Source organism: Streptomyces changchenzhani (assembly GCF_039766235.1).
In the GTDB taxonomy this organism is placed as follows: Bacteria; Actinomycetota; Actinomycetes; order Streptomycetales; family Streptomycetaceae; genus Streptomyces.
This window is the reverse complement of the sequence record NZ_JBDHNH010000010.1, coordinates 113,854-171,524: the sequence shown is the minus strand read 5'-3', so window position 1 is coordinate 171,524 and position 57,671 is coordinate 113,854. Positions and strand designations below refer to the sequence as shown.

The window sequence follows — 57,671 nt, the reverse complement described above, 5'->3', positions numbered from 1 at the left end:
CTCGCGGTGGCATTCGCCCCGCTGGTAGCTGTAGCTGTAGTTGCAATGACGTCGACACAGGCGAGCGCTATCGCTACGCCGGTGCCTATGGGTACGGCGGACAGTTTCGCCGTGCTGGCAGGTGAGTCGATCACTAATACCGGTCCTTCGGTGATTACCGGAGACATCGGGGTGAGTCCGGGAACGGCCATCTCCGGTTTCCCGCCCGGCCTGGTGAACGGGGCTCAGCACTCCGCTGACGCCGTGGCTCTGCAGGCCAAGTCGGACCTGGTCGCCGCGTACAACGACGCAGCGGGACAGGCGACGGCCGGAGCGCTTCCGCCGGACGCCGGTGGTCTGAAGCTCGTCCCCGGTGTCTACACCGCCTCGTCCACGCTGGGGCTCACCGGCACCCTGACCCTGGACGCCGAGGGTGATCCCAACGCGGTGTGGGTATTCCAGGTCGGATCGGGGCTGACAACGGCATCCGCCAGCCGGGTGCTGCTCGTCAACGGCGCTCAGCCGTGCAATGTGTTCTGGCAGATCGGCAGTTCGGCCACGATCGGCACCGATTCCACGTTCGTGGGTAACATCCTGGCCCTGACCTCGATCTCAGCCACCACGGGGGCGAGCATCGACGGCCGGGCGCTGGCGCGCAACGGATCGGTGACGCTGGACAACAACAGGATCACCCGGGCGACGTGCGCCGCCGGCACCACGGGCGGTACGACGGGCGGCCTGATCACAGGTGGGGTGATCGCGGGCACCACGAACGGTGGCACCACGAACGGTGGCACCACGAACGGTGGCACCACGAACGGTGGCACCACGAACGGTGGCACCACGAACGGTGGCACCACGAACGGGACCACCGGCGGTGTGCTCGGTGGAGTGCTCGGTGGAGTGACGACAGGTGGCTCCACCGGCGGCGCCCTGGGCGGCCTGATCGCCGGAACCACGGGCGGCTCCACAGGGGCCACCACGGGCGGAACGACCGGCGATCCCGGAAAGCCTCCCCACAAGCCCCCGCACAAGCCGCCGCACAAGCCCGGTGGCTACGGCGACGACGGGCATCACGGCGAGCACCCGGGCCAGCACAAGGGCTACGGCGGATAGGGAACACCCGCGGGAGCCGCTCGGCGCTCAGCGGTGAGGAGCGGCGCGCGGCGGAATCGACCATGATTCCGCCGCGCGCTGTCCGTGGCGGACCGAGAGAGAACAGATGCGAGCAGCCAAGAAGCGGGAAAGGGCCGGGTGGGGCTGTGCCGGACAGCAGCGAAGCAACGGATGTCAGGGAGCGGGAGCCGGCCGATGCCGAGCCGGCCACTTCGGAGCGGTACGGAAAATCACCTGAGCCCGGCAGTCCGCCCGGACTGGCCGGCCCGCTGAAAGCAGGTGTGGGGGTCGCCGTGGCCCTGTGTCTGACGGTGACTCTGGTCCACACACTTCTGGTGTTTCTGCATGTAGCTCCACCTAATACGATCTCGCAGCAGTACAGTCGGCAGATCAATGCATGGGTTTACCCGCTGTTCGAGCAGAATTGGCGGCTTTTCGCCCCAGATCCGGAATCGGTCAACCAGCAGATTTCGGCAAGGACCATGCATACGGGTCCGGACGGCGCTGCAAGAGTGAGCGGATGGGTCGATCTGACCGCCGTGGACCATTCAGCTGTCGAACACAACGTCTTCCCGAGTCATACGTCGCAGAATATGCTGCGACGGGCCTGGACCTCATATTCTGAATCACACGGCGGCGACGACCGATCGCGTTCGGAACGCGCCGTGATGATGCAGCAGCATCTTCGCAACATCGCGGCCGATCGGGTCGCCGCCCACCAGGGCACCTTCGAGTCCATCCAGCTCCGCGTGATCACCCTGCCCATCGGTGCGCCCGGCACGGCGGAGCGTTCCCGCGTGGCGCCGACCGCGCCGGCACCTGCCGATGCGCGCTATCTGCCCTGGTGGAAGGTGACCTCCCATGGCAACTGAACAGGCGCCTGCCCCGGCCCTCGACCGGATCAACGGGCTACTCGCCCTTCTGACCCGACGGCCGGTGTCCCTCTACGCCACAGCCGTCCTGCGTATCGGCTACGGCCTGCTCTATCTCGTCTTCCTGCTGCGCGAGTTCCCCCACCGCGACGAGATCTGGGGCCCGGGATCGCCCTGGACACCCGACATGGCCCGACAGCTCTTCGACCAGACCGGCTGGTCCAGCATCCTCACCCTGTCCGACAGCAGGCTCTACTTCGAGATCTGCTACGCGGCAGCTCTTGTCACGGCCGCGCTGTTCACACTGGGCTGGCACACCAGGGCGGTGTCGGTCCTCTTCGCCGTCGTCGTGGCGTCGTTCCACGCCAGGGCGATCTTCATGACGGACGGAGGGGACAACCTGATCCTCCTCATGGCCGTCTACCTCGTCTTCACCGCATGCGGGCGCCGCTGGTCCCTCGACGCACGCCGGGCCCGGCGCCGCGCGACCCCCGCGATCAGCACGGTGAAACCGGAAGACGAATGGCTCAGGCACCAACTCCAATGCTTCCGGGAGACCTTGACCGCGGTGATCCACAACTGCGGTGTGCTCGTCATCGCGGCACAGGTCTGTTTCCTCTACGGATCCGCGGGCCTCTACAAGGTCCAGGGCGCGTCCTGGGGCAACGGCACCGCCCTGCACTATGTCCTCAACCTGCAGCTTTTCCAGCCCTGGCCCGGCCTGTCCCACATCGCGGCCGACCATGCGGTACTGCTCGCCGTCGTCGGCTATCTAACCGTGCTACTCCAGGTCGCCTTCCCGTTCGTCCTGTTCAGCAGGCTCAAATACCCGGTCCTGGCGATGCTGCTCGGCATGCACCTCGGGATCGCGGTGTTCATGGGACTGCCACTCTTCTCCGGCGCGATGATCATCGCGGACGCCGTCTTTCTCCCGGACCGCTTCCTACGTCCCCTGGGCCATGGGGCGCGGCGAGCTGTCCGGCAGATGGGCGGACGGAGGCCGGAGCCCTATCAGGTCACCGAGCCCACCCCCGTCCCCCAGCAGGCCGCTCCACCGCAGGCCGTCCGACCCGCGCGCCGGGCCCAACACCCTCAGTGAACGCACCTGCGAGGCCTTCGTCATGCGTCCGGCCGGAGGAGCCATGCCATTCCCCCGAAGCGGGGGTGCCCCCGTGTGGCAGCAGCGTCCAGCCTGCAGACCGGCCGGCGAGCGTCAACCGCCCCCGAGTGCCAACCCGCATGTCGTCATCCTCATCGCCCCGCGAGCGCCAGTTCGGCACACGGCACATATCCGGCACTCACTCCCAGGCCGGTCGGCGCAGCACGGCCGTCATGATGTCCGAGTCAGTAGTTGGAGTGATCCGTGGGTCTCCTCGGGTTCACCTTTACCACTCAGGAAAGCGTCTGCGTTGATGTAGGTCTTGATGGCGTCAGCGATGAAGTGGCGGGTGCTGTCCGGGCTGAGGGCCTGGGCCTGGAGGTGAGCGTACATCGCGCTGTAATGCTGCAGGTCGGATCGTTTCTCCAGGTAGAGGTCGCTGGTGAACCTCTCCAGATACACCACGCCCGTGTCGGAGGTGTCGGCGAACTTCAGGATGGAGAACTGGCCCGAGATGCCCGGGTGGGCCCCGGCGTCGTGGGGCAGGACCTGGACGCTAATGTGCGGCTCGGTACTGAGTGCGTTCAGGTGCTCGAGTTGTTCGCGCATGATGTCGGGGCTGCCGACGACGCGACGCAGCGCTGATTCGTCCAGGACGACCCACAGACGCAACGGGCAGCCTGGGTCGTAAATCCGGTGCTGACGGCGCAGCCGCACTCTAAGGCGCGTGGCGGCCTGCTCGGCCGTGACCAGGGGGATCGTCTTGCCGATGACCGCATGGGCGTACGCGGGAGTCTGCAGCAGTCCGGGGATCACCATGGGCCCGTGGGCGTGGATGGAGACGGCGTCCGTCTCCAGGCCGATATAGACGCTGTACGGGATGTCCTCGTAGACGTTCCACCAACCCTGCTGGCCGGATTCCCTGGCCATCCTCATCAGGGAATCGACGACCTTCTCGTCCGTGACTCCATAGAGCTCGCACAGATCGCACACATCGCGGGGGCTGACGGCTCGGCGGCCCGTCTCCATGTGACTGATCTTCGGCTGGGAGACCGACAAACGCTGCGCCACCTGCCCACCGGTCAGGCCACTGGCCAGGCGGAGCCGGCGCAGCTCCGCGCCCAGACGGCGTCTTCTGACGGTGGGGTTTGCATTCACAGCCACGGGCGGTGCACCTCCGGCTCCCAGGCCCCTCTGACAGTCGGCAGCCTGCCGCGATCAGACTCAGTGAGCGCATTCTGTACAGCCCTGTCGGGGCCGTGTGTGACTGTCTGTCGGAGTCCACCTATCTGGCTCAATACTCTGTTCCAGAACTGGGGCGTTGGTGAGACAGGGCCTTGACCCCGGATTTTGGGGTCTGGCACAGACACGGCAGCTGTAGTTCGTGACGTGTGAGGTTCCTGGTCATGTGGTGGCTGCTGCGCTGATCTCGTTCCAGCGGCGGTGGCAGGCCGTCGCGCGGTGTTGGTGATGGCGACGCCATCGTGACCAGCGCAAGGCATGTGCCGGGTTGGTGTCCTGGCGGGGTCGGGGCAGGGCGAAGACCCGGAGCAGGGCGAGGAGTTCACGTGGGCTGACGGGCACCATGACCATGTCGTCGGCGTTCACGTCGATCATCGCCCAGTCGTAGAGCCGCTCGCCCTTGGTGCCGTTGCCGGTCTTCAGCCGCATCCAGGCCCGCTTCGGAACCCGCTCCAGCAGCGCGGTGACCTTCGACTTCCCGCCGCCCGGTGTGGTGACGCGGTGGCTGGTGGGCACGGCGATCGCGTACCCGTAGCCCAGGGTGCGGATGCGGGCACGCAACTCGCGTCCGCCGTAGACCTCGTCGGCCGCGACCCATGTGGTACGGATGCCCGAGGCGTGCGCGGCCTCCAGCATGTCGCCGGCCAGCTGCGGCTTGGTGGCGAACGCCGTCTCGTCGGGCACGCCGGCCAGTTCACGGCGTTCGTCATCGGCGGCCCATGCCTCGCCGAGGTAGAGACGGCGGTCGATCAGCGCGTGCGCGTCGGCGCTCACGGTGCCGCGTTGCTGCCTGCGTTGCCCGGCCTCAGCAGGCCGGCCACCGGCTCCCCGCTCCCACCGCTTCCGTGATCGACGAACCCCATCAGAGGATGGTGTCCGAAGGTCTTCTTCCAGGTCGCGGCGGCGTCCTGCTTCTCCGAGTGGGCCACAACGAGCACCCCGTCCAGGTTCACGATCACTTGCCCCCCGGCATCCGGGGCTGCGGTCTTGGCCATGCTCCAGACGTGCTCGCGCGCTTCGGCCCGCGCGGCCCGTATCGCGTGAAGGGCTTTGGGCCCAGCCGCGGCGAGGGTATCGATGAGGCGGGAGACCGTCGGGTCGGAGGCCACCGGCCCGAACGCAGCCGACTCGGCCCGCAGCATCCCGACATCCGCGAGGCAGTCCCCGCTAGCGCGACCGCGAGAGCCACATCCAGCAGGATCTTCCCCGGATCGTGCACCGCCCGCGACTTACGCCAGGGTGTCAGTGCCGCCGATATCGCCTGATCCAGTCCGGCCTTGCGGACTGTCTCGACCAGCAGCACAGCCCCAGCCTGGGACACCACCGCCCGACCGCCGCCCTCAACGCGGACGCGGGGATAGGACCCGATACGCTTCTTCACCTGGGAAGTGCCTCCGACAGTGGGCCTGTGCGCTCAGTGGTGTCGCGCGCTGAGCCTTGCGTTCACGCGCTGACGAGCGCGGAGTAGTCGGCTTTGGGCGGCCCTCTCGGTAGCGCCGAGCGTGTCGGCGATCTCCTTCAGTGAGTAACTCTCAGCTGTCATTCTGAGGATCTTCAGCACGTTGGACGGCAGCGTGCCGAGGAGACGTTCTGCCTCGTCATGGTCCGCGACAGTCGCCGCTGGTCCGCGTTCCCCGGTCAGAGGATCGACCGGCATGTCGTCCACGAGCGTCTCCTGCGTCGCGCGATGCTGCCTGACCGAGACCGGACTGGTCAAGCGAACGGAATGATCACCGGATCCGCCACTGCGAGTTGCACCGCAGTGAGCCAACTCCACGAGGCGGGATGTCTCGCGTGGCTATTCGCTGGTGCGGCATGATGCTGAGTCATGAAGCGTTGATCTGTCTCGTCGGCTGGTTCCGGATGAACTGTGGAAGCTGACTGCTCCGTTGTTGGCAAGGTTCATTTCCCGTCCGCAGGGCGGGGGTACGGCTCTAACGCGGGGCACCCCCAAAAAAGCATGGCAGCTCACGTGACACGAAGGTCCGGCCCGTGCGACTTCTGGTGGCGATCATGGAAGCTGGAATTCGCCCCGCACCACCGGCGTGTGCGTATGGTGCGTGTCGGTCCTCGGACACACTTTTCGTACGCGCTGCGCAATTTTGGGGCAGCGGTCTTCGGCGCCCGTTCCTGGCTTTGGTCAGGGGCGGGCGTTTGTCGTGTACGGCCTCCATCCGTGGGTGGGCCGGGGTGGTGCGGGGACCGTCTGCGCGGACCGTCGGTCCTGATCATGCCCCCTCCTTTGAGGAGAAGGCACTCACCGCTCCGGCCTCTGATCCGCTCTGATGGCGTTCTCCCCAGTCCGGTGCTTCACGCCGGCACCCCGGCGGAGAGGTCCCTCAGCAGGTCCTCCAGCACCGCTTCCTCCTCCAACCGGAGTCCGAGTTCCGTGAGGGCCTGGGGCAAGGAGCTGTCCCAGGGAGCGTCCGCTGGGGTTCCCGCCAAGGGCGGGGCCTGGGTGATGCGCGCGGCCGCTGTGCGGTAGTCGGTGGCGGTGAACCTCCATGGCTGCCAAGGGACTTGGCGCAGGAGGCCGGCGGCGATGCGCAGGCCGCCCCAGTCGAAGTCGCCGTGGTAGCGCAGAGTCGCACCGTGGTGATGGAGATGGTGCAGGAGAGCGAGGGCGGCTGCCGAGGGCTGGCCCTGGAGGCAGACCAGGGTGGGACAACCGGGGCCGTAGGCATCGGCTGCGGCTGTGAGTACGGCCGGGTTCTCGCAAATGTGGACGAGGGGTGGGACAGCGGTTGCGGCAGGGGGGTGGGAAGTGAGCTGGCGAAGAGTGAGGACGGCGGGCTCGCCGGTGTCCGCGTGCCAGTCCAGGGCCGGAGTGCCGCGCAGGTTCAGGACAAGGACAGTGGAGGAGAGGTCGTCCCTGAGCAGACCTGCCGATGCCCATGCCTCGCGCCGCCACTGGGCTCCCGTACCGTCCGGGAAGCCGGTCAGGGCGCGGATGCCGGACAGGACGAGGGTGGCGAGCTGGCTGCCGTTGTCCAGGGCGTGGGCGTCGTTGGCCGTGCGGGCGGCGAAGGTGGCGAGGGACACGGGCTGTGCGAGGGGGAGTGCGCGGAGGGCGGCTGCCGTACGGACAAGGAGGGCGCCCGTGGCTTCGGGGGTTCGAGCGAGACGGCGAGCCGTCCCGCTCGCGCGCAGTCGGCCTGCCCACTCGGCCAGTTGCGGCGGAAGGGTGTCGAGCGGGGCGTACGCCCGTCGCCAGGCGCTCTCTTCCAGGTCGCGGACCTCACGCCGGGGAGTTACCGGACCGGTGAGGGTGAGTACGGCATCCTCCAGGCCGGCTGGGCTGACACCTGAGTGGCGCAGTATCGCGTCCACCGCGGCGAGTGGGACGGTCAGTGACCGTCCGGAGCCCGGAGGTCGCCCCAGTAGTCTCTCTGCCGCTGCTCGCTGTGCGGGAGTGGGGCGGGTCAGTGTGAGGGAGGCGGTGAGTGGCTCCTCGCGTTCCAGACGGCGTCGTATGCGCTCCACCAGCCACGCTGTGTCCTGGCCGCCGAGCAGACGATTCAGGCGTGGGAGGTCGATCGCTGCCTCCGCGGGAATCTTGTACCGTTCCGGGGTCAGGTCCACAGCGCCCCCTGGTCCTGCGCAGGGGCCGTCGGCTCGGGTGGTGTGGGGCCGCCGGGGCGGACCGGTTCCATGCCGTGCGTCCGGTTCGTGCCGTCCCACTCCCAGCGGGTGACCAGTACGGCCGCGATCTCGTCCGTACGGGACAGCTGGGCGATGGCGATTCCCGGGACCTGCGGGTAGCACGCCCATTCGCGTTCGCTCGTCATGACGACGTCGAGGTCGAAGGCATGCAGCAGACCCAGGCACTTGGCGCGCGAGTCGTCGTCCACGCCCGCGAACGCCTCGTCGAGAGTGACCAGGCGCGGTGCGTGCGGGTTTGCCGCGGTGGCGTAGTGCGAGGAGGCGGCGGCGAAGAGAGGGACCGACACCGCGAGTGCGCGCTCGCCGCCCGAGGCCGGGCCGGTCGCCGGGACCCAACTGCCGTGCTGGTGGCGCTCGATGCCGAACTCGTGCCAGGAGCGGTAGTCCAACGCTGAGGTGAGGTGGTCCAGCCAGCTGCCCGCGCTGTCGTCCGTCTGCTGCTGGGCGATCTGCGCCTGGAGGAACTCGCCCACCGAGGAACGGTCTTCGGGCGACCAGGCATCCGCCGACTGGCGCAGTTGCGTGCGTGCCTGGGTGAGCCCCGCCGGCGCCTTACGGGACGGCCGCCATACCAGGCGCAGCTTCATGCCGGTGGATGTGGGGCGCTCGTCCAGCTCCCTGTTCATCGCCGCCACCTGGCGTTCGGCCGCGCCGATCAGCTCCTGGAGGGTGCCCGCGACTTCGGTGAGGAGGTGGGTTTCCAGGATCTCGCGTTCGTGCGCGGACAGGATGCGCTGGAGTTCGCCGACTTCGGTGGTGAGGGCCTCCGCGAGTTCCGGCACCGCCCGGTCGCGGCCCTGGTAGACGATGTCGACGACCATGCCGTCCTCGACCATGCGGGCGGACGCGGAATGTCCGTGCCGGGACAGTGCGTCCTGGAGCTTCTTGTACTCCTCGCTGAGATGGCGCTGCACCCGTTCCCAGGCGCCGTCCGAATCGTCCACCGTGCCCAGTTCGCTCTCGATGGTGCGGGCCAGCGTGATGGCCGGGGTCGCCGCCCAGGGGCCACCGTCCATCGGCGGTACCACTGCCTCGGGCAGTGCGACGCCGAGCAGCCCCGTCGCCGTGAACCGCCGCAGGGCGCCGATTGCTTCCGTACGGGCCTCGGCCACGTCCGTGACGTCGCTCTCCAGCTGTTCGATACGGCCTTCGGCGCGGCTCGCCCACCGGTCCGCCGCGGTGTGCAACGCGCGGGTTCGCTGCTTCTCCTCGTCGCAGGCTCGCAGCGCCTGCCCTGTCTCGGTGAGCCGCTGCTGCAGCTCTGCGACGGCCGCGCCCACCGTCGAACGAAGGGTGGCGTGGCGGGAGTCGGCGGCGACCGCCTCGTGGCCCGCGGTCTCGGCGCGTACGGCGAGTTCCTCGACCCGGGACGCTGCGGCGGCGGTCTCCGTCCGCTCTTGTGCCACATTTCCCGTTGCGTCGGTGCGTTCCCGCAGGGCGGGCCAGAGGGCGGCGAGCGCGGCAGCGTGATCTGCCAGCGCGGCCCGGACCACGGACAGTTCGGAGCGTTCCGCCGGCAGCCCCAAGTCATCTGCAGTACTGGTGAGTTGATGTTCAGCTGAGTTCGCCACGTGGGTGGCTCGCGTCAGATCGTCCGACCGCTGGTCACGGCGGGTGAGCGCCCGGCGGGCCGTGTCGTGCGCGGCTGCCGCCTGTGCGTGCGCCTGTCGCAACTCCGCATCGTCGGGTACGGAGTTCAGCTCGGTGTCCAGCGTTTCACGACGGGCCGATACCGCCTCGTATTGGTACTTCGCTGCTGTCATCTCCTCTTCGATGGTGCTGAGCTCGGTGCGCAGATCGATGATGCGGGACCGCCTGGCCTCCTCGCGGGCTCCCTCGCCGATGTACTCGGCAGAGGGTTTGGTCCAGCTGCCGGTCAGCGCACCGATACGGAACCGGCCGTCCGCGACGACCCACGTTCCGTTCGGGCCGGAGCCGAGCCCGATGCCTTCCAGCAGGCTTACGATCCCGGCATCGCCGACCGCCGCGGCGTGCGGGTCCCCATGGTCGACCGCGGGGCGCAGCGCCTGCGCCAGTGACGCCCCGGCGGCGGGTCCTGTGCCCGGTGCCAGCAGTACATCGTGACCGTTTGCGGACAGGGCTGCCCCGTCCGGTGTCACCCAGGCGTCCAGCAGGCCGGAAGCCTCCAACGCCGCCTCCAGGCCTGCCCTTTCGGCGGTCGTGAGTGCCTCGTGGAAATCGACGAGCCGCCACAGTGGTGCGCCGGGAGCCGTGTCCCGCACGCCAGGTGTACGGGTGTGGGGTGCGTCCGGGCCGCGCTGGCCGCCCGCTTCGAGGCCCGCCAAGTCGGCGTTCGCCCCGGTCCGACGTTCGTTCAGCTCCGACCGGAGCCGTGTCCATGCCGCCGCCTCGTCGGCCAGGGCCCCTGCCCATGACCGATGTGCCGCCGAGGCCTCCGCCAGTGCCGGACAGGGGCCGGACAGCCGAGGTGCCCAGTCCTGCAACCTGTCCAGCAGGCCGATCGGATCGGGGACTTTCAATTCGGTGCAGGCGTCGAGGTGTTCGCGTACGAGACCGAGGAGAAGGGTGCCCGCTCGGGACGTTGCGAGGTCCGCCTCGGCCCGCAGCTCTCCGGTGAGCCCGGCCTCCGACTCCGCCTCGTCGAGACGCCGGGACGCGGCTGTCCGGTCCGCCGCCGCCTGCTCCGCGAGCGTCGCCAGTTCTTCCACATGCTCAACAGTGCGCCGTCTGCGGGCCACCGACTCCTCGGCGTCACGCCGCAGTTCGGGCAGTGCTGCACCCTCAGTACGCAACTCGCCGTCCAGTCTGGCGTCACGTGCCGACGCTGCCGCACGCTCCGCGGTCTCGGCAAGGAGTTCTTCAGCCGAGCGCAACCTCTTCTGAGCGGTGCCGAGTCGGCCCAAGGCCCTGGTGTGCGCCTGAGCGGACTGTTCTCGGTCGGCCTCGGCGCGGTCCCGTTCCCGTACGGTGCGTGAGGCGTCGTCCGCCGCCTGCTCCAACTCCCGTGCGCTCCGCATCTCGGGGCCCGCGCGAAGGGCCGCGACCTCGGCGCCGAGACGCGTCCCGGTCTCGTCCAGGGCCGTGATCCTTTCCGCCGCCTCGGCCCGGTCCCGCTCGGCTTTTTCCCGTTCGGTCTGGGCCCCGGCGAGCTCCCGATGGAGGTGCTCGTAGCGCGCGTGCTCACTGCGCGGCAGCCTGGCCCGGCGGCGCGAGGCAACTCTCGCGTACCGCCTGTAGTAGTCCAGGAACGCGGTGGCGGCCCGCTCCGCCTCGGTCGCGGCCCGCAGGTCTTCCTTCTCCTCGTCCAGTGAACGGAACGCCTCCGCCACATCAGCGATTACGGCCTGGTCCATCGGCGGCAGTGCCTCGGTCAGCGCTTTGGAGAGCGCGGTCTCGTTGGGGCGCTTCGACAGCTGGGGCTGGCGCAACTGCACCAGGAGGTCCACCAGCGCCGCGTACCGCTGCTCGCCCAGACCGAACAGCGCTTCGTCGACCGCCCTGCGATATGCCTTGGCCTGGTCGAACACCATGCCGTGCCCGGCCACCGCCTCCGCGAGACGGTCCCGGGACAGGGCGGTGCCGGTTGCGTCGAGGAGGTTCAGCTCCGGGCCGACGCGCTGGTCGGTGACCGTGTACCAGTGCCGGGCGATGCCCCGTCCCGAGACGGCCTTCAGACCGCAGGCAAGGGTACGGAAATGTTCCTGCCCGGTGGTCTCGTCGAGTCTGCCGAACTCGATCCAGGTGTACCCGAGCCGCTCCGCGTGCGGATGCTCCCCGCCGAGGAGCAGATTCCACTCCATCCGCTTGTGCGGATCCCCGTCGGGCTCCACCCGGCGGGCGGAGAGGTCGCCGTCGAGGAGAAACGGCAGGGTGAGGGCGAGGACTTTGGACTTGCCCGTGCCGTTGTTGCCGCGCAGGAGCAGTCGCCCGTCGCGGAACCAGAATTCCTCGACGTCGTAGTAGAAGAGGTCGACAAGCCCGATGCGCAGCGGCTGCCAGCGGGCCCGGGCGGGGGAGGGGAGGGCCTGAGAGGGGACGGCGGCAGCTTCTTCGGGGAGGGCGGTCACTTCTTCGCCTTTCGGGGAGCGGCTGCGCCCGCTTCGAGGACAACGGTCTCGCCCACCGCGTACCGGGCGAGGGCGGGGCGAGGAGCGATACCTTCGGAGGTGCGGGCTATCAGGCCGAGGGAAGCGAGCTTCATCAGGGCCTGCTCGACCAACTCCGGTTCCGCACCTGGTTCTCTGGCGGATTTCGACCAGAAACCGCCGTGCTCGGTGGCGAGTTCACGCACGCGCCGACGCAGTTCGGTGACGGGCACCGGAGTCGATGCCGTCGCGAGATGCTCGGCGAGCAGCAGAGTGATGTGCCCGTGGGTGCCCTGCTCCGGCATGCGTACGTCGGTGAGGTCGTCGAGCGGGTCGACCATGGCGATCCCTTCGGCCCGTACCTCGGCCACCAGGCCGGTCAGTTCGGTGATACGGCTGGTGAGGAAGGCACGCTGACGGGTGAGGTAGGCCAGTTCCGCGTCGGACAGTTCGTCGTAGTAGAGGACCGGGTCGTCGAGGAGACGGCGGGTCAGGCGGTGCCGGGTCGCCCGGAACCGCAGCTCGTCGCTCTCCAGCGCCGTCTCGACGGCCAGTTCGGACATTCGCTCTTCGAACGCGGCGGCCTGGACGAGAGAGGGGCCGCGGCGCGTCGCGAGCAGCCCGGCCAGGACCCGGCGCTCCACGTCGTACAGCACATCGCCCGCACCGCTCACATAGGCGTCTTCGTCACCCGCGACCCGCCGCAGCACCCCGAGGTGGAGGAGGACCTTCACCACCGCCGCGAGGTCGAGGCGCTCGTCGCGCCGTTCCAGGGTGAACTCGATTCCCGCTGCTGCCAGTTGCGGGTCCGAAGTGTCCACCACCACTTGCTCCGCGAGCCGGCCGAGCGCGATCTGCGACTCACCGCGCTCCAGGGCGGCCAGCGTGAGGCACAGGAGCACGTACCGGCGCCGGCTGAAGGGGGCCGCCGCCCGGGACGTCTCTCTCGCGGGGTGGGTGGCATCGGCCGGAGTACCGGGGATCTTGCGCAGCCGGGCGGATTCCGTGTCGATCTGGAGGGGCCACCCGGTGTTCCGGTCGAACCAGTCCCGCAGCTCCGTGGCATGGCGGCGCACCAGCCGGAACTCGTCGGTGCGCGCGCCATGGGCGAGCAGCAGCGGCTCCTTGAGCAGGGCGCGGGAGGCCCGCCGGATCTCGGCGGCGTGCTGCCCCTCCAGGACCTCGGTCAGTGGGGTGGTCATGCGAGCTCCTGGGGCGGTCGGGGTGACTGGCCGGAGGCGGTGAGGTCGATAATCTCCACGGAGTGGTCCGGTCCGTGGAACACTCCGCCGTGCGTGCGCACCTCTGCCGGCAAGGCCCGGGGGAGGACACCGAGCCGAATCTCCATCGTGCCGTCGTTGCTGGTCGCGACGGTGTGCGTGGTGCCGGGCCGCCAGGTGGCGAGGGCGTCGCCGAGCAGTTGGAGGAACAGCCCGAAAGCCAGCGGATCGAGTTCGCCGAGCGACGACAGCCTTGCCTCGCCCCGTGTCGCCAGCCGCGCGCGGGCCGCCGTGATCTCTGCGGTCTGCTTGGCGGCGTACTCGGCGAGCCGGCGCCTGCCCTCGGTCCGGTCCTCGACCCGGCGTGGTTTCCCCCGGCGTTCGTAACTTCCCGTACGTCGTAGCTGAGGGCTGATACGCAGCGGAGCGGCCTCGGCCCAGGACGTGCTTGCCTGGACAGGGTGAGCGGCTCGCGCCGCGAGCGTATCGGCGTCGACGCTGAGATGCCGGGACGGGTACAGGCCGAACGCGGTGCGCCACAGCCGGTGCCGCGCGTCGTCGTCCGGGGCCTCGGCGAACCAGCGGGCGAGGGTACGGAAGTCGGCGGAGCGGTCCGAGCGCCCCGAGCGGCGTTCGTTGAGCACCCGTACGACCGCGAGGAGCTGGGGGATCGCGCCCAGCGCCCGCCCCCGCAACAGTCTGGACTGTGACTCCCGCCCCTCGTCCGACACGAACCAGGCAGCGAGCCCGGACCAGCGGGCGCCCCACCGCTCGTGGGCCTCTGCCTCGGCCCCTGCGGACTCCTCGGGCGATGCGTCGGCGGCTTCCCGGACGGCGGCCAGCTGTAGCAGCGGTACGATGCGGGCGTCGAGCTGAAGGATCAGACCTGCGATACGGCTGCCGAGCGTGATCAGATCGTGGATGAACCGGTCCAGATACTGGATGAGCTGGTCCTTGTACGCCAGGAACACTTCGACCTCGACATCGTGCAGGTCGATGGTCCGCTGGAGAGAGCTCATGAAAGCCCGTGCGTTCTCAGCGAGCGCGGCGAAACGACTGGTCAGGGCGTCCAGTGCGAGATGGACAATGGCCGGATCCGGGTCCGGTTCGCTGCTCAGTACAAGCAGTGTCCGCAGCTGCATGACGATGTCGTGCAGTGCGACGGCCTGGAGCGCGCCCCGGCGGCCGAGGGCTGTGTCGTACGACTGGAGGGCTTCCTCGGCTGCTTCGCCGGACTGCGTGAGCTGGTAGATGAACCGCTTGCGGTAGAAGTCCTCGACGGCCGTCACCCGTGCCGTGTCCGGGTCGGCCCGCAGGTTGCCCCACTTCACGAGGGAGTCGAGCTTGCTGACGACTGTGCCGGGATCCGATGGACGATCGGCCGCGGGCAGCGCGGCATGAACGTCCTCGGGGCGCAGATGCACCACGAACCGCTCTTTCGCCGCCAGGAACACGGACATCACCTGACGGTAGAGAACCGAGTCGGGGGCGGTCAGGTGCGCGAAGGGTGAGTAGTCCGCCGAGACGTGCTCGGAGGGTGGGATCGCTCGCATCGTGCGTCATTCTCACCCATACGGCCCAGGGTCCGAAATGCATGGCCATGGATTCGGCCGCTTTGCCGTGGCAGGTCCGCCCCTTGCGCGTGGTGAGGCCGTTCAGGATGGTGGTGTATTTGTCGACGATCTGGTTCAGCCTGGCCGTGTCCAGATTCAGGACGGTCTTGATGTCGAAGCTCAGGACCAACCCCACCCCCTTCCCCACTACCTCAGCGTCGCGAAGCCGACTGTTATGCGGTCGTCGTCCGACGACATGGGTGTCCCCCTGATGTCACAAGTCGCTGAGGCCGCTGTGCGGCTTCGGCGGGGCCGGCACCCCGGCGAGCGTATGGGGAGTGGAGAGTGCATCCGCCTCGGCGTCCACGTCGATCGAGCCCTGGAGCCGCCGGAAGCGCTCCAAGACGTCCAACTCCTGTTCCGTGAAGCCGTCCCGGCTCAGGCGAACGGCCTGTGCCAGCGTTTTCATGACCTCACGGATGCGTACGGCGTCCTTCGCCGCGTCCCGGTGAAGGGACCGGTAGGCGTCGGCCGCGGGACCGCGCCAGCCTGCCTCGATGGAGTCCACGACCTCGTCCATGCGCTTGACCTGATTGTTCAGGTAGCCCTGCATGTCGTCGAGGTCATTGGCAAGGTCGGTCAATCTGTCATGGCTCGCCCGGAGACGGGGTTCGTCCATTGGCTCGCCCGCCCTTTCCGTACGTCAATACCGGTGCCCCACGAGCCGCTTGAGTGATCCTAACCTCGATCATTCATGCGAAGCCGCCGGTCGCCTTGACCTCCGCGTGGGGTAGGTGGTGTCCGGTGACTTCGACGGGTGCGGGTGTGAGTAGGAAGCGGACTGGAGGTTGGCCGTCGACGAGGGAGAAAACGAGGGAGCTGAGATCGCCGAACCGCCTGACGCCGGAACTTGCCGTTGACCACAATGCGTATATGCGTGATGACTGGAAGCAACGGATCGACGAGGTCGGCGCCGAACTGCTGCGTCGTGACGACCCGTCGGCCATGGTCCGTGAGATGGACGCTCTCGACGCCTCGGACCGTTACCCGTACGTGTGGCCGCGCGGGGCCGTGTTTGGCGTGGCCGCTCTCGGGCCGGAGCCCGATGCCCAGTGGCGGCTGGTCGAAGCGGTGACCGAGGGGGCTCCGCAGGATGCGCGGGACAGCCTCAACTCCCTGCTGTGGTTCAAGGCGAAGGACGATGCGGAGACTCCCGCTGAGCGCCGTGAACTCCTCGCCGCAGTAGGGGCACTTGAGCGCGAACGCATCAACGAGCTCACCGTGCTCGGCATCCGCTACCGCATGGTGCGCGGCGACGAATACGCACGTTGCGGCACGGAGAGCGGTCCGGAGCCGCCCCGCCCCACGGACCGCGAGCCCACCGACCGTTCCTGGAAGCGTCCGCCCGGTCACGACAGCGCGCTACCCGACCGCGGTTTTGTCCTCGACCCGGGCCGCACGCAAGGCCTCATGGCGGAGGCTGCCCGGCTCGGCCTGCAGGACTTCTCGTACGAGGGAGAGCACATCCCGCCCACCATGCGCGCGGAATCCCGGCAGGCGGTCCACGATCACCCCGAACTGATCCTGCTCCCCGTCGGGTTCGGCCTCATCGAACGCGTGGGCAAGGGCTGGCGGCCCTGCAGCCGCATCCAGCCGACCCCGCACGACGTGCGCCGCGTCCTGTTGGACGGCCTGGCCGAAATCTGGCCCCAGATGTACGACCTCGACACCGCCACCACCAAGGCTTACGCGCGAGCAGCCGAACGCCTCAAGGCAGCGCCCCGGTCGAACGAGGTCGCCGTACGAGGCGAGACCTTCCGCGTCTGCCGCGTGGAACGCATGCTGCGCACCGGCCCGGACGGCCCCGAACCACCCCGCCCCTCGGACCCGGAGACGACCGAGCCGATGCAGATCCGCCCCCGCCTGGACGACCAAGGTGTCATCCGGCCCGAGGGCGAGGCATAACCCCGGAGACGGCCGAGAGCCCTGCCGTCCCAAGAGGGTGGCAGGGCTCTCGTGCTGGGTGCGGCTCGCTCAGGTCACGGTCTGGCCGGCAGTGACGCCCACAAACTTCGCCCAAGTCTTGAGCGAGACAGTCAGGACCGGCCCAGCTGTGACCTTGGAGTCCCGCACACACACGGCCTCCGCCGTGGCTGCAACCTCCACACAGTCGCCGCCTTCGGCACCGCTGTAACTGCTCTTGAACCAGGCGAGCTCCGGAAGGGAGGCCAAGTTCCTAGCGATGTTCATAGCTCTCCCAGCAACTTCTCGATGAATCGCAGTGACTCTCGCGGAGTGAGAGCCTGGGATCGGATGATCCCATAACGTGCGGCTGCGAGCTGCACGTCCTCACGATCCGTCAGCATGCTGCTGCGCCCCTGAACCTCCGCGTACACCAGCTGGTCACCGCCCTTGCGTGTGATCAGGGTGAATGGCCCGTCGACACCCGCGTTGTCTTCGCAGTCGAGTGGCACCACTTGGATTTCTACGTTCCGCTGCTGGCCGATGAGTAGGAGCTGTTCAAGTTGCCCCTGCTGTACTGCCTTGCCGCCAAGCCGCTTACGCAGGACGGACTCTTCAAGTACGAAGCTGAGCAGGGGGGCGGGCCATCTGCTGAAGATTCGTGTCGCGCGAGCCGTGCCGCAACGCGCTGTTCGATCGTCTCTTCGTTCAGGAGTGGCCTTCGCATCCTGAGTAGCGCCCGCATGTACTCCTCGGTCTGCAAGAGACCTTTGACCACATGGGAGTCGTAGGACAGCAGCTCGACCGCCTCCGCCTCCAACCGCGCCATGTCCCGGAAGAACGCCGGGTATTGCGCCCGAGCCACCTCCTTCTTCAGCGCCTTCAGCATGCCTCCCGCGTCCAGCACATCGTCCGCCCTGTCGATGAACTTCGGCGGCGGAATCCGCCGAGCCTGCTCGAACGACGCGACCGTTGACGCCGAGTACCCCACGAGCCCGCCGAACTCGGGCCGCTCCAGCCCCCGCCGCGTACGCAGCAGCTTCAACTGCTGTCCGAACGCGGCGACGACACCCGTGCCCGGCTCCTCCTCGGGCCTCGGCCCGCCCGCGTCCTCCGCGCCCATGCTCTGCTCACCGTGCTCCACTCGACACCACCGCCTCCTCGGCCCAACGCGCGGCCCTGAGCCGTCGTCACGCCGTGCGCCCAGTACACGTATCGCACCCGCGCGCACAAGCCGGGCACGTCGGTGCGTCACCACTGGTCACGCTACGCCACCAACGGAAGCGTGGGCGGCATGACAAGTGAGCCCAGGACCCTCCCCGGCACCACAGCTCCCACACAACTCAGCCACCCCATCGATGACTTCGTCATGCGCTTCAGCTCGACCCCGCGCGGCGCCCGCCTGGCCCGTCGGCTGGCGGCGCTACGGCTGCACGAGTGGGGTGTGCCGTACGACAGTGAGGTGCACGACGCGTTGACGCTGATCGTGGCCGAGCTGTGTGCCAACGCCGTACAGCACGGGCACGTCGCCGGGCGGGATTTCCGCCTCCGGCTGGCCGCCGACGCGGCGACCGTACGTATCGAGGTCACCGACACCCGCACGGAACGGCTCCCCGCGCCTGGACCCGCACCCGCACCCGCAGACGCCGAGACGGGGTGTGGTCTGCTGCTGGTGGCCCGCCTGGCCACCCGCTGGGGCTGGTACGTCCGTATCGGCGCCCCGGGCAAGACGGTCTGGGCCGAGTGCGCGCTGCCGAAGGAGGGCGAGACCGCCCCTGCGTTCCGCAGCGGCTCGGCGATGGACTGGTCGGTGGGGCGCGGCGGCTACCCGGACGGGTTCGGCGCATGGCGGTCCTGATCGCTGGTGCCGGTGTGCCCCGCCCCCCGTTCGGCGTAGCGCGCATGGCGCGTGTCCGGGGCGACCAGCAGAGTTCGACCATGCGCGTCTTCCGTGTGGCGCTGTGCTGTGCGCCCGGAGCTGCGGCCGTCGGGCTCCTGCTGCTGTGCGCCACCACCGTGGACCCGGCGGGGTCCGTACGGGCCGACCGGCCCCTGTACCGGTCGATGATGCCCGCGGCCGCCGCTCCGGTGCGCCGGGCGTCCGGTGCGCAGACCGAGGTCCCGCTCATCATGTCCCGGGCGAACTGGCTGGCCGGCGCTGCGTACACCCGGCCGCCCGCCCGTTACGCCGACCGTGTCGACGCGGTCTTCGTGCACCACACCGACTCCCCGAACGGCTACGACTGCGCCGACGCCCCGCGCGTCATCCGCAATCTGTACGCAGGCCAGGCCGACGCCCGGCAGTGGGACGACATCGGCTACAACTTCCTCGTCGACCGCTGCGGCACCATCTACGAGGGGCGCGCGGGCGGCGCCGACCGCCCCGTCGTCGGCGCGCACACCCAGGGCTTCAACCGGCGCACGGCGGGCATCGCCGCGATCGGCACCTTCACCGCGGGCATGCCGGTGCCCAAGCCGATGACCGATTCCATCGCGGTGCTCGTCGCCTGGAAGCTCGGCATGTCGGACATCGATCCGCGCTCCACGGTGCGGCTGGTCTCCACACACAGCCTGAGCAAGTTCCCGGCGGGCACAAGTGCCCTGCTCAAGGCCGTGTCGGGCCACAGCGACGGCTACTACACGCACTGCCCGGGTTCGGCCCTGGCCGCCGAGCTGCCGGCCATCAGGGAGGCCGCCGCCCGTCTCCAGGGCCGATAGCCCGCGTAGATCCTCCAACTGGCCTTGGTGTACTGCCTGTTGGCTACGTCGCCCTCTCGTGCCACGCTGGTATCCGCCTGCGGGGCCGAGGGAGGACGCATGAGCAGCGGGATCGAGCGCACTCGGCACGACGGACGACCGGCGCAGCCGGGCAAGGGCGAGCGGGTCGCCGACTGGGCCGACGGACGCCTCGGCATCCACACGCTGGCGAAGAGCCAGCTGCGCAAGATCTTCCCCGACCACTGGTCGTTCATGTTCGGCGAGATCTGCCTCTACAGCTTTCTCATCCTGATCCTCACCGGGGTCTATCTGACGCTCTTCTTCGAGCCGAGCGGTATGGAGGTCGTCTACGACGGTGTGTACACACCCCTGAACGGCATCCGCATGACCCGGGCCTTCGAGTCCACGGTGGACATCAGCATGGAGGTGCGCGGCGGGCTGCTGATCCGGCAGATCCACCACTGGGCCGCGCTCATCTTCGTCGCCGGGATGCTCGCGCACATGATGCGGGTGTTCTTCACCGGAGCCTTCCGCAGGCCGCGCGAGATCAACTGGCTTTTCGGCTGGACCCTGTTGATGCTTGGCATCATCACGGGGCTGACCGGCTACTCGCTCCCCGACGACCTGCTGTCCGGCACGGGACTCCGCTTCGCGCAGGGCGCGATCCTGTCGGTGCCGGTGGTGGGGACGTATCTCTCCTTCTTCCTCTTCGGCGGAGAGTTCCCCGGCGACGACATCATTCCGCGGCTCTTCTCGGTGCACGTACTGTTGCTGCCAGGGATCATGCTGGGGCTGGTCGTCGCCCATCTGATCCTGGTCTTCTACCACAAGCACACCCAGTTCGCCGGTCCCGGACGGACCGAGAAGAACGTGGTGGGCGCGCCGTTCATGCCCATCTACATCGCCAAGGCGGGCGGTTTCTTCTTCCTGGTCTTCGGTGTCGTCGCGATCGTCGCCGGACTGTTCCAGATCAACCCGGTCTGGCTGCTGGGCCCTTACCGTCCCGATCTGGTCTCCACGGGGGCCCAGCCCGACTGGTATCTGGGGTTCTCCGAGGGGCTGATCCGGGTGATGCCCGCCTGGGAGATCAGTGCGTGGGGGCACACGCTCCAACTCGGGGTCTTCATCCCCTTCTCGCTCTTCCCGCTGGTCATGATGGCCATCGCGGTGTATCCGTTCATCGAGGCCTGGGTCGCCGGGGACAAGCGCGAACACCACATCGCGCAGCGCCCGCGCAACGCACCGGTCCGTACGTCGCTCGGCGTCGCCTGGCTGACGCTGTACTTCGTCCTGCTGATCGGCGGCGGCAACGACATCGTGGCCACCCGCTTCCAGCTCTCCATCAACGCGATCACCTGGCTTGTGCGGATCGGGGTCTTCGTCGGCCCGGTACTGGCCTTCATCGTCACCCGGCGGATCTGCTTGGGACTTCAGCGCCGCGACCGGGACAAGGCATTGCACGGCAGGGAGAGCGGCATCATCAAGCGGTTGCCGCACGGCGAGTACGTCGAGGTCCACGAGCCTTTGTCGCAGGCGCAGTTGCACACCCTCACCGCGTACGAGCAGCCCGCGCCCTTCGAGTTGGGGCCGCGGGTCGACGCCAACGGAGTCAAGCGCAAGTTCAAGCGCTCCGAGCTGCTGCGGGCCCGTCTCGCGCGGGCCATGTACGGCCCCGGGTCGCACGTGCCCAAGCCCACCGTGGAGGAGTACCGGGCCATCAACAGCGGTGACGGGCACCACTGAGTAGCGGCAGAGCGCCGAGGAGCGGGCGCGTACCTCTCATGTGTTCTTCACGCAGTGCTCCTACGGTGAGTTCCGTGACGCATCAGACTCCGCCCGGCTGGCACTCCGACCCCGGGCACACAGGTGAAGGACCGGTCCTCCAACGCTGGTGGGACGGCAGCCGGTGGACCGACGAGACACGCCCCGCGCCCCCGCCGCAGGTGCCCGAGATACCCGGGCCCGGAGCCGCGTGGCCTCCCCCGGAGCCGAAGGCGCAGAACCGTCGGGCCCGTACGGCAGTCGCCGCGGCCGTGGCCGTCGCGGTGCTGGCCGCGGTCGCGGGCGGCGCGTATCTGCTGGGGAGTTCGGACGACTCCGGGCGGGACCGTAGGGCTGCGGGCTCCTCGGCCGCGCCCTCGCCGGACGGCGGCGACAGAGGCAACGGCGGCGGTGAGGGGCAGGCCCCGGAGGCGCCGAAGGTGCCCGGCGGTCCCGGTGGCGAGAGCGCCGCGCCCGAGGCGCCGCCCGCCGAGGACGGATTCGCCACCGACGGGGCTGCGGGCGTCAGCCTTCCGGTGCCCGACGGCTGGACCGGAAAGTCCGGGCAGGTGGGCGCGACTCTGAGTACCGGCGAGCACCCCTGCCCCGGCGACGCCAAGGAGTCCTGCCAGCGCGGTGGGGTCTTCTCGGCTCCGGCGCTCGCCCTGGGCTCCAAGGCCACCGGCGCCAAGGCGGCTGCCGAGGCGGACATCGCGGGCAACGCGAAGGAGTCGTACGGCGGCAAGAGCTACGGAAAGATCACCTCGCACGAGCAGCTGAAGGCCGAGGCCGTCGAGGTCGCCGGGCAGAAGGGCTATCTGGTGCGCTGGAAGGTCGTGACGCAGAAGGGCGACGACGGCTATGTGCAGTCGCTCGCCTTCCCGTCACCGAGCGTCAAGGGTTTGCTGGTCATCGTCCGTTCGGGGTTCGACGTCAGCGACAAGGCGCCCGGTCTGCCCGTCATGGACAAGATCACGGACGGCATCAAGGCCGCCAAGGGCACCGGAAACGGGCAAGGCGTATGACGTCGCGCACCGGGTCGTGACGCGGGTCGTGAAGCTCCGCTGTTGACCCGGTTAAGAAATCCTCGATGGACTCGGCGGTCCGGGCTCGGCACATTGGGGGACGTTCACGATCAGTCCCCCACGCCTGGAGCCGCAGCGATGAAGGCCCTTGTCAAGCAGAAGGCCGAGCCCGGCCTGTGGCTCATGGATGTGCCCGAGCCCGAGACCGGCCCCGGCGATGTGCTGATCAAGGTGCTGCGCACCGGGATCTGCGGCACCGACCTGCACATCCGCTCGTGGGACGGCTGGGCCCAGCAGGCCGTCACCACGCCCCGCGTCCTCGGCCACGAGTTCGTCGGGGAGGTCGCCGCGGTCGGCTCCGACGTGCGCGACAGCGACATCGCGGTCGGTGACCTGGTGAGCGGCGAGGGGCACCTGGTCTGCGGCAAGTGCCGCAACTGTCTGGCCGGCCGCAGGCACCTGTGCCGCAGCACCGTCGGGCTCGGGGTCGGCCGCGACGGCGCCTTCGCCGAGTACGTGTCGCTGCCCGCGTCGAACGTGTGGGTGCACCGGGGCAAGGTCGACCTCGACATCGCAGCCATCTTCGACCCGTTCGGCAACGCCGTGCACACGGCCCTGACGTACCCGCTGGTCGGCGAGGACGTACTGATCACCGGTGCGGGTCCGATCGGCATCATGGCGGCCGCGGTCGCCCGCCACGCGGGCGCACGCAGTGTCGTGATCACCGACATCAGCCCGTCCCGCCTCGAACTCGCCCGCAGGGTCGGCGCGACCCTCGCGGTCAATGTCGCCGAGACTTCCATCGCCGAGGCGCAGCGGCAGCTCGGCCTCAAGGAGGGCTTCGACATCGGCCTGGAGATGTCCGGCCGCCCCGAGGCGATGCGCGACATGGTCGCCAACATGACGCACGGCGGCCGGATCGCCATGCTGGGACTGCCCGCCGAGGAGTTCGCGGTCGACTGGTCGAAGATCGTCACCTCGATGATCACGGTCAAGGGCATCTACGGCCGCGAGATGTTCGAGACCTGGTACGCGATGACCGTCCTGCTCGAAGGCGGCCTCGATCTCGCCCCGGTGATCACCGGCAGTTACGGCTACCAGGACTTCGACGCCGCGTTCGACGAGGCCGCCACGGCCCGCAGCGGCAAGATCATCCTCGACTGGACCGCCTGACACGCCTGACACGCCTGACACGCCTGACCCAACTCACACGTCCGACCGCTCGACCGGTCCCGCGCCCGACCGGCCATTCCCCGGAACCTCGCAAGGAGCCCTCCATGTACGCGTCCGTCCGCGACGACCTGCGCACCGACCTCGACGAGATCCGCTCCGCCGGTCTCTTCAAGCCCGAGCGGGTCATCGGCACCCCGCAGTCCGCCTCCGTCGCCGTCACCGCCGGTGGCCGCCCCGGTGAAGTCCTCAACTTCTGCGCCAACAACTACCTCGGCCTTGCCGACCACCCCGAGGTCGTCGCCTCCGCCAAGGCCGCCCTCGACCGCTGGGGCTACGGCATGGCGTCCGTGCGCTTCATCTGCGGCACCCAGGAGATCCACAAGGAGCTGGAGCAGCGCCTGTCGGAGTTCCTCGGCCAGGAGGACACGATCCTCTACTCCTCCTGCTTCGACGCCAACGGCGGCGTCTTCGAGACCCTCCTCGGCCCCGAGGACGCCGTCATCTCCGACGCCCTGAACCACGCCAGCATCATCGACGGCATCCGCCTCTCCAAGGCCCGCCGCTTCCGGTACGCCAACCGTGACCTCGCCGACCTGGAGCAGCAGCTCAAGGAGGCGCAGGGCGCCCGCCGCAAGCTCATCGTGACCGACGGCGTCTTCTCCATGGACGGTTACGTCGCCCCGCTCGCCGAGATCTGCGACCTCGCCGACCGCTACGACGCCATGGTCATGGTCGACGACTCGCACGCCGTCGGCTTCGTCGGCCCCGGCGGCCGCGGCACCCCCGAGCTGCACGGCGTGATGGACCGCGTCGACATCATCACCGGCACCCTCGGCAAGGCACTCGGCGGCGCCTCCGGCGGCTATGTCGCCGCGCGCGCCGAGATCGTCGCCCTGCTGCGCCAGCGCTCCCGCCCGTACCTCTTCTCCAACTCCCTCGCCCCGGTCATCGCCGCCGCCTCCCTCACGGTCCTCGACCTGCTTGAGTCCGCCGGTGACCTGCGCGAACGGCTCGCCGCGAACACCAAGCTGTTCCGTACGAAGATGGGCGAGGCCGGCTTCGACATCCTCCCCGGCGACCACGCCATCGCCCCCGTGATGATCGGCGACGCCGCCGAGGCCGCCCGGATGTCCGACCTGCTGCTGGAGCGCGGCGTATACGTCGTCGGCTTCTCCTACCCGGTCGTCCCGCACGGCAAGGCCCGGATCCGGGTCCAGCTGTCCGCCGCGCACTCCACCGCCGACGTGGAGCGGGCCGTCGCCGCGTTCATCGACGCACGGGAGGCGTTGGCCGCCGAATAGCTCCCGGCAGGTCACGGCAGCTCCCGGCAGCTCCCGGCAGGTCCCGGCAGGTCACGCGCCGAGGCACCCCATTCGCGGTTCCCGCCGCCGGGCAGGGAGAATGCGGGAGTGATCGACCCCCGGCGCCTGCGGATCCTGCGGGCCGTGGCGGACCACCGAACGGTGACCGCCGCGGCCGCCGCCCTGTATCTGACGCCCTCCGCCGTCTCCCAGCAGCTGGCCGCCCTGGAGCAGGAGACCGGCCACAGCCTGCTGACCCGCAGCAGCCGCGGCGTCGGCCTCACCGCCGCCGGTGAGATCCTGCTGGCGCACACGCACGCCGTGCTCGCGCAGCTGGAGCGCGCCGAGGCCGAGCTCGCCGCGCATGCCGGGGGAGAGGCGGGCGAGGTCAGGGTGGCCGCCTTCGCCACCGGCATCGCCGAGGTCCTGGCCCCCGCCATCGGACACCTCGCCGACCGGCACCCGGGCATCCGGGTACGGGTGCGCGACGCCGAGGGCGACGAGAGCCTTCCGCTGCTGCTCGACGGGGAGGCCGACCTGGCGCTCGCCGTCGAATACCGGGGCGCGCCCCACAAGAACGACCCCCGGCTCGCCCGCGTGCCGCTCTACGCCGAGCCGTTCGACGCCGTGCTGCACGCCGCGCATCCGCTGACCCAGGGCGCCCATGTGTCCCTCGCCGAGCTCGCCGACAGCGACTGGATCGGCCCCTACCCCGGCAACCCCTGCCACGACGTGATGCTGCTCGCCTGCGAACTCGCCGGATTCCAGCCGCGGTTGACGCACTCGTCCGACGACTTCCGGGCCGTGGTCGCCCTCGCCGGAGCGGGCGCCGGAGTGGCACTCGTCCCGCGCTCGGCGCTGCGTGGCATGGAGCTGAAGGACGCGGTCGTACGCCCGGTCGCGGGCCCCGCGCCGACGCGCCGGGTGTTCGCCGCCGTACGCCGCGGGGCCGACCGGCATCCGCTGATCCGGCCGGTGCTCGACGCCATGGCGCACGTCGCCGAGGGCCTCTCCATCGACTGACAACGGCGCTGCCTATGCTCGGCGCGTGAACCGAACCGTGAGGTACTCGACCGTGACCCAGGCGCTGGACGAGCCCATGGAGCGGCTCGCGCTGCCGGCGGACCCCGGCAGGCCGGTGCTGTGGGCCCTCGACGCGGTCCGGCACGGGGATGCCGCCCAGCGGCTCGCCGCCGCGGTGCTCGACGCCGAGGAGAAGCGGCGGGCGGCGGCGTTCCGGCGGGAGGCCGACCGCAGGTGCTACATCACCGCGCACGTCGCCCTGCGGGTGTTTCTCGGCTCCTGCCTCGGCGTCGGACCCGCCGAAGTGCCGCTGCGCCGTGAGCCCTGCGTGTCCTGCGGCGGTCCGCACGGGCGGCCCGTGACGGGGGACGGGCGCATCCACTTCTCGCTGTCGCACAGCGGAGACCTGGCGCTGCTCGCCTGCGCGGCGCTGCCGGTGGGAGTGGACATCGAGGCCGTCCCGCGGCCCGAGCACGCCCGGGAGATCACCGGCGTGCTGCACCCCACCGAGATCGCGGAACTCGCGGCCCTGCCCGAGGCCGAGCGGCCGGCCGGCTTCGCGCGGGCCTGGTCGCGCAAGGAGTCGTATCTCAAGGGCATCGGCACCGGTCTCGCCCGCAGCCCCGCACTCGACCTTCTCGGCACCGGCCCGGTGCCGGTGTCCCATCCGGTGGGATGGACCATCCATGACGTTGACGCGCCGGAGGGGTTCGCCGCCGCGGTCGCCGTCCGGCACGGTGACGGGTCGTGACCCCGGGGCTGACCTCGGGCGCGGCAGCCGAGAACAGCCGCGCCGCCCCGGCCCGTAACGGACCCGTTCGCTCCGCCGCACGCGACGGGAGGCGTCAACGGCCGTCACCCGTCCCGGCCCAAAGTGGGTGGATCGATTCCGCCGACCGCCCCGCGGGCATACGCTTGAGGTCCGCCACTGTGGGGGAGGGATGATGGTGCCCCTGCCGGAGCACCCGGTCACCGTCCCGCTGTTGGAGCGTGAGACGGAGCTCGCCGCTGCCGCGCGAGCCGTTGAGGCCTTGTGCGCGGACACACCCGCCGGTGGAGTTCTGGTCTACAGCGGTGAGGCGGGACTGGGAAAGACAGCGCTGCTGTCCGAGTTACGGCGGATCGCCGCCGGGCGTTGCACGGTGTGGTCCGCGCGTGGCGGCGAGACGGTCACCTCCGTCCCTTTCCACGTCGTACGACAGCTGATGCAGATCGCCCTGAACGTGCAGGGAGTCGTGGACCCCCGGGAACTGCTCGGCGACTGGTACGACATCGTGGGACCCGCGCTCGGCGTGACCCCACCGGGCGGGCAGGCCGACCCGCAGGGTGTCCGCGACGGCCTGGACGCCCTGGTCCTGCGGCTCGCCGACATACACCGCCCGCTCGTCCTGGTCATCGACGACGCGCACTGGTCCGACCGGGAAACCCTCGGCTGGCTGGCCTCCTTCGTCCAGCGCGGTGGCGGGCTCCCCGTGCTCGTCGTCATCGCGTACCGCACCGAGGAACCGGTCGGTGACACCGCGGAGTACATCCGCACCATCGAATCGGCCGCACGGCAGTGCGTGGTGCTGCGGGAACTCACCCCCGAGGCCACCGCGAGTCTCGCCAGGGCCACCGTCGGCGAGCACGCGGACGACCCGTTCTGCCGCGAGGTGTGGGCGGTCACCGGCGGCAATCTGTACGAGACCGTGGAACTCCTCGCCAAGGTGCGCGACGAGGACCTGGATCCCGTCGAGGGATCGGCGGGCGCGCTGCGCGCCCTGGGGGCCTCGGCGCGCGGCACCGGGCTGATCGCCAGGCTGGAGGAAATGGGCACCACGACCACCCGGTTCGCCTGGGCGGCGGCCATCCTCGGCACCGACATCTCCCTGGAACTCGCCGCCTCGCTGGCCGTGTTGGGCCCGGCCGAGGCAGCCGAGTGCGCCGATCGGCTGCGGGCGGCCCGCATCCTGATCGGGACCGATCCGATGGAGTTCGTCCACCCGCTCATCGCCGGCGCCGTCTACCGCGCCATCCAGCCCGCGACCCGCACCGCCATGCACGGCCGCGCCGCCTGGGCGGTCACCCGGGCCGGGCGTGGCCCGGCAGCCGCCGCCAGGCACCTGCTCGAAGTGCATCCGGACGACGATCCGGAGCTCGTCGCACAACTGCGTGACGCCGCTGCCGAGCATCTCGCGGTGGGCGCCCCGGACGCCGCCCGGCGCTGCCTGGAGCGGGCCCTGCAGGAACCGCCGTTGCCCGAAGTACAGGCCCACGTGCTGTACGAACTGGGCTGCGCCACCCTGCTGACCTCGCCCGCCACCACGGTCGGCCATCTGCGGGCCGCGCTCGACATGCCGGGTCTTGACGCCGCCCAGCGCGTCGACGTCGTCTTCCGGCTCTCGCAGGCGCTCACCCACAACAACCAGACCCGCGAGGCGGCGCAGGTGGTCGCCGCCGAGGCCGCCAGGACCGCTCCCGGTCCGGCCAGGATGCGCCTGCAGGCCGTGCACTTCCTCTGGGAAGGGGTGCAGGCGAGCGAGGACGACGGCCCGGGGCGCTCCCGCAGGCTCGCCGAGATGGCCGACGGGCTCCCCGGCCGGGACAACTCCGAACGGGCCCTGCTGATACTGAGGGCCTTCGACAGGGCCGCCCGCGGGGAGAACGCCGAAGAGATCATCCAGATCTGCGACCGTGCGCTGCCCGACGGGAAGCTCGCGCCCGGCCTGGGCTGGACCAACACGGAGTGGGGCTTCGAGCCGCCGGCCCTGCTGGGGCTCACCTACGCGTTCGCGGACCGGCTCGACCGGGCCGAGAGCCTGTTCAGTGAGGCGCTGCGGGCGTTCGAGATCTCCGGCTGGAGCGGCGGCCACCTGGCCTTCGCGCATGCCCTCATCGGCTATCTGCAGCGCAGGCGCGGCAACCTCGCGGAGGCCGAGGCGTATCTGCGCGAGAGCCTGCGTCTCGCCGAGCGCGTCGGCAACGGCCTGCCGATGCACTGGGACGCCGCGTGCATGCTGATCGACACGCTGCTCGCCCGGGGCCGGATCGACGCGGCCCAGGAGGCCGCCGACCGCTGTGCGTTCGTTCCGCCCTACCCCTCCTCGATAGTGATCCCGGACGCGATGTCCGTACGAGGTCGGCTGCTGCTGGCCCAGGGCCGTACCAAGGAAGCCGTCGTCGAGCTGGAAGCGGCGGGTGAGGTGCTGAAGGCGCGCGGCCGGCACAACGGGGTCATGGCCCCGTGGGCGAGTGACCTGGCCCGCGCGGTGGCCGCGGACGACCCGGAGCGCGCGGCCGATCTCGCCGCCTACGTCCGCGACCGCGCCGAGCGCTTCGGCACGGACACGGCCATCGGCGAGTCACTGCGCTGCGCGGCCGCCCTGGAGACGGGCGAGCGGGCCGTCGAACTGCTGGCCAAGGCAGTGGCGTTCCTCGAAGCCTCCCCCTGCAGGTACGAGCACGCACTCGCCCGCGTCGAGTACGGGATCGCCGCCGGGTCCGCCGCCGAGCTGACCCGCGGTCTGGCCCTGGCCGAGGTGTGCAGCGCCGACGGCCTGGTGGCGCTGGCCAGGCAGGCACTGGCCGCGGGGCCGAAAGCCTGAGGCACCGAGCGGCCGGAGGCTGTCCGGCGCTCAGCGCTCCAGCTCGTTGTGCGCGCTCTCCGGCAGCCGGAAGTACACCGCCGACGACACCAGGCACAGCACGGCCACGTACCAGGGGAAGAGCCCGGGACGGCCCATCTCCTTGAAGAGCGTGCCCACATACGGCGCCGTACCGCCGAAGAGCGCAACCGTGAGCGAGTACGGAAAGCCGATGCCCGCCGCGCGGACCCGGGCCGGGAACAGCTCCGCATTGACGGCCGCCGAGATCGATGTGAACCCGGTGAGCAGCACCATGCCCGCGCACTGCACCAGCAGCAGCGAGGTGAAGGTGCCGTTGAGGGAACGCAGCAGCGGGACGCTGAGCAGGGCGAAGCCCAGGCCGAAGAAGAGCAGCAGCGGTTTGCGGCCGAAGCGGTCGGAGAGCATTCCGCCCAGCGGCTGGAGCAGCGCGAAGAAGGCCAGTGAGAGCGTGCCGGCGAGCAGCGCGTCGGACTTCGATGTCCCCGCGTTGAGCTCGGCGTACGTCGGCAGATAGGACGTCCAGGTGTAGTACGCGAGAGTGCCGCCCGCCGTGATTCCGCAGATCAGCAGGGACTGGCGCGGGTGTTGCCGCAGGGCGTCGAAAAGACCGGGGCGCGGCCCTTTCGAGCGTTCCTCGGAGAGCGTCTCCTGGGCCCCGCGCCGAATCCAGAACCCGACCAGGCTCAGGACGGCGCCCAGCACGAACGGGACGCGCCAGCCCCACCCCTCCATCTGCGGGTCGGCGAGGTTGCCGACGAGAAGCGCGGCGATGCCGGACGCGGCGAGCTGGCCCGCGGTGGTGGAGACGTACTGGAAGCTGGAGAACAGACCGCGCCGCCCCGGTCCCGCCGACTCGACCAGGAAGGTGGTGGAGGCGGCGAACTCCCCGCCCACGGAGAGCCCTTGGAGCAGCCGGGCGCACACCAGCACCACCGGAGCGAGGACGCCCACGGATGCGTACGTCGGGGTCAGGCCCACCAGCAGGCTGCTGCCGCCCATCAGGAGGATGGTGACGGTCAGCGCGGCCCGTCGGCCGTGCCGGTCCGCGACGGCGCCCATCAGCAGTCCGCCGACCGGCCGCATGAAGAAGCCCACCGCGAAGACGGCGAAGGTGGACAACAGGGGGACCAGCGAATTCCCGGCGCCTGGGGGGAAGATCTGGCCCGCGATATACGTGGCGAGGAAGGTGTACGCGTACCAGTCGTACCACTCGACGGCGTTGCCCACGGAGGCGGCCATCAGCTGCCGGACGGGTCGGCGGGTCGGCGCGAGGGTCTGAGTCATGATCACGACCCTGTCCGGGGACGGGCTCCGTACACAAGTGGTGCGGTGTTACGGCTTTGTGGCGCGGGGGACGCGGGATGATGCGTACGCCACCGAGCGGAACCTCTCGAAGGAGTCGACACCGTATGCCGCAGTCCAGGCAGTCCAGGCAGTCAGACGCGGGCGGGGACGCCCCTGTCGTCGTCAGCAATGCCGCAGGTTCCTTCGCCCGGAGCGTCCTGGTCGAACGGCACCCCGCGCTGATCGAGCGGGTACGCCGGGCCACCGCCTATCCGCCGGAGCAGCAACGCGCCCTGGACGGGCTGCTGCAGGAGATCACCAAGGATGTGATGGAGCCCATCGGCGAGGACGAGGCGGACGCCGCTGGGTGGCGGCAGTGGGACGAGGGATACCTGGGGCGCCCCTGGACGGACGCGCCGTTCCTGTGGGCGGAGAGCTTCTTCTACCGCAAACTGCTCGGAGTGCTGGGCCACTTCGCGCCGGGGGCCTGGCAGGGCATCGACCCGTTCGCACCGTTCAAGCACGCCGAGCTCGCCGGAGCGAAGCTCGACGCGGAACTGGCCGCGCTCGACGGCGTCCCCGAACTCCCCCCGGAACAGCAGGACATCACGCTGCTGCACGCGTCGCTCTGGGGAAACCGCGCCGACCTCGGATTCCAGCTGTCGGCCGGGGAGGCGGGCCTGGGGGAGCGGGTCACCGGGCTGGTCGCGGACGACACGGCCGCACTGTGGGGCCTGCTGGGCGACGGGCGGCCGGGGAAGGTGTGCCTGGTAGCGGACAACGCGGGGGCCGAGCTGCTGCCCGACCTGGTGCTCGCCGACCATCTGCTCACCACGGGCCGCGCCACATCCGTGACGCTGCACATCAAACCGCACCCGTACTACATCTCCGACGCGACGACGGCCGACGTACTCGGGTGCCTGGCGCGGATGGCGGCCGCGGGCGGCCGGGCGGCGGGCATCGCCGAGCGGCTGCGCGGGGCCGTGACCGACGGGCGTCTGGTCCTGCGGGCGCATCCGTTCTCGTGCGCGCCCCTCCCGTATGCCGACATGCCCGCCGACCTTCGTGAGGACTTCGCGTCCGCCACGCTCACGATCATGAAGGGTGACCTGAACTACCGTCGCCTGGTGGGCGACCGGCACTGGCCGGCCACCCTCCCCTTCGGCGAGGTCACCGGCTACTTCCCCGGCCCGGTCGCCGCGCTGCGCACCTTGAAGTCCGACGTCGTCACCGGTCTCTCCGCGAGTACGGTCGCGGAGCTCGACGCGACGGGGCGCCCGTGGCGCACCAGCGGTACACACGCCCTTGTCCGGCTCAGAGCCTGAGCCGGCCCGGATGACAGCGCGGGCCGGGGCGCGAGGGCGGGGGCGGGTGATGGTGCCGGGATCGGCGTCACCAGTGGTGCTGCCGGTGCCGGTGCGCGGGTCAGCAGGAGTACGCCGCGTGTCGCCGCCGCCGCACCCACGAGCGCCAGGAGCAGGCCCACGGGTCCCCCCTGGAGGCGCTCGCCGAGCAGCGCCAGACCGATGACCGCGGCGGCCACCGGATTGGCGAGGGTCACCATGGCGAGCGGCCCGCCGAGGCCGCCACGGTAGGCGGTCTGCGACAGCAGCAGTCCACCCGCCGCGAGCCCCGCGACGAGCAGCGCCACAATCGCGATACGCCAGGTCAGCAACGGTCCGGCGCCATGGGCTGCGGCTGCCACCGTCACGGTCTGGGTGAGCGCCGACGCGACTCCGGAGGTGAACCCGGAGGCGGTGGCGTGGCGCAGCCCCGGGTGGCGGGAGCCGGTCCGGGTGAGCACGGTGACCAGCGTCATGGTGACGGCGGCGACCCCCAGGGCTTCCGGCAGACTGAGCGTCTCGTGCGGTGCGGCGCCCTGCGCCGCGAGCAGCAGGGCGCCGAGCCCGAGCAGAGTGAGGACCGTGCCGCGCAACTCGACGAGGGTGACGCGCCGCCCGGCGAGGCGCGCGCCCAGCGGTACGGCGGCGACCAGGGTGAGTGCGCCGAGCGGCTGCACGAGGGTGAGCGGGCCGAAGCTGAGGGCCGCCACGTGCAGCAGCGCCCCGCCCGCGTTCAGCCCGACAGCGCCCCACCAGGCGGCGCGGCCGAACAGGGCGAGTACGCCCGCCGAGGGCTCGCTGCGTGCGGCGAGACGCTGCTGCGTCACCGCCGCGCTCGCGTAGGCGACGGCGGAGGCGAGCGAGAGGGCGACAGCCACGACGGTCGCCGTCACCGGGAGCCCCCGGTGACGGCCAGCGGGGCCACTGACGCGGTGGCGACCGGTGCGGGGGAGGGGCGGCGGGCACTCGGGGCGGTGACGCGGTACGGCTGCCGGGTGACGGCGAGGGCGACGCCGAGCAGCACCACGGCCACGATCGCGTCGATCCAGTAGTGATTGGCCGTGCCGACGATCACCAGAAGCGTCAGCAGGGGGTGCAGCAGCCACAGCCACCGCCAGCGCGCGCGGGTGGCGGCGATGAGGCCCACCGCGACCATCACGGCCCAGCCGAAGTGCAGCGAGGGCATGGCCGCGAACTGGTTCGCCACCGAGTCGGTGGTGGGTGTCGCCCCGTACACGCTCGGCCCGTAGACCTGCCCGGTGTCGATCAAACCGGCCGCGCCGAGCATCCGCGGCGGGGCGAGGGGCATGAGCAGATGCAGCGCGAGCGCGGCGCCCGTCAGCACGGCCAGGGCGCGCCTGGCGCCCGTGTAGTGGCCCGGACGGCGCCAGTACAGCCAGACCAGGAAGGCCACGGTCGCCGGAAAATGCACGGTCGCGTAGTAGGTGTTCGCGAACCGGACCAGCGACTCACTGTGCAGCAGCACACCCTGCACGGAACCCTCGTCCGGCAGGTGGACGAACCGTTCCAGGTCCCAGACGCGGTCCGCGTTGCGGTAGGCGTCGGAGACATGGCCGTTCGCGGCCTGACGTCCGAGCTTGTAGACGATGAAGAGTCCCGCGACGAGGAGGAACTCGCGCACGAGGGGTGGTCGGGCAGTAGTGTCCGGCTCCCGTTCGGCAGGCTCAGTGCGGGTGTCCATCACCCGGCCCCTTTGCATTACGACACGATGTGCGGTTGCGGCGGCCTGGTCTGCACCATGCCCTATCGATACGCGAGTGTACCGATACGCGAGTGTACCGATACGGCGCCGTATCGGTACACTGGCGTATCGGTACAGTGTGGAGAGCCCCGAAAAGGAGCCGCGCGGATCGTGGAGAGGACAGGTCATGCCGTCGCAACCGCCGTCACCGTCGCCGCCGCAGGATCCGGTGGTCGCAGTGCGCCGTTCCAAGATCACGCCGGAGCGCGAGCAGGAGTTTTTCCAGGCCGTACTCGACCTGCTCAGGGAGAGCGGTTACGACGCCCTGACCATGGAGGGCGTCTCGGCGCGCATCAGGTGCGGCAAGTCGACGCTCTACCGTCAGTGGAAGACCAAGCCCCAGCTCGTCGCCGCCGCGCTGCGCGGCACCCGGTGCGTACAGCTCGCGGACGTCGACACCGGGTCACTCGCCGGTGACCTGCGCGCCGCCGCGGGTGCGGCGGGTGCGGCCGCCGGCCGCGACACGCTGTTGATGCACTCGCTCAGCCATGCGGCCCTGCACAACCCGGACCTGCTTGAGGCCATGCGCGAGGCGCTGGTGGAGCCGGAGGTCGCGGCGATCGAGGCGATGATCCGGCGCGGGGTGGCGCGGGGGGAGATCACGGCGGGCAATCCGGCGTGCGAGTTCGTCGCGGCGCAGTTGCTGGGGGTGATGCGGGCGCGGCCGATGCTGGAGGGGACGTACGCGGACGAGGCGTATCTGGTGCGGTTCCTGGAGGCGGCGGTCCTGCCGGGGCTGGGCGTGCGGGGCTGAGGGGTCGCCGAGCTGCGGGTTGCCTGCGGCGCTGTCCCCTACCCGCCCCTTCCCGAACTGGGGCTCCGCCCCAGACCCCGGTCCTCAAACGCCGGACAGGCTGATTTTCGGCGGGTCGGGGACCAGCCCCGCGCTGCGGCGCCCCCACCCCGCTACCGCCCCGCGCAGCCCAGCGCCCTCACGTCGACCGTGTCGCTCATCAGCCGCATGCCCACGTCGTTGGGATGCAGATGGTCGCCGCTGTCGTAGGCGGGCAGCATCCGATTCGGGGCGACGGGGTCCTTGAGCGCCTCGTCGAAGTCGACGACGGCGTCGAAGGCACCGCTGTGCCGGATGAAGGCGTTGACCTCCTGCCGGACGGCCTCGCCGCTCTCGCTCCACTCCCGCCAGCCCTCGTACGGCATGACGGTCGCGCCGACGACGCAGATGCCTGCCGCGTGCGACCGGCCGATGAGCTGCTCGTACGCCGCGATCAATGCGGCGGCGGTCGGCGCGGGGTTGGCCTTGATGTCGTTGACCCCTTCCAGTAGGATCATGGTCCGCACACCCCGCTGCGACAGGACGTCCCGGTCGAGCCGCTTCAGCGCGCTCTGCCCGGAGCCGTCGGTCAGGATCTTGTTGCCGGAGATCCCCTCGTTGGCGACGCCCTTGATGGGCGAGCCGGGGTCGGCGAGCAGCCTGCGGGCGAGGAAGTCCGGCCAGCGGCGGTTGGTGTTCGCGGTCGAGATGGCTCCGTCGGTGATCGAGTCACCGAGCGTGGCCACCGCCCCGGTGCCGCGCCCGGCGCCCACTGTCACCGCGTCGAGGTAGAACCAGGAAGTGATCTGCTGGGTGTACGGCGTGGCGGAGACGTCCGCGGCGTGGTTGCCGACGGGGGCGATGTACGAGGTCTGGAGGGCCATCTTGTGGCCGGTCGCGGCGCCGCCCGCGCTGCGCACATAGAGGCTCACGGCCAGATCGGACTGCGGCCGTACCGTGCCGGGCAGCGGATCGCTGTACACGGAGCCGCCGGGCGCCACGGTCACCGTCGGTGCGCCACGAAAGGCCAGCGGCCGGTTGCTGCCGGGCACCAACGCGGCCCCGGTGGAACGCAGTCCGGCATACGCGCGGCCGAAGGTCACCGGCTGGTCGCCGAAGGTGTTGGAGAGCCGGATCCGCAGCCCGCTGCCGCCGGCGCTGGTGCGGACGATGAGCCGGTACGTGCGCTCCGGGGCGGCGCCCGCGGTGCTGAGCCGGTCGGTGCTTGCGGCCCAGGTGACGACGGGAGCGGTGGCGGCGGGAGCGGCCGGTGCGGTGTCCGGGGCGGCGTGGGACGCCGTCCCGGCCGTGAGGACGGTGCTCGCCGCGACGGCGACGGCGGTCAGGATGTGGACGACGGGTCTGCGCAGCCTCGGTCTGTTCATGGCGCGGAGGTTCCTCCCGGTACGGTGCCCGATACGGTGCGGGCACGGCGGTGCCGCTGAAGGCACTGGAGGAATTCACTCCCGCTACGGCGCGCACTGTCCAGAGCGCCGCATCGTTCGGGTGACGGTGTGTCCGAGAACCGACGGGTGCGGGGCCGCCGTGCTTCAGCGGCGCCGAGAGGCCTCGGCGGCGCCGGTCCGCCTCAGGGGCGCCGCCACGACGCCGAGGACCAGACGGGCGCGGTGCCCGCGAGCCGGCACACCATCAGGTACAGCGGGATCGGCGGGGTGTACGGCGCGGTGCCCTCGGGCGAGTGGATCAGGCGGGGGTGCGTGGCCGGTACGTACGCCCCGGTGACATAGCGGGCCGGCGACGGCCAGGGGAGCCCGAGGTCCGACTGGGAAGGGACGATCCACCACCACAGGTCGGCGTCGGCGAAGACGCAGCCGGGCCGCGTCAGATGCGACAGGAGCCTGAATCCGTGCCGGGCCGGCAGCCCCACCGCGTCGCAGCCGAGCGGGGTGGCCAGGCCGGGCGGGACGGGCAGCCGGACCCGCCCGCCGTGGCTGGTGCGGCGTACCCGTGAGAGGCGGCCGGCCGGCAGGTTGGTCATAGCGGTCCTCAGCAAGGCAGCTCCGCCCAGACCACGCGACCTGGCCCGTCCTCGACGTCACGCGTTCCCCAGAAGCTGCTCAGCGTGTCCACGAGCTGGAGCCCGCGGCCGTGTTCGTCCTCGGCGCCCTGGCGCAGCCTGGGGCCCGTCGGCCGCTGTCCCTGGTCCTGAACGGCGACGCGCAGCCTGCCGTCGCTGTCGCGCAGCTCGCAGGCGAAATGCTCACTCCCGGTGTGCAGCACCGCGTTGGTGACGAGCTCGGAGACGATCAGTGCCGCGATGTCGCAGGTGTCCTCGTCGATTCCCCACCGGGTCAGCTGAGTGCGGGTCAGACGCCTTGCTCGCGAGACATATTCGGCTCGTGCGGGTAACTCGAAACCGTACCGCCGTATGTCCGCACCCCGGCATTGGTCCATGAGTCGGGGTACAAGTGTGTTTCCTGGTGCCACGAGCGATCCTCACGGTGGGGCAGCGCCGATTGCGCTTCCCCCGTGGCAGCGCGCGGCATCCGCGTGAAGTGTTACACCGGGTAACTCTCCCTCCGAACGCGACACTTGGCAAGGGGCACTCTGAAATATCCACAGTGGCATTTCCTTAGCCGCAGGTGCGTGGCACACTGCTCGGCACCAGCACAGGGGAGGTCTGAAGTGAGCGAACCGCGGTCTGCCCCGACTGTGGGCCAGGTCGTTCTCGGCAAGCGCCTGCAGGATCTGCGTGAGAGAGCAGGCCTGGGCCGCGACGAGGCCGCCAAGGTGCTCCGGGTCGCCCCGGCCACCATCCGCAGGATGGAGACGGCCGAGGTCGCTCTCAAAATTCCTTATATCCAGCTGCTGTTGAAGGCGTACGGGAACTCCGAGGACGAGGCCCAGGCCTTTGTCGAGCTGGCCGAGGAGGCCAACAAGCCCGGCTGGTGGCAGCGCTTCCACGGCATCCTGCCCGACTGGTTCAGCATGTACGTCAGCCTGGAGGGCGCGGCCGCGCTCATCAGGGCGTACGAACCGCACTTCGTCCCGGGCCTGTTGCAGACCGAGGACTACGCCCGCGCGATCATGCGCACCGGGGCCATGGGGCAGACGAGACCCGAGGACATCGAGCGGCACGTGGCCCTGCGCATGGAGCGCCAGAGTCTGCTCACGCAGCCGGGCGCCCCGAAGCTGTGGGTGGTCATGGACGAAACGGTCCTGAGCCGGCCCGTCGGTGGCCCGGGTGTCCAGGCGGCGCAGCTCGACCGCCTCATCGACGCCGTGGAGATGCCCAACGTCACGGTGCAGATCGCCGAGTTCGCGACCGGTCATCACCCCGGCACGTACGGCCCCTTCGTCCTCTTCCGCTTCGCCGTACCGGAACTCCCGGACATGGTCTACAGCGAGTACCTGACCGGCGCCGTGTATCTCGACGCGCGCCCCGAGGTCGCAGCCCACCTCGAAGTCATGGACCGCATGGCGGCGCAGGCCGCCACCGCACATCGCACGAAGGAGATTCTGAAGAATCTCCGCAAGGAGCTCTGATGGACCCCATATACAACGGCATGCCGGCGGGCCAACTGCCCTCCGAAGGCTGGTACAAGCCGTGGAGCGGCGGCAACGGCGGCAACTGCATCGAGGCCATGAAACTGGCCGACGGCCGGGTCGCGGTCCGCCAGTCCGCCGACCCCGACGGACCCGCGCTGATCTACACCAACGGCGAGATCGCCGCCTTCATCCAGGGAGCCAAGGCCGGCCGGGCCGACTTCCTGCTCACCTGACCCCGAGTACCTGATTCTGCTGATCCCTGCTACCCAACGAAACCCATGGAGCGTCGTATGACCGGGCCGGACCCCACCGCTGTCGTGATCGACACCAGCAAGCCGCACCCCGCGCGCATGTATGACTGGTTCCTGGGCGGCAAGGACAACTACCCGGTCGACGAGGAGATGGCGAAGGAGCTCCTGGCGCTCGATTCGCGGGGCCGCGACATGGCGCGGGTCAACCGTGCGTTCATGCACCGCGCGACGCGCGGGCTCGCCGAGAGGGGTATACGGCAGTTCCTCGACATCGGCACCGGCATACCCACCGAACCGAACCTGCACCAGATCGCCCAGCAGACGGCTCCGGACGCGCGCATCGTCTACTGCGACAACGACCCGATCGTGCTCGCCCACGCGGAGGCCCTGCTGCGCAGCACCCCGCAGGGGACCACCGATTACATCCAGGCCGACGCGCGCGAGCCGGCGGCCATCCTGGAGCAGGCCGGGAAGACACTCGACTTCACGAAGCCCGTCGCGCTGTCGCTCGTCGCGCTGCTGCACTTCGTGGACGACGAGGACGGCGCGCACGAACTGGTGACCTCCCTCATGGAGCCTCTGCCGTCCGGCAGTTACCTGGTCCTCTCGCATGTCACGGGGGACTTCTTCCCCGAGGGCGCGATCAAGGCCAGGGAGATGTACCGCGCCAAGGGCCTCACGCTGCGACCCCGCACCCGCGACGAGTTCGCCGAGTTCTTTAACGGCTTCGAGTTGCTGGAGCCCGGCGTCTCGCTGGCCGCCGACTGGCGTCCGGAGCTCGGCGAAGCGGTGCCGGTCACGGGCGACGCCCCGATCCCTGGGTACGCGGGCGTGGCACGCAAGGCCTGAGTGCGACGAGGTATTGCCCGACGGGCTCGTCGACCGCGCGGTCGGCGCCGATACTCACCGAGGCCCGCAGTTCCTGGCCGGGCGGTACGTCCACCGGTACCAGCGGTGCTCCGAGAACTTCTCGCGGTCGGTGTAGAGACCGGGCTTGAGCTGCCGTCCACCAACTGTTTGACCCGGCCGGAGAGTTCATCGGTGTGCTGGACCGCCGTGTACGTACCGCGGCTGGTCGCGGGGGAGGGGGCGAGGGGTGCGGCGGGCACAGGACCGCCGCAGGCGCCGCCCTCAGAGCTTGTGGCCCGTCGTCGCGTCCACGTGCGCCGGGACCGGGTCGTGGCGGTCACCGACCGTCGACGTGCCCGTCGGCTCGAACAGGAGAATCGACGCACCGTGCGCCGACGACGGCTTGTGCTCGATGCCGCGCGGAACGACGAACACCGACCCGGCGGGCAGCACGACGTACCGCTCCACTCCCGTCGCACCCTCCGCACCCGCCTCGCGCAGGCCGATAGTCAGCTCGCCCTCGATGACCTGGAAGAACTCGTCCGTGTCGTCGTGCACGTGCCAAATGTGCTCACCCGCAACCTTCGCGACGCGTACGTCGTAGTCGTTGACCCGGGTCACGATGCGCGGGCTCCAGAGGGCGTCGAAGCTGCCCAGGGCGTCGGCGAGGGCGATCGGATCGGCCGGCTTGTGCGTTGCCTCAGTGGTCATGACCTCATCCTCGGTCCTGGCGCCCACCGGGCGTGAGTGCTAGGAATCGCATATGACGCAAGATTCCTCGCACCGGGTCGTGGTGATCGTCGACGAGAACTCGAACCCCTTCGAGCTCGGCTGCGCCACCGAGGTCTTCGGCCTGCGCAGGCCCGAGCTCGGGCGCGAGCTGTACGACTTCGCCCTGTGCTCCCCGGAGCCCCGCACCCTGATGCGCGACGGATTCTTCACGCTCAGCGGTGTCGCGGGCCTGGAGGCGGCCGACGCGGCGGACACGCTGATCGTCCCCAACCGGCCGGACATCGAAGTGCCGCGCCGCCCCGAGGTGCTGGCCGCGGTCCGCCGCGCGCACGCGCGCGGCGCCCGGCTGGTGGGCTTCTGCAGCGGCGCCTTCACACTCGCCGAGGCCGGGGTGCTCGACGGGCGACGCGCCACCGCGCACTGGCAGTGGGCGGACTCCTTCCGGGCCCGTTTCCCCGCCGTCCGGCTCGAAGAGGACGTGCTGTTCGTGGACGACGGCGACATCCTCACCGCGGCGGGCAGCGCCGCCGCCCTCGACCTCGGGCTGCACGTCGTACGCCGGGACCACGGCGCCGAGGTGGCCGCCGCCGTGAGCCGCCGCCTGGTCTTCGCCGTGCACCGCGACGGCGGCCAGCGCCAGTTCGTCGAGCACCCGCTGCCCACTGCCCCCGACACCACGCTCGGCCCGCTCCTGGAGTGGGCCAGGGAGCAGCTCGCCACGCCGCTGACCGTGACGGGCCTGGCCGTACGGGCGGCGGTCAGCCCGGCCACCCTGCACCGTCGGTTCCGTACGCAGCTCGGCACCACACCGCTGGCCTGGCTCACCGCGGAGCGCGTCGTGCTTGCCTGCCGCCTGATGGAGCGCGGCGAGCTGGGCTCCGAGGCGGTGGCGCGGGCGAGCGGGCTCGGTACGGCGGCGAACCTGCGGGCGCAGCTGCGGCGGCGCACCGGGCTCACCCCCAGCGCGTACCGGGAACGGTTTGCCGCCGGGGGCTGAAACCGGGCCCCGGGGGTGGGGCGCGTGGTACACCGTAGGCGCGAAGCGGCACACGATCAGGGGGCACGGTGCGGGTGCGACAACTTCTCAGCTACAGCGATGCGGTGGCGATACTCGGCGGCGACAGTGCCGGACTTGCCGCGGCCGACCAGGCGCTCGGTGGCGCCCTGTCGATGGCCACGGGCGGGGCCAGTGACGCGCTGCTCAACCTGGCCAACGCGCAGGGGAGAGTGCTGCGGCTGGGGCGTGATCTGACGGCTGGGCTGCGGGCGAGGCTGGGCGGGTCGGAGCGGGCCGAGCGCACGGAGAAGCTGGCGGCGGCCCATGCGGTGCTCGTGGTCACCGCCTACTTCGAGGCCCTCGGTGAGTCGGAACTGCCCTTTGACCTGGCGGAGCTGCGACTCACCCGGCGCGAACAGATCGGGCTGGCCGGCGGGTCGGCGGACGCGAACAGCTTTGTCCTCGCCCTGGCGGCCGGCGGCATTCCGCAACCCGCGCCGCATCTGCCGACCGAGCAGGTCGTCGATGAGCTGGACAACTGGTACCAGAACCTCACGTTGAGGCTGGTCCGCTTCATGCGGGGGCTGGAGCTGTGGGACCGGGTGAGTGAGACGCAGAGGAGCACCGGCGTCGACGTACTCCTTGACGAGGTATCCGCCGCAGCCGTCCGGCGCTACCAAGAGCTCTACGCCCAACTAGCGTGTGAAGTACCGGAGTTCGGATTCTGGTCCGGTCAGGTCGAGCACCAGGCCACTCGCGCCGACTTCCGCCGGGCACTCACCGGGATCGAGACCGCCCTGGCCGGCCTGACCGTCGACCGCCCGCTCAGCCATGTGTCGGCCGGCCTCGCCGCCGGCTACCGCGCGGCCCTGCTCAAGCCGATCCTCACCGAGGGCAACGCCCCCACCGGTGTCTGCTTCCCCACCCTCGGGGACGGCTACGTCGACCCCGACTTCCGGGTTCGGGCCGTGTCCGAAAGCGCGCACACACCTGCCGCGGAGGAGTGGTGGGAGAATGTGCCCGTACGCTCCGATCTCACCGAATACCTGGCAGGCGCCCTCACCTCGCTCGCCTCCACCACAGCGCCCCTGGTCGTCCTCGGCCAGCCCGGCGCCGGCAAGTCCGTACTCACCAAGATCCTCGCCGCCCGGCTGCCCGCGGCCGGATTCCTGCCCGTGCGCATCGTCCTGCGCGAAGTGCCCGCCGACGCCGACATACAGGACCAGATCGAGTACGCCGTCCGGGCCCTGACCGGTGAACGGGCCTCCTGGCCGGAGCTGATCCGGTCGGCCCAAGGGTCCGTTCCCGTCCTGCTCTTCGACGGATTCGACGAACTGCTCCAGGCCACCGGAGTCAGCCAGTCCGACTACCTGCTGTCCGTGGCCCGCTTCCAGCAGCGTGAGGCGGACCAGGGCCGCCCGGTGCTCGCCGTGGTCACCAGCCGCACCGCCGTCGCGGACCGCGCGCGCTACCCGGACGGTGTGGTGGCGCTGCGGCTGGAACCGTTCAGGCAGCAGCAGATCGAGACCTGGCTCGACCTGTGGAACCGCATCAACGAGCCCTATCTGACCGCGAACGGACTGCGCCCGCTGTCCGCCGCCGTGGCGGCCCGCCATCAGGCGCTCGCCTCCCAGCCGCTGCTTCTGCTGATGCTGGCCCTGTATGACGCGAGCGGGAACGCCTTGCAGCGCGGGGCGGACGGCGATGAACCGCTGGGCGAGGCGGAACTGTACGAGGAGCTGCTCGCCTCCTTCGCCGTGCGTGAAGTCGGCAAATCCGAAAAGGCCTTGAACGACCGGCAGTTGGCGGCGCGGGTGGAGCAGGAGCTCCAGCGGCTCTCCCTGATCTCCTTCGGCATGCTCAACCGGCGCCGTCAGTGGATCACTTCGGCCGAGCTGGAACTGGATCTGGCCGCGCTCCTCGGCCGCAGCGAACCCACCACGACCGATTTCCGGGCGCGCCTCGACCCGGCCGAGATCGCGCTCGGCCGGTTCTTCTTCATCCAGCGGGCGCAGGCGCTGCGGGACGACCAACGGCTGACGACGTACGAATTCCTGCACGCCACCTTCGGCGAGTATCTGGCCGCCCGCCTCGCCGTGCAGCTCCTCGAGGGGCTGCTCGACCAGCGCCCCGCGCTGTCCCTCAGCCGCGTCGGCGTCGACGACGACCTGCTGTACGTCCTGCTGTCCTACGCGCCGCTCTCGTCGCGCCAGATGCTCCGCTTCGTCGGCGCCCGTATCCGGCTCATCGCCCCGGAAAACCGGCAGCGGCTCGGCGAACTCCTCGTCACCGTGATGGCGGACCACCGCAACCGCACCGAGCACCGGTTCGCTGAGTACCGGCCCACCGTCCGGGCGACGTCGTCGCGCCACGGCCTGTACGGCGCGAACCTGATGATGCTGACCCTGCTCGTCACCGGTGGGGTCAAGGCGAGCGAAGTGTTTCCCGACGACGTCAACCCGGCGGGGGCCTGGCACGGACGGGTGCTGCTGTGGCGTGCGGCGTTCACCGAACCGGAGTGGACGGATTTTGCGATGGCGCTGAGCATCCGCCGCACCTGGAACGGCGACTCGCGCGAGCTCGACATCCGGCCCACCGATGACGGCATGGATTCCCCGGAACCGGTCGACGCCTACTGGCTCTACGGCCGGCCGCCGGGCCACGGCGACCGGAACGTCAACACCAGCTGGTCACGGCCCTACCCAGATCAGATCCGGCACAAGTTGGCGATGTCCGGAGGCACCAACGACGCCGTGGTCCTGCACGCCGTCGACCCGCTGTTCCGCTGGCTGGGGCCCGCCGTCACCAGCTTTGTCGGCTCTCCGGAGACCGGTACTGCCACGTCCGTCGCCCATGGTCTGACGTCGCTGTGGCTGGCGAGTGGGCTGGGTGCCCCAGCGGCGGAACTCACCGCTCTGTACGAACGCTGCGGCACGCTGCTGGAGTTGTCGTCCGGCTTCGATCAACAGATGAAGGGCCACGCCAGTCTGCTTCTTCTCGGCCAACTGGTCACCGACGTGGCCCTGCTTCCGGAATCCGTAGTGGCGGGTCTGCTGCGGACGCTGGCACTGGGGGAACTTGATGTGCGCGGTTGGGAACTGATCGTGCGGGCCACGACGAAAGCGCTGAACTCGGGTGCGTCCGGGCAGTACCGCAGTCTGCTCCTCAACCATTGGGAAGCAAGCTTTCGCCTGCTGCAGATGGAGTCCCCCGCTCGCGTGCTGACTCTCTGGGCGGAGAATGGGGGAGAGGGCTGGGCGCGCTACTGGTTCGATGTCGCTCTTCCTGACATGGTGGACCGGATGTCCGACGACGAGTTGCGTGGTGTCCCGCCGGAGATCCTGGCCGAGGTGCGCAGCCTGGCCCGCCGCCACGCCCCCGGCCCACCCGACGCCACCTGACCCTCACCCCAGGTCGAGCGCGTTCCGCAGCCCCAGCCGGTACCGCGTCCGGTCGTGCCGCTTCAGGAACTCGATCGCCGGCGGCCGGAACAACGGCGTGACCTTGCACCGGGCCGCCGTCGAACCGGCCCGGTCGAGCAGCGCGTTGACCGCCGCGCGGGCCGACGCGTTCGCGCCCTCCATCGTCGCCAGGTCGATGGACACGGACACATAGTCGCCCGCCAGATAGAAATTGGGGATCTTCGTCGCCGCCGCCGGGCGGTTGTGGAGCGTACCCACCGGGTGGATGAGCAGCTCGTCCTCGTTGGTCGGGTTCGGGGTGCCGATTCCGTCCACGCCCGGGTCGAGGAACCACGAGTGCAGCGTGGCATCCCGAAGGACCGTCTTGCCCGTGTCGTTGAGCGCGGCCTTCAGCTGCGCCCACACCTCGCGCGCGACCTCCTCGCGGGTGCACTGCTTGGCAGTCTTCCCGTACAGGATCCCGCGCTTGTCCCACTCGGAGATGTCCACCGACAGGCAGTCCGCGACTGTGCCGTCGCCGTAGTCGACGGGGAAGTTCCGGCCGGGCCAGTGCTGGGCCTGTGCGATCGCGGTCAGGGACCAGGGGGAGTCGATGCAGTTCAGATGGCCGTGCACGATGGGGGTGCGCTCGGTCAGATAGAACTGGATGCCCGTCATCCAGTCCGTCCGGAGCTTGTCGCAGCGGGCCAGTTGGGGGTCGGCCGCGCGCATCGCCGCGCTCCAGGTCGGCCGCGCGTGCTCGACCGGCAGGGCCGAGATGTAGTGGTCGGCGGTCACCGTCTGCCGTACGCCGTCGGAGTCCTCGATCAGCGCCGCCGCGATCCGCCCGTTCGCGTACTTCATCTCCCGTACGGTCCAGCCGATCCGGAAGTCGACGCCGAGGCCGCGCAGATGGGCCACCCACGGGTCGATCCACGCCTCATTGGTCGGGGCGTTGAGGATTCGGTCCGGCGGACCGTCCGCGCCCTGGCCCAGCGCGTTGAGCACGAAGGCCTCGCCGAGGGTGCCGACCGTGCGGGTGCTGGCCTCCTCCGCCTTCGTCGCGACGATGTTGCGGGTGACGCCGACGGCGAGGATGCGCTGGTAGTCCTGGGACATCTGCGCTGCCCGCACAAAGTCCCACCAGGGGGTGCGCTCCCAGGTGTTGTCACGCCGCTCGTCGCAGCTGGTGAGGTAGACGAGGGCGCGGTTCACGAAGTACGCGGTCTCGTGGGCGGGCAGGCCCGCCGCCGTCTCGACCAGGGCGGCCAGGGCGCGGCGGATGTCGTCGAGCGTGAGGTCGGCCGGCTGGTGGCCGGGCCAGGGGATCGGTATCCGGATGTTCTCGCGGCCCGTGCGGGCGAACATCATCTCCTTGGGCGCGACGAGGTTGTCGTGAACCCCGTTGGCGTTGCCCGGGAAGGGGATGCGGCGCATCGTGTCCGGCAGGTTGTGGTAAATGCCGGGGATGAAGCGGAAGCCGTGCTCCGCGGGCAGTGGCCGGCGGCCGCCCTTCGCGCTCGCGGGTACGTCCATGCTGCGGGCCTTGCCGCCCAGCGCCCGGCGTTCGTACACGGTGACCGCGAAGCCGCGCTCGGCGAGCTCGTGCGCGGCGGTGAGACCGGCGACACCGCCACCCAGCACGGCGACCGACTGCCCTGCGGTACGTCGTCCGGGTCCCGCGGCGGCGGCCGTGGGCGCCGCGCCCAGGGCGACCGCGCCGCCCACCGCGGCGGCCCCCGCCACAAAGGTGCGCCGGGTGCTGCCCGTACCGGCTGTGCTGTGCGCGTTCTCCGCATTCTCGGCCCGGTCCATGCCGCGCCCCCCTTACCCTTGGTAACAGTCGCGTCAGGCGCAGGAGCCTACGGTCGCCCCGGCAGACCCGGAAGGCGCGTACGGGCCCACCCGCACATTGGCGCGAAAGAGCCCCACGGGCCGCGGGCACAATGGGGGCATGTCCCGACGCAGCAGCCCATGCCGCCCGCAGCGGCCGTCCCTCACCGCCGCCTCGCCGTGCCCCTGTGGGCTCCCGGCCACGTACGCCGCATGCTGTGGGCGGCTGCACACGGGAACGGCAGCCGCGCGCACCGCCGAGCTGCTGATGCGCTCCCGCTACAGCGCGTTCGCCGCGCAGGACGCGACGTACCTGCTGCGCACCTGGCACCCCGACACCAGGCCCGCCGCCCTCGACCTGGACGCTGCGATGCACTGGACGGGCCTGGAGATCCTGGCCGCGACCGACGGCAGCGCCTTCCACACCACGGGAACGGTCACCTTCCGCGCCCACTACACCCACCGGGGCGAAGCCGGTGAACTCCATGAGCAGAGTCGCTTCGTGCGCCAGGACGGCGCGTGGGTATATCTGGACGCGGTGTTCACGGACTGACCCGAGGGTCCGACCCGACGTACTGACCCGGGGGACCGACTCGACGGATTGAGCCAACTCGCGAGCCACCGCGTTACGGGCCGGTCCGGCCGGGGCCCGCGGGCCATCGACCGGGCCCGCGCGCCCCGCCCGCCCCACCGGCCCGGGTGATCACCGCGGGTTCCGAACGCCTTGACCGACAGGGCACCCTGGGGGCGTGTCCTCACTTCCTCACCAGGGCCAACACGGCCCCCGCGAGCACCACATGATTGTCAGTGGCGACGGCGCGCTCGCCAACCGGCTGGCCGTCGAGCTGTCCGAGGTGTACCGGGCGCGGGTGACCCTCGTCGTGCCACCTGCCCGGGACCTGCGCAACCCGCCGGACCCGGTCACCGGCCGGGTGCCCGGCCGGGCCTCCGCGCTCTTCGGCCGGGTGTCCGCCGCCATGAGCCGCACGCCACCCGCGCCGGACGGCGACGGCGAACCGCCGGACCCGGTACGGCTCATGGAAGCGTTCGTCGTGGACGACGCCGTCCTGGCCGAGGCCGGTGTGCAACGGGCCACCGCACTCGCTCTCGTGCATGGCGACGACGAGACCAACATCCGCGCCGCACTGACCGCCCGCCGCCTCAACCCCCGGCTGCGCCTGGTCATCCGGCTCTACAACCGCAAGCTCGGCCAGCACCTGGAAGACCTGCTCGACCAGGCCGCGGCGGTCGCCGCGCCCGGCCTCGACATCGCCGACCTGGACGCCTCCACCACCGTCCTGTCCGACGCCGACACGGCCGCGCCCGCGCTGGCCGCCACCGCCGTCGCCGGCACCAGCAAGATCGTCCAGGCCGACGGGCTGCTGCTGCGCGCCGTAGAACGCAACCCGCCCGCGCACGGCGAGGTCGCCGACCCGGGGCTGTGCACCCTCGCGCTGCTGTCCTCCACCACCAGCGACCCGGCGGGCAGGGAGGGTTCCGAGCGCAGCGGCGACGGGCCGCAGTTGCTGCCCGACGACCGCAGTGTGGCCGCCGCGACGGGCCGGGGCACCATCGTGCTCGAAGCCGTCTCCCACACGACCACCGCACCGCCGTCCGGACCGCTCGCGGGCCGCGGTCTGCCGATCGCCTCGCTCTTCTCCCGCCGCCTCCTGTGGTCCCTCGCCGGCCTCGCCGCCGCCGTCCTGGGCCTCGCCGTCGCCTCCTGGGCCACCACCGACGACCACCCGCTGCACGCCGCCTACATCACCCTGCTCGACCTCTTCGGCATCGGTGATCCCGCGGTTGGCGAGCCGCTCGACCGTCAGCTCCTGCAACTCCTCGCCGGACTGGCCGGGATGCTGCTGCTCCCCGTCCTCTTCGCCGCCGTCCTGCAGGCGCTCGGCGCCCTGCGCAGCGCATCCGGGCTGCGCCGCCCACCGCGTGGCATGTCCGGCCACGTCATCCTGCTCGGGCTCGGCAAGGTCGGCACCCGCGTACTGGCCCGGCTGCGCGAACTCGACATTCCCGTGGTGTGCGTGGAGGAGGACCCGGAGGCGCGCGGTATCGCGCTGGCCCGCCGTCTGCGTGTGCCGACCGTGATCGGCGACGTCACCCAGGAGGGCGTACTGGAGGCCGCGAAGATCCACCGGGCGCACTCCATGCTCGCCCTCACCAGCATCGACACCACCAACCTCGAAGCGGCCCTGTACGGTCGCTCCGTCAAGCCCGACCTGCGGGTGGCCCTTCGCCTGTACGACGACGACTTCGCCACCGCCGTCTACCGCACCCTGCGGGCCGCCCACCCGCGCGCCCTGACCCGCAGCCGCAGCGTCTCCCACCTCGCGGCGCCCGCCTTCGCCGGGGCCATGATGGGTCGTCAAATCCTGGGCGCCATACCGGTGGAGCGCCGGGTCCTGCTGTTCGCTGCCATCGACGTGGCGGGTGTGCCGCAGCTTGAAGGGCGCACGGTCGGCGAGGCCTTCAGCTCCGGTGCGTGGCGGCTGCTCGCCCTGGACACCGCGACCCCCGACGACCGGCGCACCGACCTGAACGCGGCCCGCGCGGCCCGCGTGGACGACGGGGAGGGCGGCAACGGCAGGGAGACCCCGCCCCGCCTGATCTGGGACCTGCGCCCCGGCTACGTACTGCGCCCCGAGGACCGGGTCGTCCTCGCCGCCACCCGCCGCGGCCTCGCCGAGCTCCTGGGCAGGCGACCCGTTCCGCAGCCCGACGCGGGGGCGCTCTGAGCCCGCCCGGTGGTCCGGAGCTGCCGACCCCTGTACGGCAGCTCCGGACCACGCTCGTCGGCGTGCGGTTCGGATGGTGGCGCATGCGTCGTCGGCCACCGGCACGAGCGTGGGGTCCGACAGTCCCAACCGATCCGCGGGGCCCGGCAATTCCCGGATTCGCCCCGCAACCGAAACGCGGCCGACCCGAAACCGCCCCGCAATCGAACCGAGTCCGACCGGCGTACTTCGCGAAGCAGGCGCACCCGGCCACCGACGGAGGCCGGGTCGCGATCGGCCGGGCGCATCCGGGCGCGGGCGGCGCGTCAGCCGCGGGAGGGGCCACGGGCCGCGGCACCCCCGGCTGTTCACCGCCCGGCGGGCACCTCGTGCGCCAGGTCTTCAGCGAGCAGCCGCTTGGCGATCGTGTCGACGGCGGCCAGCAGTTCCGTGCTGCCGGGCCGGCCCCCGTCGTCCTGCTCCAGCTGCTCACCCAGCCACCGCGCCCAGGCATGCGCGATCAGTTCGGCCTCGCGCTCTCCGGCCGCCGTGTGCGACAGCAGGTTCCCGTCACGGGTGAGGTAGCCCTCCTCCACCATCCGGTCGAAGACCGGGAGCAGCACCTCGGGCGGGATGCTGCGGCGGGCTGCGATCAGGCCGAGGCTGGCGTGTCCGACCATGCGGGTGAACAGGGCGACCTGCATGACCGCCCAGGCCCCCGCGATGTCCAACCGGCTGTCGGAATCGCTGATGATGCGCCGCGCCGTGTGGTCGCCCTTCCTCTGAAGGATCTTCGCGACGGACAGTTCGAGATGCTTGGACGAGTCGCCCGAACTCGGCGAGGCGAAGCCCTCGCCCATGTTCGTGGAACCGGCGCGGGCGGTGTCCCGCAGCTTGACCTGCTTGAGGAACAGCGCGACCAGGAAACCCACGATCGCGACGGGCACCGTCCACAGGAAAACGGTGTGCAGCGAGTCGGCGTACGCCCCGATGATCGGCTCGGCCTGAGCGCCCGGCAGCGTATGCAGTCCCTCCGGGCTCTGGGCGGCCTTGGCCACGGCGGCCGGGTCCGCCCCGCCGCTCACCCGCGCGGCCTCGGCGACGCCCTCCTTGAGGTTGGGCGTAAGGGAGTTGGCGTAGATCGTGCCGAAGACGGCGGTGCCGAACGAGCTGCCGAGCGTACGGAAGAAGGTCACACCGGAGGTCGCGGTGCCAAGGTCGGTGTACTCCACGGTGTTCTGCACGGCGATCGTCAGCACCTGCATGGACAGGCCGATGCCGACACCCAACACGAACATGTAGAGCGACTCCAGCCAGGCACTGGACTCCGTACCCATCAGTGAGAGCAGATACAGGCCGACGCCCATCACCAGCGAGCCGACGATCGGGAAGATCCGGTACTGGCCCGTCTTGCTGACCACATTGCCGCTGAAGACCGACGCGATGAGCAGACCCAGGACCATCGGGAGTATCCGGACGCCGGAGATCGTCGCCGAGTCACCGTCGACGTACTGCAGGAAGGTCGGCAGGAACGTCATGGCGCCGAGCATCGCGAAGCCCACGATGAAGCTGAGGACCGAGCAGACCGTGAAAACCGGATTGGAGAACAGCCGCATCGGCAGCATCGGTTCGGGGGCGCGCGTCTCGACCACGCAGAACAGGGCCAGCGAGACGATGCCGCCCGCGAACAGGCCGATGATGATGCCCGAACCCCAGGCGTACTCGTTGCCGCCCCAACTCGTCGCCAGAATCAGCGCGCTGGCGCCGATCGCGACGAGGGCGATGCCCAGGTAGTCGATCACGGGCTTGGCTGCGGAGCGTATGGCGGGGATGTTGCGGGCGGCGGCGATGACCACGACGATCGCGATCGGCACATTGACGTAGAACGCCCAGCGCCAGGTCAGATGGTCCGTGAAGAGACCGCCGAGCAGCGGGCCGATCACCGTGGCGATACCGAACACCGCCCCGATGGCGCCCTGGTACTTGCCGCGCTCGCGCAGCGGGATCACATCGGCGATCAGCGCCATCGACGTGACCATCAGGCCGCCCGCGCCGATGCCCTGCATGCCCCGCCAGGCGATCAGCATCGTCATGTTGCCCGACAGGCCGCACAGGAACGAGCCGGTGATGAAGATGATCGCCGAGACTTGGAAGACCACCTTGCGGCCGAAGAGGTCACCGAATTTGCCGACCAGCACGGTTGCGACGGTCTCGGCCAGCAGATACGCGGTGACCACCCACGACATGTGCGCCGCGCCGCCGAGCTCCGAGACGATCGTCGGCAGCGCGGTGCCCACGATCGTCTGGTCGAGGGCGGCCAGCAGCATCCCGAGCATGACCGTCCCGAAGACGATATTGCGCTGCCGCTTTTCGAGCACGGGCGGCTCCGCGGCCGGCGCGGCGGGGCGGGTTTCGCTGGTGGTGGTCACCCTTGCACCCTCACACCGGGGGCGGTGCGGCGCATGCGGTGCGGGCCCATTCAGGCGGCCCGCACGACCGCCCGGCGTCCGACCCGAAGGGCACGCTCATGGCGTCCCGAACACGTCCGCCAGGTCGTAGCCGACGGGCTCCTCCAACTGGGCGTACGTACAGCTCTCCGGCGTCCGGTCGTCGCGTCGGCGGCGGAAGCGGGCGGTGTGCCGGAACCGGTCGCCCTCCATGTGGTCGTACGCGACCTCGCACACCGTCTCCGGACGCAGCGCCACCCACGACACGTCCTTCTTGCCGGACCAGCGGCTCGGCGTACCCGGCATCCGGGTCTGCTCGTGGGCCGACGGGTCCGCCCAGGCGGCCCAGGGGTGGCCCTCGGTCTCGGGCGACTCCATGCGCAGCGGCTCCAGCTCGGCCACCAGCTCCGCGCGCCTGCTCATGGAGAACGCCGCGCACACCCCGACGTGCTGAAGCACACCGGCGTCGTCGTAGAGGCCAAGCAGCAGCGAGCCGACGACGGGGCCGCTCTTGTGCAGCCGGTAGCCGGCGATGACGCAGTCCGCCGTCCGCTCGTGCTTGATCTTGTACATCAGACGGGTGTCCTGGCGGTACGGAATGGTCAGCGGCTTGGCGATCACGCCGTCGAGCCCGGCGCCCTCGTAGCGCTCGAACCATTCGCGGGCCACCTCGATGTCGGTGGTCGCCGGCGCCAGATGGACCGGGGCCGGTACACCGTCGAGGGCCTCGGACAGGGCCTCGCGGCGATACCCCAGCGGGGCGTCGAGAAGCGCCTCGTCCCAGAGGGCCAGCAGATCGAACGCGACGAAGCTGGCGGGCGTCCGCTCGGCCAGCATCCTCACCCGGGACTCCGCCGGGTGGATGCGCTCGCTGAGCCGGTCGAAGTCGAGCCTGCCGCCGTGGGCGATCACGATCTCGCCGTCCATCACGCAGCGGACGGGCAGCGCTTCGAGCAGCAAAGCCACCAGCTCGGGAAAGTAGCGGGTCAGCGGCTTGCCCGACCTGCTACCGATCACCAGCTCGTCGCCGTCCCGGTGGACGATCGCCCGGAACCCGTCCCACTTCGCCTCGTACTGCATGTTCGGGCCGGGCGGAATCTTGGCCACGGCCTTGGCCAGCATCGGTTTCACGGGGGGCATCACCGGGAGATCCATGGTCCGATTCTGCGACCATTCCTGCCGATGCGCCCGGTATGCCGTCCCGACCGTCTGCCCGGTATGCGGCAAAAGCCAGACCGGCCTACCGTGGCGGACATGGGTGACGCGGTGGAACTGCAGGCCGGTGGGCGGACCGTAAGACTGTCCAGCCCCGACAAGATCTACTTCCCCGCGCGCGGTTACACCAAGTGGGACGTGGCGCAGTACTACCTGGCCGTGGGGGAGGGAATCACCCGCGCCCTGCGCGACCGCCCGACCACCCTCGAACGCTTCCCCGACGGCATCGGGGGCGAGTCCTTCTACCAGAAGCGCGCCCCCAAGAACCTGCCCGACTGGATCCCCACGGCCAAGATCGCGTTCCCCAGCGGCCGGGAGGCCGACGAGGTGTGCCCCACCGAGCCCGCCGCCGTCCTGTGGGCCGCCAACCTGGGCTGTCTCACCTTCCACCCCTGGCCCGTACGCCGGGAGGACACCGATCATCCCGACGAACTGCGCATCGACCTGGACCCGCAGCCGGGAACGGACTTCGGGGACGCGGTCAGGACCGCCCACGAACTGCACACCCTGCTCGACGAGCAGGGGCTGCGCGGCTGGCCCAAGACCTCCGGCGGCCGAGGGCTGCATGTCTTCGTCCCGATCGAACTCCGCTGGACCTTCACCGAGGTACGCCGCGCCGCCATCGCGGTGGGCCGTGAACTGGAGCGGCGGATGCCGCAGCGGGTCACCACCGCCTGGTGGAAGGAGGAGCGCGGCGAGCGGATCTTCGTCGACTACAACCAGACCGCACGCGACCGCACGATGGCCTCCGCGTACTCCGTCCGGCCGCATCCGCACGCGCCCGTCTCGGCACCTCTGAACTGGGACGAGCTCGACGACGCCGAGCCCCAGGACTTCGACGTGGTCACGATGCCCACCCGCTTCGCCGAACTCGGCGACATCCACGCGGACATGGACGACCACGCCTTCACGCTGGACGGGCTCCTGGAGCTGGCCGACCGCGACGAGCGGGACCACGGGCTCGGCGACATGCCGTACCCGCCGGACTATCCGAAGATGCCGGGCGAGCCCAAACGGGTCGCGCCCAGCCGGGCGAAGCACGACGACGCATGAGCGGGGATGCTCGGCGCCCTCGACCTGCCGACCCGCACCCGCCCACGCGGTCGCGCCCGCGGGCTGAGGACGCCGCACACGCTGAACGCGACGAGGCCCCCGTCCTGCTCTCGCAGGACGGGGGCCTCGCCAACTCAAGTACAGCTCAACTCAAGTACAGCTAGAGCTGTTTGATGCGGATGTCGCGGTACGAGATCGTATCGGTGGTCCCGTGGACCTGGAGCCCGACATAGCCGGAGGCGTACCGCCGGCCGTCCGTCCCCGGGTCGTCGCCGCGCGGCGGGGTGAAGTTCTGCCCGCCGGTGTTCTCGAACTCATTGATCAGGACACCGTCGCGGAAGATCGAATAGTGCTGACCCTCCACCCGGATCTCGTAGTCGTTCCAGGTGCCCTTGGGCGTGACGCCCGCGCCGCCCAGACCCACCCGGTCGAAGCCGTAGATCGAGCCGGTCTTGTACATGTCGCCGTCGGGACGGTCGAGGATCTGCACCTCGTGGCCGTACTTGATGGCGACCCACTCCGGTCGTGACTCCTCCGGGTGGTCGTGGACCTGCGGGAAGCGTACGAAGACACCGCCGTTGGCGTTCCCGGTGGCCGGGGCGTCGTCCCGCCACCGCAGCTTCAGGGAGAAGTCCTCGTACTTGCGCTCCGGGAACCACAGCATGCCCATGCCAGCGACCGTGGTGCTGCTGGTCATCGAGCCGTCGGGGTTCAGACCGAACGAACCGCCGCCCACATGCTGCCACTTGTTGAACGACGACTGGCTGCCGTCGAAGAGGTCCCGGTAGCCCTCGGTCTGGCCGGGCTTGCCGATGCCGGACTGCTTGGCCGCCTTATAGATCTTCTTGTGCTCGCGCGTGTCGATGACACCGTCACTGAGCAGCTTGTCGAGCACCTTGTCGACGTGCTTGAGGAAGAGGGCGTGGGACGTCCACTCCTTCTCGTCCTCGATCAGCTCGTTGATGGTGCAACGGCTGCGCGTGATGCGGTTCGGCACACCGGTGTCGACCGCGCCGACGATGACCGTCAACCGCTCGTCGTGCTCGGCGCAGTTGGGCGCCGGAACGCCACCGCCCTCCGCGACGGTGAGCGCCACCTGCTTCGCCGGTGACGTGTTGCCGGCCTTGTCCGTCGCACGGTGGGCGACGGTGTGCCGTCCCACGCGGTCGACGATCACGGGCACCGTGTACGCGAGGTACGGGCCGCCGTCGAGCGAGTACTCGACCTTGTCCACGCCCGAGCCCGCGTCCGTCGCGGTGAGCGCCACCTTGGCGCTGCTGATGTACGCGCCGTCGGAGTTCTTGGTCCCGGTGACGGTGGCCGAGGTCTCCGGCGGTGTCTTGTCCTCGGTCGGCGGTGCGACGACGGTGAAGTCGACGGCCTTCTCGGCGGCGACGTTGCCCGCCTTGTCGGTGGCCCGGTAGCGGACCTTCTGTACACCGACCTGGTTGACCATGACCGGTGCGGTGTACGGCTGCCAGGCGCCGGCCGCCCCGATCGCGTACTGGATGGTGTTGACACCCGAGCCGGTGTCGGACGCGGTCACCGTGACCGTCGCCGTGCCCAGGTACTCACCCTGCGGATTCTTCTCGCCGCTGACGGTGGCCGAGGTCTCCGGCGGTGTCTTGTCGTCCGTCGGCGGTGCGACGACGGTGAAGTCGACGGCCTTCTCGGCGGCGACGTTGCCCGCCTTGTCGGAGGCCCGATAGCGGATCTTGTGGGTGCCGACCTCGTGGACCATGACGGGTGCGGTGTACGGCTGCCAGGCGCCGGCCGCCCCGACCGCGTACTCGACCTTGTCCACACCTGAACCGGCGTCCGTGGCTGTCACGGCCACCGAGGCATGCCCGATGTACGCGCCGTCGGCGTTCTTCTCGCCCTCGACCTTCGCTGAGGTCTCCGGCGCCGCGGTGTCCTCGCCGCCGCCCTCGGTGACGGTGAGGATGCCCTCCATCGAGCCGTGGCCCGGGATGGTGCAGTAGAAGCGGTACCTGCCGGGCTTGAGCGTGACCGTCGCGGAGTGCTTGCCCGCCTGGTCGTCGCTCGGATTGGCGAGCAGGTTGAGCTGTACGTCGTTGTTGTACTCGGGGTCGGACACGTCGAACGTCAACGTGTGCGGCATCCCGGTGGTGTTGCCGGTCGTCTTGCTGTTCTCGAAGACGATCGTCGTCTCCCCGGCGACCGCCGTCGTCGGGAAGCTCAGATAGCGGTCGATGGGGTCGCCCGCGGTCCAGTTGAGCGTCTGCGCCGCGGCTTGCGGGGCCGCCGCCTCGTCGTCACGCCCGTACGCCGATGTCGACGTCAGCCCGAGGACCATCAGCAGGGCGGCGGCGAGCGCCGTCCACAGCCGGGGGGCCGGGCGGGCCCATGGGGACGATCCTGGTGATGATCGTGGGGTTCTTCGCCTCACTGGCTACTCCGCCTTCCTGGCAAGGTCCTTGGCGGCCGGGGTCGGTCCGCCGCCCTTGTATGTCACGTGCCACAGCGCCGACTTGGAGTCCGAGGTGAAGAAGCCCCGCCCGTAGTCCAGGACATAGAGCGAGCCGTCCGGCGCGAACTTCCAGTCCATGAGGTTGCGGATACCGTCCGCACCCACCGGGATGATCTTCTTCAGGGACTCGGCGTGGGTGGGCAGCCCGCCCTTGCCGACGGTCTTGGGATCGGTGAGCACCGCGTGCCGCGGCTGGTCGGCGTCGTAGAAGTCACCGACGAACCACTTGCCGTCCCAGTACGAGGGCCACTTCTGCGCCCCCGCGGCGGCCGCGCCGAAGCGGTAGACCGGGCCGTTCATCGTGGCCTGGCCGCCGCCCTTGAGCCACGGCAGGAGCAGCTTCTGCTCCGCCATCTTGTAGCTGGGGATGCCGTTGGCGTCGCGCGGGTAGTCGGGGCCACCGCCCTGGGGTGAGTACCAGATGGTGTTGGGTGTGACGGGCGGCAGGTTCACCAGGCCGTCGTTGTTGGGCGACTCGTTCTTGGGCGCGGCGCAGTTGTACCAGCCGAGCGGCTTGCTCGGGTCCGGCAGATTGCGGTCGCGGTAGGGCTGGTTGTTGCCCATGCAGTACGGCCAGCCGTGGTTGCCCGGCTTGGTGATGGCCGCGAACGTGTCGTACTTGGCCGGTCCCCATGTCGTCGAAGGCGCCCCGGCGTCCGGGCCGACCCATCCGGCGTACAGGATGTCGGTCTTGGCGTCGATGGAGATCCGGGCCGGGTTGCGCACACCCATCACATAGATCTCGCCGCGTGTCTTGCCGCCGCCCTCGTCCGGCTCCTGGCCGGTGAAGAGGTTCCCCGCGGGCAGCGTGTACGTACCGTCGTCCTCGGGGTGGATGCGCAGGATCTTGCCGTTGAGGTTGTTGGTGTTGCCCGCGGTGCGGCGCGCGTCCGCGAAGGACACGCCCTTGAAGTTCGGCTCCGGGTTGTTGCCGGAGTAACCGTCGCTGAATTGCGAGGAGTTGTTGTCACCGGTGGCGATGTAGAGATTCTGCTTGGAGTCCCAGGCCAGTCCGCCGCCCGAGTGGCAGCAGCTGTGGATCTGGACCGGCCAGTCGAGCAGGACCTTCTCGGAGGCGAGGTCGAGCTTGTTGGTCGCCGGGTCGAGCGTGAACCTGGACACCCGGCGCTCGGCCATGTGCGTGTCGCGGTTGATCTCCGAGTGGGGTGTGTAGTGCAGATACACCCAACCGTTGGAGAGGTAGTCGGGGTCCAGCTCCATCCCGAGCAGACCCTCCTCGTTCTTGGTCAGCTCGCCGCCGCCGCCCTTGTTGCCGAAGACGGTCAGCGCACCCGCGAGGGTCACCTTCTTGGTCTTCGGGTCGTAGACGTGGACCTGGCCCTGACCCTTGCCGGTGTCCGGGTTGTTCCAGTCGGTGACGACGGGAGCGCTGTTGTCGCCGCCGCCGCGTCCGATGTAGAAGATCCGGCCGTCCTTGGCGGTCACCAGGCCGTGCGGCTCACCGATCTGGTCGGACTGGCCCGGCTGGTTGGGTGAAGTGACCCGCTCCGCCTTGTAGTTGGCGTTGATGGAGGCTGAGCAGTCGGCCTGCGCCAGGCGGGTCGTCCACTGGAGGGCGCCGCGCAGGTGGTCGCGGAAGTCCGTCTCCTGGAAGGAGTCGACCGT

43 protein-coding genes and 4 pseudogenes (1 of these 47 running past the window's edge) are annotated in these 57,671 nt (G+C 70.2%); 23 read left to right on the top strand and 24 right to left on the bottom strand.

All coding sequences use genetic code 11. From position 1 onward, the window contains the following. The first annotated feature begins 87 nt into the window (after positions 1-87). The 3 genes from ABCR94_RS29220 (at position 88) to ABCR94_RS29210 (ending at position 3,066) form a co-directional block, all read left to right on the top strand. Entirely contained in the window at positions 88-1,095 is a 1,008-nt protein-coding gene (locus tag ABCR94_RS29220) for an ice-binding family protein (protein WP_347123352.1), read from the top strand. Between the two features lie 146 nt (positions 1,096-1,241). Further along, on the top strand, positions 1,242-1,967 hold the full coding sequence (locus ABCR94_RS29215) for a DUF5819 family protein (protein ID WP_347123350.1): 726 nt from the start codon (positions 1,242-1,244) through the stop codon (positions 1,965-1,967). Then, positions 1,957-3,066 carry an HTTM domain-containing protein gene (locus ABCR94_RS29210; RefSeq protein WP_347123348.1) on the top strand — a complete coding sequence of 370 codons (1,110 nt, stop codon included), beginning with the start codon at positions 1,957-1,959 and terminating at the stop codon, positions 3,064-3,066. The genes ABCR94_RS29215 and ABCR94_RS29210 overlap by 11 nt, the downstream gene beginning before the upstream one ends. A 231-nt stretch (positions 3,067-3,297) precedes the next feature. Here ABCR94_RS29210 and ABCR94_RS29205 read toward each other — a convergent pair whose 3' ends face one another. The 9 genes and pseudogenes from ABCR94_RS29205 to ABCR94_RS29165 all read right to left on the bottom strand — a co-directional run bounded on the left by ABCR94_RS29205 (position 3,298) and on the right by ABCR94_RS29165 (position 15,454). Then, complete coding sequence (locus tag ABCR94_RS29205; RefSeq protein ID WP_347123347.1) at positions 3,298-4,230, bottom strand: helix-turn-helix domain-containing protein; 933 nt, start codon at positions 4,228-4,230, stop codon at positions 3,298-3,300. A 240-nt stretch (positions 4,231-4,470) separates the two neighbouring features. After that, positions 4,471-5,082 (bottom strand): transposase, encoded by a 612-nt coding sequence (locus ABCR94_RS29200; protein WP_347123345.1) that lies wholly within the window; start codon positions 5,080-5,082, stop codon positions 4,471-4,473. A 2-nt stretch (positions 5,083-5,084) separates the two neighbouring features. Next, positions 5,085-5,689 (bottom strand): annotated as a pseudogene (locus ABCR94_RS29195) (transposase); the annotation flags it as partial. A 33-nt stretch (positions 5,690-5,722) separates the two neighbouring features. Beyond that, the gene (locus ABCR94_RS29190) at positions 5,723-5,965 is read right to left on the bottom strand and encodes a sigma factor-like helix-turn-helix DNA-binding protein (RefSeq protein ID WP_347123605.1); all 243 of its coding nucleotides are present in this window, start codon (positions 5,963-5,965) and stop codon (positions 5,723-5,725) included. Between the two features lie 653 nt (positions 5,966-6,618). Further along, positions 6,619-7,890, bottom strand: a complete 1,272-nt coding sequence (locus tag ABCR94_RS29185) for a TIGR02679 family protein (protein WP_347123343.1) — start codon at positions 7,888-7,890, stop codon at positions 6,619-6,621. Continuing rightward, positions 7,881-12,020 (bottom strand): TIGR02680 family protein, encoded by a 4,140-nt coding sequence (locus tag ABCR94_RS29180; RefSeq protein ID WP_347123341.1) that lies wholly within the window; start codon positions 12,018-12,020, stop codon positions 7,881-7,883. Before ABCR94_RS29180 ends, ABCR94_RS29185 begins: the two co-directional genes overlap by 10 nt. Beyond that, complete coding sequence (locus ABCR94_RS29175; protein ID WP_347123339.1) at positions 12,017-13,240, bottom strand: TIGR02678 family protein; 1,224 nt, start codon at positions 13,238-13,240, stop codon at positions 12,017-12,019. Before ABCR94_RS29175 ends, ABCR94_RS29180 begins: the two co-directional genes overlap by 4 nt. Then, positions 13,237-14,811 carry a TIGR02677 family protein gene (locus ABCR94_RS29170; RefSeq protein ID WP_347123338.1) on the bottom strand — a complete coding sequence of 525 codons (1,575 nt, stop codon included), beginning with the start codon at positions 14,809-14,811 and terminating at the stop codon, positions 13,237-13,239. The genes ABCR94_RS29175 and ABCR94_RS29170 overlap by 4 nt, the downstream gene beginning before the upstream one ends. Before the next feature lie 274 nt (positions 14,812-15,085). Next, a complete protein-coding gene (locus ABCR94_RS29165; RefSeq protein WP_521978070.1) occupies positions 15,086-15,454 on the bottom strand; it encodes a WXG100 family type VII secretion target in 369 nt (122 codons plus the stop codon). A gap of 290 nt (positions 15,455-15,744) precedes the next feature. Here ABCR94_RS29165 and ABCR94_RS29160 point away from each other — a divergent pair, with 290 nt between their 5' ends. Then, a complete protein-coding gene (locus tag ABCR94_RS29160; protein WP_347123334.1) occupies positions 15,745-16,776 on the top strand; it encodes a DUF5954 family protein in 1,032 nt (343 codons plus the stop codon). Between the two features lie 69 nt (positions 16,777-16,845). Here ABCR94_RS29160 and ABCR94_RS29155 read toward each other — a convergent pair whose 3' ends face one another. Continuing rightward, complete coding sequence (locus ABCR94_RS29155) at positions 16,846-17,061, bottom strand: DUF397 domain-containing protein (protein ID WP_347123332.1); 216 nt, start codon at positions 17,059-17,061, stop codon at positions 16,846-16,848. Next, positions 17,058-17,818, bottom strand: a pseudogene (locus ABCR94_RS29150) (helix-turn-helix domain-containing protein). Before ABCR94_RS29150 ends, ABCR94_RS29155 begins: the two are co-directional and overlap by 4 nt. 249 nt (positions 17,819-18,067) lie before the next feature. Here ABCR94_RS29150 and ABCR94_RS29145 point away from each other — a divergent pair. From ABCR94_RS29145 to ABCR94_RS29105, 9 genes are all read left to right on the top strand, one after another. Next, positions 18,068-18,631, top strand: coding sequence for an ATP-binding protein (locus ABCR94_RS29145; RefSeq protein ID WP_347123331.1), 564 nt, complete (start codon positions 18,068-18,070; stop codon positions 18,629-18,631). 80 nt (positions 18,632-18,711) lie between these two features. Continuing rightward, positions 18,712-19,491: a peptidoglycan recognition protein family protein gene (locus tag ABCR94_RS29140; protein WP_347123330.1), complete on the top strand. Its 780-nt coding sequence runs from the start codon at positions 18,712-18,714 to the stop codon at positions 19,489-19,491. A 99-nt stretch (positions 19,492-19,590) separates the two neighbouring features. Next, a complete protein-coding gene (gene qcrB, locus ABCR94_RS29135; protein WP_347123329.1) occupies positions 19,591-21,234 on the top strand; it encodes a cytochrome bc1 complex cytochrome b subunit in 1,644 nt (547 codons plus the stop codon). Between the two features lie 74 nt (positions 21,235-21,308). Continuing rightward, complete coding sequence (locus ABCR94_RS29130) at positions 21,309-22,277, top strand: DUF2510 domain-containing protein (protein ID WP_347123327.1); 969 nt, start codon at positions 21,309-21,311, stop codon at positions 22,275-22,277. Between the two features lie 138 nt (positions 22,278-22,415). Next, positions 22,416-23,450: an L-threonine 3-dehydrogenase gene (gene tdh, locus ABCR94_RS29125; RefSeq protein WP_347123325.1), complete on the top strand. Its 1,035-nt coding sequence runs from the start codon at positions 22,416-22,418 to the stop codon at positions 23,448-23,450. A gap of 104 nt (positions 23,451-23,554) precedes the next feature. Continuing rightward, complete coding sequence (locus ABCR94_RS29120) at positions 23,555-24,751, top strand: glycine C-acetyltransferase (protein WP_347123323.1); 1,197 nt, start codon at positions 23,555-23,557, stop codon at positions 24,749-24,751. Positions 24,752-24,859: 108 nt separating this feature from the next. Continuing rightward, positions 24,860-25,774 carry a LysR family transcriptional regulator gene (locus ABCR94_RS29115; protein ID WP_347123321.1) on the top strand — a complete coding sequence of 305 codons (915 nt, stop codon included), beginning with the start codon at positions 24,860-24,862 and terminating at the stop codon, positions 25,772-25,774. 25 nt (positions 25,775-25,799) lie between these two features. After that, positions 25,800-26,525, top strand: coding sequence for a 4'-phosphopantetheinyl transferase family protein (locus ABCR94_RS29110; RefSeq protein ID WP_347123319.1), 726 nt, complete (start codon positions 25,800-25,802; stop codon positions 26,523-26,525). A gap of 193 nt (positions 26,526-26,718) precedes the next feature. After that, complete coding sequence (locus ABCR94_RS29105; RefSeq protein WP_347123317.1) at positions 26,719-29,358, top strand: ATP-binding protein; 2,640 nt, start codon at positions 26,719-26,721, stop codon at positions 29,356-29,358. A gap of 30 nt (positions 29,359-29,388) precedes the next feature. On the opposite strand, the gene ABCR94_RS29100 is transcribed toward ABCR94_RS29105, so the two are convergent. Beyond that, on the bottom strand, positions 29,389-30,663 hold the full coding sequence (locus tag ABCR94_RS29100) for an MFS transporter (RefSeq protein ID WP_347123315.1): 1,275 nt from the start codon (positions 30,661-30,663) through the stop codon (positions 29,389-29,391). Between the two features lie 77 nt (positions 30,664-30,740). Here ABCR94_RS29100 and ABCR94_RS29095 point away from each other — a divergent pair. Beyond that, positions 30,741-31,850, top strand: a pseudogene (locus ABCR94_RS29095) (damage-control phosphatase ARMT1 family protein); the annotation flags it as partial. On the opposite strand, the gene ABCR94_RS29090 reads toward ABCR94_RS29095, so the two are convergent. Together ABCR94_RS29090 and ABCR94_RS29085 are read right to left on the bottom strand one after the other, a co-directional pair. After that, positions 31,841-32,899 (bottom strand): DMT family protein, encoded by a 1,059-nt coding sequence (locus ABCR94_RS29090; protein ID WP_347123314.1) that lies wholly within the window; start codon positions 32,897-32,899, stop codon positions 31,841-31,843. The pseudogene ABCR94_RS29095 and the gene ABCR94_RS29090 overlap by 10 nt on opposite strands. After that, a complete protein-coding gene (locus tag ABCR94_RS29085) occupies positions 32,896-33,711 on the bottom strand; it encodes a phosphatase PAP2 family protein (protein ID WP_347123604.1) in 816 nt (271 codons plus the stop codon). The genes ABCR94_RS29090 and ABCR94_RS29085 overlap by 4 nt, the downstream gene beginning before the upstream one ends. Positions 33,712-33,895: 184 nt before the next feature. Between ABCR94_RS29085 and ABCR94_RS29080 the strand changes: the two genes are divergently transcribed. Continuing rightward, positions 33,896-34,522 (top strand): TetR/AcrR family transcriptional regulator, encoded by a 627-nt coding sequence (locus ABCR94_RS29080; protein ID WP_347123312.1) that lies wholly within the window; start codon positions 33,896-33,898, stop codon positions 34,520-34,522. A gap of 152 nt (positions 34,523-34,674) precedes the next feature. Here the strand turns inward: ABCR94_RS29080 and ABCR94_RS29075 are convergent, their stop codons facing one another. The 3 genes from ABCR94_RS29075 to ABCR94_RS29065 all read right to left on the bottom strand — a co-directional run bounded on the left by ABCR94_RS29075 (position 34,675) and on the right by ABCR94_RS29065 (position 36,988). Next, positions 34,675-35,925, bottom strand: coding sequence for an SGNH/GDSL hydrolase family protein (locus tag ABCR94_RS29075; protein WP_347123311.1), 1,251 nt, complete (start codon positions 35,923-35,925; stop codon positions 34,675-34,677). A 203-nt stretch (positions 35,926-36,128) separates the two neighbouring features. Then, complete coding sequence (locus ABCR94_RS29070; protein ID WP_521978064.1) at positions 36,129-36,554, bottom strand: hypothetical protein; 426 nt, start codon at positions 36,552-36,554, stop codon at positions 36,129-36,131. After that, positions 36,548-36,988 carry an ATP-binding protein gene (locus ABCR94_RS29065; RefSeq protein WP_347123308.1) on the bottom strand — a complete coding sequence of 147 codons (441 nt, stop codon included), beginning with the start codon at positions 36,986-36,988 and terminating at the stop codon, positions 36,548-36,550. Before ABCR94_RS29065 ends, ABCR94_RS29070 begins: the two co-directional genes overlap by 7 nt. A gap of 198 nt (positions 36,989-37,186) precedes the next feature. On the opposite strand from ABCR94_RS29065, the gene ABCR94_RS29060 reads away from it, so the two are divergent. Genes ABCR94_RS29060 through ABCR94_RS29050 form a run of 3 tightly spaced genes read left to right on the top strand, consistent with a single transcriptional unit; the run spans position 37,187 to position 39,150 of the window. Continuing rightward, a complete protein-coding gene (locus tag ABCR94_RS29060; protein ID WP_347123307.1) occupies positions 37,187-38,047 on the top strand; it encodes a Sco1979 family transcriptional regulator in 861 nt (286 codons plus the stop codon). After that, complete coding sequence (locus ABCR94_RS29055) at positions 38,047-38,283, top strand: DUF397 domain-containing protein (RefSeq protein ID WP_347123306.1); 237 nt, start codon at positions 38,047-38,049, stop codon at positions 38,281-38,283. The genes ABCR94_RS29060 and ABCR94_RS29055 overlap by 1 nt, the downstream gene beginning before the upstream one ends. Positions 38,284-38,340: 57 nt before the next feature. Further along, complete coding sequence (locus ABCR94_RS29050; RefSeq protein ID WP_347123304.1) at positions 38,341-39,150, top strand: SAM-dependent methyltransferase; 810 nt, start codon at positions 38,341-38,343, stop codon at positions 39,148-39,150. On the opposite strand, the pseudogene ABCR94_RS29045 reads toward ABCR94_RS29050, so the two are convergent. Further along, positions 39,149-39,368, bottom strand: a pseudogene (locus tag ABCR94_RS29045) (VWA domain-containing protein); the annotation flags it as partial. The gene ABCR94_RS29050 and the pseudogene ABCR94_RS29045 overlap by 2 nt on opposite strands. Positions 39,369-39,432: 64 nt before the next feature. Then, the gene (locus ABCR94_RS29040; protein WP_347123302.1) at positions 39,433-39,861 is read right to left on the bottom strand and encodes a cupin domain-containing protein; all 429 of its coding nucleotides are present in this window, start codon (positions 39,859-39,861) and stop codon (positions 39,433-39,435) included. A gap of 52 nt (positions 39,862-39,913) precedes the next feature. Here ABCR94_RS29040 and ABCR94_RS29035 point away from each other — a divergent pair, with 52 nt between their 5' ends. Together ABCR94_RS29035 and ABCR94_RS29030 are read left to right on the top strand one after the other, a co-directional pair. Beyond that, positions 39,914-40,879: a helix-turn-helix domain-containing protein gene (locus ABCR94_RS29035; RefSeq protein ID WP_347123300.1), complete on the top strand. Its 966-nt coding sequence runs from the start codon at positions 39,914-39,916 to the stop codon at positions 40,877-40,879. A 74-nt stretch (positions 40,880-40,953) separates the two neighbouring features. After that, a complete protein-coding gene (locus ABCR94_RS29030) occupies positions 40,954-44,280 on the top strand; it encodes an NACHT domain-containing protein (protein WP_347123298.1) in 3,327 nt (1,108 codons plus the stop codon). A gap of 3 nt (positions 44,281-44,283) precedes the next feature. Here ABCR94_RS29030 and ABCR94_RS29025 read toward each other — a convergent pair whose 3' ends face one another. Further along, positions 44,284-46,095 (bottom strand): hydroxysqualene dehydroxylase, encoded by a 1,812-nt coding sequence (locus tag ABCR94_RS29025; RefSeq protein WP_347123296.1) that lies wholly within the window; start codon positions 46,093-46,095, stop codon positions 44,284-44,286. Between the two features lie 139 nt (positions 46,096-46,234). Here ABCR94_RS29025 and ABCR94_RS29020 point away from each other — a divergent pair, with 139 nt between their 5' ends. After that, positions 46,235-46,666 carry a YchJ family protein gene (locus tag ABCR94_RS29020; protein ID WP_347123294.1) on the top strand — a complete coding sequence of 144 codons (432 nt, stop codon included), beginning with the start codon at positions 46,235-46,237 and terminating at the stop codon, positions 46,664-46,666. A 244-nt stretch (positions 46,667-46,910) separates the two neighbouring features. Continuing rightward, a complete protein-coding gene (locus ABCR94_RS29015; RefSeq protein WP_347123603.1) occupies positions 46,911-48,860 on the top strand; it encodes an NAD-binding protein in 1,950 nt (649 codons plus the stop codon). A gap of 347 nt (positions 48,861-49,207) precedes the next feature. On the opposite strand, the gene ABCR94_RS29010 is transcribed toward ABCR94_RS29015, so the two are convergent. Further along, on the bottom strand, positions 49,208-51,268 hold the full coding sequence (locus tag ABCR94_RS29010; RefSeq protein WP_347123292.1) for an MDR family MFS transporter: 2,061 nt from the start codon (positions 51,266-51,268) through the stop codon (positions 49,208-49,210). Positions 51,269-51,364: 96 nt separating this feature from the next. Next, the gene (locus ABCR94_RS29005) at positions 51,365-52,441 is read right to left on the bottom strand and encodes an ATP-dependent DNA ligase (RefSeq protein ID WP_347123290.1); all 1,077 of its coding nucleotides are present in this window, start codon (positions 52,439-52,441) and stop codon (positions 51,365-51,367) included. Between the two features lie 99 nt (positions 52,442-52,540). Here ABCR94_RS29005 and ligD point away from each other — a divergent pair, with 99 nt between their 5' ends. Beyond that, the gene (gene ligD / locus ABCR94_RS29000) at positions 52,541-53,554 is read left to right on the top strand and encodes a non-homologous end-joining DNA ligase (RefSeq protein ID WP_347123288.1); all 1,014 of its coding nucleotides are present in this window, start codon (positions 52,541-52,543) and stop codon (positions 53,552-53,554) included. A 160-nt stretch (positions 53,555-53,714) separates the two neighbouring features. Here ligD and ABCR94_RS28995 read toward each other — a convergent pair whose 3' ends face one another. Both ABCR94_RS28995 and ABCR94_RS28990 read right to left on the bottom strand, forming a co-directional pair. Further along, positions 53,715-55,871, bottom strand: coding sequence for an OmpL47-type beta-barrel domain-containing protein (locus ABCR94_RS28995; RefSeq protein WP_347123601.1), 2,157 nt, complete (start codon positions 55,869-55,871; stop codon positions 53,715-53,717). Positions 55,872-55,967: 96 nt separating this feature from the next. Then, positions 55,968-57,671: the 3' portion of a ThuA domain-containing protein gene (locus ABCR94_RS28990; protein WP_521978137.1), read on the bottom strand. 726 nt of this gene lie beyond the right edge of the window; 1,704 of the gene's 2,430 nt are visible here — the last part of the coding sequence; the start codon falls outside the window, past its right edge; the stop codon is at positions 55,968-55,970.

Excerpts from the sequence above, each read along its gene's own strand:
- ABCR94_RS29220 (WP_347123352.1), top strand. The coding sequence starts at position 88 with ATGGGTACGGCGGACAGTTTCGCCGTGCTGGCAGGTGAGTCGATCACT.
- ABCR94_RS29210 (WP_347123348.1), top strand. The coding sequence starts at position 1,957 with ATGGCAACTGAACAGGCGCCTGCCCCGGCCCTCGACCGGATCAACGGG.
- ABCR94_RS29190 (WP_347123605.1), bottom strand. The coding sequence starts at position 5,965 with ATGCCGGTCGATCCTCTGACCGGGGAACGCGGACCAGCGGCGACTGTC.
- ABCR94_RS29175 (WP_347123339.1), bottom strand. The coding sequence starts at position 13,240 with ATGACCACCCCACTGACCGAGGTCCTGGAGGGGCAGCACGCCGCCGAG.
- ABCR94_RS29170 (WP_347123338.1), bottom strand. The coding sequence starts at position 14,811 with ATGCGAGCGATCCCACCCTCCGAGCACGTCTCGGCGGACTACTCACCC.
- ABCR94_RS29160 (WP_347123334.1), top strand. The coding sequence starts at position 15,745 with ATGCGTGATGACTGGAAGCAACGGATCGACGAGGTCGGCGCCGAACTG.
- ABCR94_RS29155 (WP_347123332.1), bottom strand. The coding sequence starts at position 17,061 with ATGAACATCGCTAGGAACTTGGCCTCCCTTCCGGAGCTCGCCTGGTTC.
- ABCR94_RS29145 (WP_347123331.1), top strand. The coding sequence starts at position 18,068 with ATGACAAGTGAGCCCAGGACCCTCCCCGGCACCACAGCTCCCACACAA.
- ABCR94_RS29140 (WP_347123330.1), top strand. The coding sequence starts at position 18,712 with ATGCGCGTCTTCCGTGTGGCGCTGTGCTGTGCGCCCGGAGCTGCGGCC.
- qcrB (WP_347123329.1), top strand. The coding sequence starts at position 19,591 with ATGAGCAGCGGGATCGAGCGCACTCGGCACGACGGACGACCGGCGCAG.
- tdh (WP_347123325.1), top strand. The coding sequence starts at position 22,416 with ATGAAGGCCCTTGTCAAGCAGAAGGCCGAGCCCGGCCTGTGGCTCATG.
- ABCR94_RS29120 (WP_347123323.1), top strand. The coding sequence starts at position 23,555 with ATGTACGCGTCCGTCCGCGACGACCTGCGCACCGACCTCGACGAGATC.
- ABCR94_RS29105 (WP_347123317.1), top strand. The coding sequence starts at position 26,719 with ATGGTGCCCCTGCCGGAGCACCCGGTCACCGTCCCGCTGTTGGAGCGT.
- ABCR94_RS29100 (WP_347123315.1), bottom strand. The coding sequence starts at position 30,663 with ATGACTCAGACCCTCGCGCCGACCCGCCGACCCGTCCGGCAGCTGATG.
- ABCR94_RS29080 (WP_347123312.1), top strand. The coding sequence starts at position 33,896 with ATGCCGTCGCAACCGCCGTCACCGTCGCCGCCGCAGGATCCGGTGGTC.
- ABCR94_RS29075 (WP_347123311.1), bottom strand. The coding sequence starts at position 35,925 with ATGAACAGACCGAGGCTGCGCAGACCCGTCGTCCACATCCTGACCGCC.
- ABCR94_RS29055 (WP_347123306.1), top strand. The coding sequence starts at position 38,047 with ATGGACCCCATATACAACGGCATGCCGGCGGGCCAACTGCCCTCCGAA.
- ABCR94_RS29050 (WP_347123304.1), top strand. The coding sequence starts at position 38,341 with ATGACCGGGCCGGACCCCACCGCTGTCGTGATCGACACCAGCAAGCCG.
- ABCR94_RS29040 (WP_347123302.1), bottom strand. The coding sequence starts at position 39,861 with ATGACCACTGAGGCAACGCACAAGCCGGCCGATCCGATCGCCCTCGCC.
- ABCR94_RS29035 (WP_347123300.1), top strand. The coding sequence starts at position 39,914 with ATGACGCAAGATTCCTCGCACCGGGTCGTGGTGATCGTCGACGAGAAC.
- ABCR94_RS29025 (WP_347123296.1), bottom strand. The coding sequence starts at position 46,095 with ATGGACCGGGCCGAGAATGCGGAGAACGCGCACAGCACAGCCGGTACG.
- ABCR94_RS29020 (WP_347123294.1), top strand. The coding sequence starts at position 46,235 with ATGTCCCGACGCAGCAGCCCATGCCGCCCGCAGCGGCCGTCCCTCACC.
- ABCR94_RS29015 (WP_347123603.1), top strand. The coding sequence starts at position 46,911 with ATGATTGTCAGTGGCGACGGCGCGCTCGCCAACCGGCTGGCCGTCGAG.
- ABCR94_RS29005 (WP_347123290.1), bottom strand. The coding sequence starts at position 52,441 with ATGGATCTCCCGGTGATGCCCCCCGTGAAACCGATGCTGGCCAAGGCC.
- ligD (WP_347123288.1), top strand. The coding sequence starts at position 52,541 with ATGGGTGACGCGGTGGAACTGCAGGCCGGTGGGCGGACCGTAAGACTG.
- ABCR94_RS28995 (WP_347123601.1), bottom strand. The coding sequence starts at position 55,871 with ATGGTCCTCGGGCTGACGTCGACATCGGCGTACGGGCGTGACGACGAG.